The sequence below is a fragment of the Actinomadura macrotermitis genome (genome assembly GCF_009604375.1).
GTDB lineage: Bacteria > Actinomycetota > Actinomycetes > Streptosporangiales > Streptosporangiaceae > Spirillospora > Spirillospora macrotermitis.
Genome location: NZ_WEGH01000004.1, coordinates 56,122 through 112,344, shown reverse-complemented (window position 1 = coordinate 112,344; position 56,223 = coordinate 56,122). Strand labels below are relative to the sequence as shown.

The window sequence follows — 56,223 nt, the reverse complement described above, 5'->3', positions numbered from 1 at the left end:
CCCACCACGTCAAGGGCTGCTGGCTGATCGACCTGCACGACGGCGGGGTGGAGGCGCGGTTCGCCGAGGCGCCGGTGCCGCGCCGCATCGCCCGCATCAAGGGGCGGATCGAGGACCTGCTCGCCGATCCCCGCCACGACGCGGTGCGGGACCACTGGCTGCAGATCACCCTCACCGACGCGCGCCGCCCCGCCGACGCGATGGAGCGGCTGCGCCGCCGCTTCCCGCACGCCCTGGTCCTCGGGTTCGAGCCGGCCGGCGGCGAGGAGGACGCCGGGCGCAGCTGGTCCGAGCGCGTCCGGGGCCGCTCGGAGCTGGACGTGGCGGGCGACTTCGTCGCCGAGGTCACCGACGGCCCGGCGAGCGAGGCCGAACGCGCGCTGCTGCACGAGGCGTTCGAGGACTGCCGCCGCAAGGAGGCCCTTTCTTGAGTGAGCCGGAGGGGCGCGGCGCCGCCTGGACTGAGGAGCGACGGAGGAGCGACGAGGGAAGGCGGCGCCGAAAAGCGCCCCGCAGGCGAACGGGGGACACGTGAGACTGCACCGGCTGGAGATCACCGCGTTCGGGCCGTTCTCGGGCACCGAGGCCGTCGACTTCGACGCCCTGTCGGACGCGGGCCTGTTCCTCGTGCAGGGCCGCACCGGCGCGGGCAAGACCAGCATCCTGGACGCGGTGTGCTTCGCCCTCTACGGCCAGGTGCCCGGCGCCCGCAACGCCGTCAAGGGCCTGCGCAGCGACCACGCCGCCCCCGGCGCGGCGCCGCTGGTGGTGCTGGAGACCACGATCCGGGGCCGCCGGCTGCGGGTGTCGCGCTCACCGGCCTGGGAGCGGCCGAAGCTGCGCGGCTCGGGCACCACCGTGCAGCACGCCAAGGTCGTGCTGGAGGAGCACGAGCACGGGAGGTGGACGGGCCTGTCCACCCGGCTGGACGAGGCCGGCGACCTGATCTCCCGGCTGCTCGGCATGAGCGTCGACCAGTTCAAGCAGGTCGCGATGCTGCCGCAGGGCGAGTTCGCGGGGTTCCTGCGGGCCGGCGCCGACGAGCGCCGCAAGGTGCTGGAGCGGCTGTTCGCCGCCGAGGTCTTCACCGACGTGGAGAAGTGGCTGGCCGAGCGCCGCGTCACGACCGGCCGCGAGGTCGCCGCGCTGGCCGCCACCGCCGCCTCGATCGCCGACCGGATCGCCGAGACCACCGGCGCCCGGCCGGTGCCGCGCGCCGCCGACCCCGCCGTCGCCCCCGTCGGCGCGCTGCCCGCCGAGGCCGCCGAGCTGGCCGCTGGGCACGACGACGTCCGCGCCGTCACCGGGGAGCTGCTCGCCGAGGCCGCCGCGCGGCTCGCCGTCACCCGCGCCGCGCTGGAGGAGGGCCGCGACCTGGCCGCCCGGCAGGCCCGCTACGCCGAGGTCCGCGCCGACCAGGAGCTGCTGAACGCGCGCGCCGCCGAGGTCGGCGACCTGGCCGCGCGGCTGGAGGCCGCCGCCCGCGCCGAGCGGGTCGTCCCGCTGGTGCGGGCCGTGCAGCAGCGCGACCAGCGCGCCCGGCAGGCCCGCGCCTGGGCCGAGGAGACCCGGTCGCGGATCGGCGCGCTCGTCCCGCCCGGCGCGTCCGAGGACGTGCTCGCCAAGGCCGAGCGCACCCGCCGCGACGAGATCGCGACGCTGGAGGGCCACCGCGCCACCGCCGCCCGGCTGCGCGAGATCGACGCCGCCCGCGCCGCGCGGCGCGCCCGGATCGAGCGCCTGCTCCCCGAACGCGACCGGCTCGCCGCCGCGCTCGCCGAGCTGCCCGCGAGCATCGAGGCCCGCCGCGCCGAGCTGGAGCGCGCCCGCCTCGCCGCCGCCGGCCGCCCCGGCGCCGAGGCCGCCGTGCAGGACGCCCGCCGGCTGCTGGACGCCGCGCGCCGCCGCGACGCCCTCACCGCCCGCCTCGCCGAGGCCGAGGACGACCACCGCGCCGCGGTCGACGCCGCGCAGCAGGCCCGCGACCACGTCCAGGAACTGCGCCAGGCCCGGCTGGAGGGCATGGCCGCCGTCCTCGCCGAAGACCTCGCCCCCGGCGAGCCGTGCCGGGTCTGCGGCGCGACCGAGCACCCGGCGCCCGCGGCCACGCTCGGCCTGGTCCCCGGCGAGGAGGAGGAGGCCCGCGCCCAGCAGCTCTACGAGACCGCGCAGGCCGCCCGCGAGAAGGCGTCCGGGCAGGTGGAGTCGCTGCGCGCCGAACGCGACGGCCACCTGGAGACCGCCGGCGACAAGCCCGTGGAGACCCGCGCCGAGAACCTCGCGGACGCCGAGCGGGCCCTCGCCGGGCTGGACACCGCCGCCGCCGAGGCCGAACGGCACGCGAGCGCGCTGGAGCTCCTGGAGCGCGAGCAGCGCGAGCACCGCGCCGAGCACGAGAAGACCGCCGCCGCCCTCGCCGAGCACGAGGCCACCGACGCCGCCGAGGCCGCCGAGGCCGCGCGGCTGGACGCCGAGCTCGAGGCCGCCCGCGGCGACGACGCCTCGCTGGAGGCCCGCATCACCCGCCTCACCGGCGAGGCCGACGCGCTCACCGAGGCCCTGGACGCCGTCCGGGCCCTCACCGCCGCCGCCGACGAGCTGGCCGCCGCCCGCGCGCAGGCGGACGGCGCCGCCACCGAGCAGGCGTTCCGCAGCACCCAGGAGGCGCTGGAGGCCGCGCTCGACGACGAGGACCAGGCCCCGCTGCGCGACAAGATCCGCTGGTTCGACGACAAGAAGGCCGCCGTCACCGCTCAGCTCGCCGATCCCGCGCTGCTGGCCGCCGCCGCCGAGCCCGCCCCCGGCCTGGCCGCGCTGGAGGCGGACCTGCGCGCCGCCGAGGACGCGCACACCGCCGCCGCCAGCGCCGCCGACCGGGCCCGCGCCCGCTGCGCCCGCCTCGCCGAGCTGCGCGCCCGGCTGGACGCCGCCGTCCGCGAGTGGCGCCCGGCCGCCGAACGCCACGAGGTCGCCGCGCACCTGGCCGGCCTCGCCTCGGGCAACTCGCCCGCCAACCGGCACGCGATGTCGCTGTCGGCCTACGTGCTGGCCGCCCGCCTGGAGCAGGTCGTCGCCGCCGCCAACGAGCGGCTGGACCGCATGTCCGGGGGCCGCTACGCGCTGATCCACACCATCGACAAGGCCGCGCACGAGGGCCGCAGGAAGGGCGCGGGCGGCCTCGGCCTGCGCGTCGCCGACGCCTGGACCGGCCAGGACCGCGAGCCGGTCACCCTGTCGGGCGGCGAGTCGTTCATCACCTCGCTGTCGCTGGCGCTCGGCCTCGCCGACGTCGTCACCGCCGAGGCGGGCGGCACCGAGATCGGCACCCTGTTCGTCGACGAGGGCTTCGGCACCCTGGACGAGGAGACGCTGGACGAGGTGATGGACGTGCTGGACGGGCTGCGCGACGGCGGCCGCGCCGTCGGCATCGTCAGCCACGTCGCCGAGCTGCGCGCCCGCATCCCCGCCCAGCTGCGCGTCACCAAGGAACGCGCCGGCTCCACCGTCCGCGTCCACATCTGACCCCGCCCGGCTGCATGGTCGTGCTCGGCGCCGTCGCCGGGACCGTGAAGAACACCGGCGTCCAGGAGTTCCTCGCCGAGCGGCGCCAGGGCATGCAGGCCACGATCCTGGCCCGGCTGCGGCAGGGCGTCCACGACGGCGACCTGCCCCCGGAGGCCGACCTGCCCGCGCTCGCCGCCTTCTACATGACCGTTCTGCAGGGCATGTCCCTGCAGTCGCGCGACGGGGCGTCCCGCGACGTCCTCGAAACCGTCGTCACCTGCGCCATGGCGGCCTGGGACGCCCTCGCCGGCGCGCGCGCGGAACAGCCGGCCTGACTCGGCCGGCGGGCTCAGGTGGTGCGGAAGGTGGCGAAGAACGTCGCGTAGACGGTCCGGGACTGCTCCCAGTCGGCGGGCAGGCTCGACAGGTTCACGTTGTAGCCGCCGCCGGGCAGCGTGAACGTGCGGTCCAGGCCGTGGAAGGAGGCGTTGGAGACCTTGTCGAAGACGATGTACTCCAGTTCCGCCGCTGACGAGCCGTAGTCGATCCGCTCCAGCCGCAGCTGCTGGAAATTGCTCCAGGACTGCGTCCTGGTCTGGAAGGTGGTGACGAGCCCGTTGCAGGCGTCCAGCGGCTCCTTGGCGCTTTTGCTGACATAGATGGCGTGGCCGTGGGTGTCGCTCAGCTTGCGGGTCTGCGTTGAGGCGTTCCAGGTGTTGGTCCACGACTCCGGTATCGCCACCGAGTACCCGAGCGAGGAGTCGGCGTAGGTGCTGTACCCCGACGGCAGGTCCGGGGTCCCGGTCGGCGGGCCCGCCGGGCCGATGGGCGGGCTGACCGCCGCCGCAGACGGCGAACCGGCGGCGGACGGCGCCGGATCCGCCTTGGGATCGCCGGTGTCCACCACCGCGAACAGCGTCGCGACGCCGGCCACGCCCGCCAGGATGATGAGGGCCGCGACGGCGACCAGCCCCCAGCGCGGCCTGGCCGGGGCGGCGCCCCACTGCTGCGGGCCCGGGGGATAGGGGCCCGCCGGCACGGGCGACGGCGGCGGCAGGGTGCCGTGCCGGGCCATCGACGTCGTCGCCGCGTCGCCCCGGTAGCCCGGCGGCGGCTCGGCGCCCGGTGGCTCGGGGGCCTGCGCCGCGCGTTCCAGCATCCCGGCGACGTGCTCGGGCGCCGGCCGCTTGGCCGGGTCGCGCTGCAGCAGCGCGGCGAGCAGCGGCTGCAGCGCCCCGGCCCGCCGGGGCGGGTCGGGCGGCCGGGTCAGCAGCGCCGACAGGATCGCGACGAACTCGCCGCCCTGGTAGGGCGGGCGGCCCTCGACGGCGGTGTAGAGCGTCGCGCCGAGCCCCCACAGGTCGGTGGCCGGTCCGGTGCCCAGCCCTTCGGCCTGCTCGGGCGCCATGTAGGCGGGCGTGCCGAGCACCGAGCCGGACCGGGTGATGCGCACATCCCCGGCCAGGGTCGACAGCCCGAAGTCGGTGATGACGACCCGCCGCCCGGTGACCAGCACGTTGGCGGGCTTGAGGTCGCGGTGCACGATTCCGGCGGCGTGCGCCTCGCGCAGCGCCTCCAGCAGCGCCAGCCCGATCACCGCGGCCCGGCGCACCGGCAGCGGCCCCTGCTCGGCGACGATCTCGGCGAGCGAGCGGCCCCGGACCAGCTCCATCACGATGAGCGGCCGGTCGTCGTGCAGGGCGACGTCGTAGACGGTGACGATGCCGGGGTGGTTCAGCCGGGCGGCGGCCCGTGCCTCGCGCATCGCGCGGCCGGTCAGGCTGCGGCGGGTGGCGTCGTCCAGGTCCACCGCGGCCGCGATCTCCTTGACGGCCACGTCCCGGTCGAGCATCTCGTCGTGGGCCTGCCAGACCCGCCCCATGCCGCCCCGGCCGAGCTCGGCGGTCAGCCGGTAGCGGCCGTTGATCAGCTCCCCCGCGTGTCCCGCCACACTTGGCATCGTAAGGACGGAGTGCGGGCAAATGAAGGCGCTCGCCCGGTACGACCTGCTGGCCGGGAGCGGTCAAGATCACTGAAGCCGGGGCGGGACCGCCGCGCCCGGGGGATGATCCTGGGCGTGGTGACGATCGCCGTCGTCGATGACGACCCCCTGGTCCGGCGGACCGTCGCCGGGTACTTCGCCGGCCGGCCCGGCCTGGACCTGGTCGCCGAGGCCGCCGCGCCCGAGGCGCTGGACGCCGCGGGCCGCGCCGCCGACGTGATCCTGCTGGACCTGTACTACCGGCACCGGGCGCGGGTGGACGCCGTCGCCGGGCTGGCCGCGTCCGCGCAGGTGCTGGTGATGTCGGCGCACGCCGAGGACCGCGACGTGCTGGCCGCGCTGGACGCGGGCGCCATGGGCTACCTGCTGAAGGAGGCGCGGCCGGAGGTCTTCACCGACGCGGTCCGGCAGGTCGCGGCGGGGGAGCGGTACTTCTCCGCCGCCCTGTACGGGATCGTGCTGCGCGAGCAGCGCGTCCGCCCGGCGCCCGAGCCGCTGACCGTGCGCGAGTGGGAGCTGCTGCGGCACCGCGCGCAGGGCAAGACCGACCAGCAGGCCGCGCGGGCCATGGGCATCCAGCCCGGCACCGCGGGCACCATGCTGAAGCGCATCCGGCGCAAGGTCGGCCTCGCGACCAAGAGCGAACTGGTCAAGTGGACCCTGGAACGGGAGTAGGCACGACGGCCGAGCGGGCCGAGCGGAGCCTGCTGCTGGCGGCGGCGGCCTTCCGGGCCGGCGCGTTCATGGAGATGGCCGTCTGGTACCCGCAGAACCGCGCGTGGGCGACCGAGCAGTGGCCGCTGCACGCGGCGCGGGTCGTGGTGCTGGTCAGCAGCGTCGCGCTGTTCACCGTCTGGCGGCGCCGGGGACGCGCGCCGATCGGGCTGCTGTTCGCCGACATGTGCGCGACCGGCTGCGCGATCGTGGTCACCGGCGCGTTCACCTCCGACCCGATCCCGCACCAGTGGAACAACTGGCCGCTGCCCTACGGGCTGCTCGCGCTCGCCGCCGTCGGCATCGCCGCGCGCAGCCGATGGGAGGCGGTGTGGCTCGCCGCGCCGGTCGTGCTGAGCTACCAGTTCGTCATCAGCGTCCTCAACGAGGCGCCGCCGCCGAACGGCATCTTCGACGACGTCAGCTTCGCGGTGAACGTCGTCGTCGGCCTGGTGGCCGGCGGCGCGATCCGCCGGTGGGCGGCCGAGGTCGACCGGGCGCACGCGCAGGCGCTGCGCGCCGAACGCGAGCTCGCCCGCAACCAGGAGCAGCTCACCACCTCCCGCGAGCTGCACGACCGGGTGCTGCAGACGGTGGAGGCGCTGGACCACGGCGACTGGATCACCGACCCGGGCATGCGCGACCACATCGGCGGCGTCGCGGTCTGGCTCCGCGCGTTCGTGCAGGGCGCGCGGAGCGACCCGGACACCGGCCTCGCCGAGGCGCTCACCGAGGTCTGCGTGCAGGCCCGCGCGCGGGGCGTGACCACCGAGACGCACCTGGCCGGCCTGGCGGACGCCGCGGACGCCGTCCCGGCCGAGGTGGTGCGCGCGGTGGCGGGCGCGGTCCGCGAGGCGCTGAACAACGTCGCCAAGCACGCCGGGGTGCCGGGCGCGGTGCTGTACGCCGAGCTGGACGGCGGCGTGCTCACCGTCACCGTCGTGGACCAGGGCCGCGGCTTCGACCCGGACACCGCCGCCGAGGGCACCGGGCTGCGCCACTCGGTCCGGGACCGGATCGCCCGCGTCGGCGGCGAGGTGTCCGTGGTGGCGTTCCCGGACGAGGGCACACAGGTCGAGCTGCGCGTCCCGCTCGCGGCCGTCCCCGAAACAGGGGACAGACAGCCGGGCGCCGCGGCCGGATGATCGTGGTGCCGGCAAGCACCCCCGCGTCCCCCGCCGAATCGAGGTCCCCCATGCGCCGCCTGCGCGCCCACTCCGCGCTCGCCGCCTGCGCCATCCCGGGCGGTGGGGCATGACGGCCACCGCCGCGCCGCCGGGCCGGGTGCTGCGGCCCGTCGCCGGGCTCGGCTGGGCGGCCGCCGCACTCCTGGCGCTGACGGGCTGCTACGCCCTGTCCACCGTCCCCATGCGGTTCGACCTCGCCGAGCACCTGGCCGACACCCCCGTCGAGCTGATCGGCGCGCGCACGCACCGCGAGTTCGTCGCGACCCTGGTGTGGGGGCTGTTCGGGCTGGCCACCACCGGTGTGCTGATCGCCTGGACGCACGCGCTGCGGCAGAACGCCCGGGCGCTGACGGGGGTGCACCTGTCCTACGGCGACGCCTGGGCGGGGCTGTCGTGGGTGGTGCCGGTCGCCGGCCTGGTCGTGCCGAAGAAGGTCCTGGACGAGGTGTGGGCGCTCAGCCACCCGGCGGGCGGCCACCGTCCCGACGCCCTGTACCGGGTCCGCCGCTCCTGGCTGATCCGGGCATGGTGGGTCACCTGGGTGCTCGGCGAGCTGCTCCTGGCCGGCTACCGGTTCGCGGTCTTCCAGGGCGGGCAGGAGGCCCGGTCTATGGGCAGCGGGCCGATCCTGTTCGGCGGCGCCGGCGAGCACATGGCCGCGTCGCTGGACGCCTACGAGGCCGGTTACGCGATCAGCGGCGTGCTGGCGGTCGTGACGTTCGTGTCGGGCCTGCTCGGCGCGGCGGTGGCCGTCCGGCTCACCGCCTTCCAGAACGCCGCGATCGCCGCCGCGCCCCCGGCGCCTCCGCCCGCCTCAGCGCCGCCCCTGCCTCCGCCCGCCCCGGCGGCGGCGCCCCGGCCCGCGCCCGCCGCGCCGTTCCCCGCCGTCCGGGTGGTGTCCGCCGGCCGCCGGGTCCTGGTGGTCCTCGCGCTGGTGGTGCCCGCGCTGGCGCTCTTCGCGCTCTGCGCGGCCGCCTTCGGGGGCGCCGCCGCGCTCACGCCCGACCGCGCGAGCTGGGGGATCGCCGCCGGCAACCGGCAGACGCTGGTCTTCGTGGGCCTGGTCGCGCTCGTGCTGTTCCTCGCCGGGCACGTCGCGGCGGCGCTGCTGCTGCGCCGCGACGGGTTCGGCCGCGCCCTGCCCGGAGTGATCGCCTGGGGCGTGCTGGCCGCCGTCGCCGCGCTGTTCCTCCTTTACGCCGAGTTCCGGCTGACGGGCGTCCCGGCCATCACCGGCTTTGACCCGCAAAGCCCCGTCGTCGCCGGGTCCCCGCAGGTCATCGCGTACGCGCAGGCGTTCCGCACCGCCGGGAAGGCGGCGCTCACCGGCGAGGCGGCCCTGCTCTGCGGCATCGCGGTGACGCTGTTCCTGACGCGCCGCCACACCGCCTAGGGCTTGCGGCCGACGCCCGCCAGGAGCCAGCCGGTGGCGGGCTCGTAGGGGCGGTCCGGGCGCCAGTCGGGGGCCGGGACCAGTCCCGGCTCCAGCAGCTCCAGGCCGTCGAAGTACCCGGCCAGCCGCTCGCGGGAGCGGAACGCGACCGTGATGCCCGTCCGCGCCATGAGTTCGGCTCCGGCGGCCCGGTCGTGGTCGGTGCGGGCCTCGTCGGTGAAGTCGCACACCACCAGGTGGCCGCCGGGGGCGAGCACGGAGGTGAAGGCGCGCACCACGCCGCCGGGGTCGTCCTCGTCGGGAATCAGGCTCAGCAGCGAGACCATCAGCACCCCGACCGGCCGGTCGAAGTCGATCAGCGCGGTGAGCTCGGGGTGGCCGAGCACCGACGCCGGGTCGCGGGCGTCGGCCTGCACCGCCACCGCGTTCGGCTCGGCGTGCAGCAGCGCCCGGTAGTGCACGACCGCGACCGGGTCGTGGTCGACGTAGGCGACGGTGCCGGCCGGGTCCACGCCGTGCACGACCTGGTGCACGTTGCCCTTGCCGGGCAGCCCGCAGCCGACGTCGACGAACTGCCGCACGCCCGCGTCCAGCAGGCAGCGCACCGCGCGGCGCAGGAACTTGCGGTTCTCGCGCGGCAGGAGCCGGGCGGCCGGGTGCGCCATCAGCGCGCCGAGCGCGGCGTCCCGGTCGGCCGCGTAGTTGTCCTTGCCGCCGAGCGAGTAGTCGTAGATCCGCGCGCTGGCGGCGTCGGAGAGGCCGGGGGCCGGACGGTCGCGTTCGGTCATGGGAACCTCAGGAGACGGTGACGGACCGATCACACTAACGGATCCGCAGCGACGCCAGGCGCAGTTCCAGGCCGTCCAGCAGCGCGGTGAGGCCCGCCTCGAACGCCGACTCGTCGATCTCGCGCTGCCGCGCGGCGAGCAGGTGCGCCTCCCCGAGGTTGGGGTAGTCGCCCTGGTAGACGGCGGCGTCGTCGGGGAAGCCGCCGGCGAACGAGCCGAGCGAGGAGCCGGTGATGAAGTAGCGCATCAGGGCGCCGACGCGGGTCGCCTCGCGGCGCGGCCAGCCCGCGGCGACCAGGCCGCCGAAGACGGCGTCGGCGAGCCGCAGCGCGTTCGGGCGGCGGCCCATCCCCTGCGACAGCGCGGGCACCACCCGCGGGTGCGCGGCGAGCGCCGCCCGGTAGGAGCGGGCCCACGACTCCAGCGCCCCGCGCCAGTCGGGGCCGCCGGTGAACATCGACAGGTCCACCTCGCCGAGGACGGCGTCGACGACCGCGTCCAGCAGCTCGTCCTTGGTGGCGAGGTGGTTGTACAGCGACGGCCCGGCCACGCCGAGCTCGGCGGCCAGGCGCCGGGTGGACACCGCGTCCAGGCCCTCGGCGTCGACCAGCGCGAGCGCGGCGGCCACGATGCGCTCCCGGCTGAGCAGCGGACGGCTCGGCCGTGCCACGGCGACCTCCTGGGGGAGACGGAAAAACTTGCATCGCTAGTTTAATGCCGGTTAGCCTCGCCGGGACCGGAGGGAGAAAGCCATGGACCTGAAGCTCTCGGAGGAGCAGGACGCGGTGCGGCGGCTCGCCGCCGAGTTCGTCGACCGCGAGATCGTCCCGCACGCCGCCGCCTGGGACCGCGCCGAGTCGGTGGACCGGGGGATCATCAAGCGGCTCGGCGACCTGGGCTTCCTCGGCCTCACCCTGCCCGAGGAGCACGGCGGCTCGGGCGGCGACCACCTGGCGTACTGCCTGGTGCTGGAGGAGCTCGGCCGGGGCGACTCGGCGGTGCGCGGCATCGTGTCGGTCTCGCTCGGCCTGGTCGGCAAGTCGATCAACGGCTACGGCACCGAGGAGCAGAAGCGGCGGTGGCTGCCCCGGCTGACGTCCGGCGAGGCGCTCGGCTGCTTCGCGCTCACCGAGCCGGGCACCGGGTCCGACGCCGCCAACCTCACTACCCGCGCCGTCCGCGACGGCGACGACTGGGTGCTGACCGGCACCAAGACCTTCATCACCAACGGCACCTGGGCCGACGTCGCGCTGGTGTTCGCGCGCACCGGCGGCCCGGGGCACCGGGGCGTGTCGGCGTTCCTGGTGCCGTGCCCCTCGCCCGGCCTGACCGCCCGCGAGATCCACGGCAAGCTCGGGCTGCGCGGCCAGGCCACCGCCGAGCTGTCGCTGGACGGCGTCCGCGTCCCCGACTCGGCGCGCCTGCACGCCGAGGGCAAGGGCTTCACCGTGGCGATGGCCGCGCTCGCCAAGGGCCGCATGTCGGTCGCGGCCGGCTGCGTCGGCATCGCGCAGGGCTGCCTGGACGCGGCGGTCGGCTACGCCACCGAACGCGAGCAGTTCGGCAAGCCGATCGCCGCGCATCAGCTCGTCCAGGAGCTGCTCGCCGACATCGCCCTGGACGTGGACGCCGCCCGGCTGCTGGTCTGGCGGGTCGCCGACCTCATCGAGCGGGGCGAGGAGTTCGCCACCGCGTCCTCCAAGGCCAAGCTGTTCGCCAGCGAGGCCGCCGTCCGCGCCGCCAACAACGCGCTGCAGGTGTTCGGCGGGTACGGCTACATCGACGAGTACCCGGTCGGCAAGTACCTGCGCGACGCCCGGGTGATGACCCTGTATGAGGGCACCAGCCAGATCCACAAGCTGCTCATCGGGCGCGCGCTGACCGGGGTCAACGCGTTCTGAGCCGGTCGCGGCCTTGGCCGGGCGCCTCGGCGAGGCGGACGGCCAGCAGGACCGCGCCGAAGCCGAGCAGCCCGATGGCCAGGGGGCGGAACGGGCCGGTCTGCATGACGACGGACCCGTTGATGAGCATCTCGGCCTCCGTGGCGAGCAGCGGGGCGAGCGGGATGGCCAGCAGGGCGCAGGCGCGGCGGCCGTGCCGGGTGTGCGCCAGGGAGGCGGCGATGAGGACGGCGGCCGTGAGCAGGGCGGTCCCGCGCGACACCGACCAGCGCCACAGCGTCTCGTCGAGGTTGTCGATGGACCCGGGGGTCGGGTCCGGGGTGATCAGGGCGACCAGCGGGTGGCTGGTGAGCGCGACGAGGAGGACGGCGAGCGCCGCCGCGACCGCGATCCGGCGGCGTCCCAGCAGCCGTGCGCCGTGGCCGGGGCCCGGGGACGCCACCAGGGACGCGGTGGCCAGCAGCGCCAGCGGCAGCGGGAAGCCCGCCAGCGACAGCATCAGCAACCCTCCCGGCAGGCCAGGGGCGAACGGCGCGCAACAGGCGGCGGCCACCTGGACCCCGGTGACCGCGCAGGTGGCGATCGCGGCCGGCCGGCGGGCGCCGCGCCAGACCAGGACGGCGATGACCGCCCAGGCGAGCCAGTACGGAGCGGTGCCGAAATAGAGGACCAGCAACTGCCGCAGGGGCTCGCCGAGCTCCGCCCGCCGCTCCGACATCAGGGACGCGGTGGAGGGGACGTTGAGGGCGAACCGCAGCCCGTCCGCCAGCAGCAACAGCGTCGCCAGCAGGCCGGTCACCGAGAGCGCGGCGGGCCAGCCCGGGGCCCCGGTCCCGGCGGTGGCCTGCCGGAGCCGGATCCGGGCCGCGCCGAGGAGCAGGTCGGCGGTGTCGGCGAGGGAGGGCCGGGTCTGGCCGGGGCCCGCCCCGGCCAGCAGCACGTCCAGCATCTCCTGCCCGTGCTCGGCGCGGTGGGCGGCCGGGTAGCAGGCCAGCAGGCGGCGGTAGCGGTCTTCGAGCGTGCTCAACGGAGTCCTCTCGGGGGGTGGGCCGCGAAGGCGGGGGTGGCGCCGCCGAGGCGGAAGGAGGCGAGGCGGCGTTCGGCGGCCTCGGTGCGGCGGCGGAGCGCGGCGGCCTCGGCGGCGAGCGCGGCCGCGCCGTCGTCGGTCAGCCGGTAGTAGCGCCGCAGCCGGCCGTCCACGACCTCCTCGCGGTCGGGCGCGATCAGCCCGTCGGCCTGCAGCCGGTCCAGCGCGGCGTACAGGGTGCCCGCGCGCAGGCGGGTGCGGCCGGCGGAGATCTGCTCGACGTCGGCGATGATCCCGTACCCGTGCTGCGGCCCGTCGGCCAGCGCGGTCAGGATCAGGAACGTCGGTTCCTGCATCGTCCTGCTCATGCCGTCTATATATACCGATGATCTATCTATTTGGAAAGGGCGGTGAGCACGAGCGCCGCCTGGTCGTCGTCGACGGCGGCCGGGCCGGTGAAGGCGCGGACGGCGGCGGTGAGGGTGTCCAGTACCGCGGCGGCGTCGGCGTTCGGGGGGACGGCCGCCAGCGCGCCGTCCAGCCCCTCGTCGTTGAACATCGCCCCGGCGGCCGAGCGGGCCTCGGTGATGCCGTCGGTGACCAGGACCAGGCTCTGCCCGGGCCTCAGCTCCAGCCGGCACGGCTCCACGCCGGGATCGTCCATCAGGCCGAGCAGCGCGCCCTCGGCGTCGATCTGGGTGACGGCCCCGCCGGGGCCCAGCAGGCGCGGCAGGACGTGCCCGGCCCGCACCAGCTCGACCGTCAGCCGGTCGTCCTCGCGGGCCAGGTGGCCGTAGACCAGGGTGACGAAGCCGCCGCCGAGGTTGCCGGGGCGCTCCAGCAGTGCGGTGTTGACGGCCTGCACCACCTCGGCCGGGCCGGGCAGCAGCCGGGCGACGGCGCGGGCGGTGTGCCGGACCAGGGCGGTGGTCGTCGCCGCGACGGCGCCGCGCCCGCACACGTCCCCGATCATGAAGGCCCAGCAGGTGCGGCCCGCCAGCGGGAACACGTCGTAGAAGTCGCCGCCGATCTCCAGCCCCTCGCCGGCCGGGTGGTAGTGGGTGGCGAGCCCGGCGCCGGGCAGCGCGGGCAGGTCGGGCAGCAGCAGCCCGGCCTGCAGGTCGTGCGCCAGCTGGGCGCGCTGGGCGTACTGGCGGGCGTTGCGGGCGGCCATCGCGGCGCGGCGGGCCAGCTCCTCGGCCAGCGACACCACCCGGTCCTCCAGCGGCCGGCCGCCGCCGGTCAGCAGGGTGAGGGCGCCGAAGGCCGCGCCGCGGTCGGTCAGCGGCACGCACAGCCGGTCGGTGATGCCGAGGCCGCCCCACAGGTCGGCCGGGGCGTGCCGGGCGACCTCGGTGCCGCCGCCCGCCAGTACCCGGCCGACCATGGCGCCGGTGTCGGGCGGGTGCGCGGCCAGCAGCCGCTGCTCGCGCACGGTGGCGGCGGCGATGGCGACCCGGCAGACCTGCCCGTCCTCGACGACGTCGACCGTGCAGAGCGGGGCGAGCGCCGGCACGCACAGGTCCGCCAGCCGCTGCAGCGTCTCGGTGTGGTCCAGGTTCTGCGCGAGGACGCTGCCGGCCCCCAGCAGGAACGCCAGGTCGGCGCGGGCGGCCTTCTCCTTGGCCACCGCGGCGGTCCGGGCCTGCTCGCCGAGGTGGCGCTCGATGGCGAGCGCGGCGATGCCGGCGAACAGGTCGCAGAGCCCGAAATCGGAGACCTGCGGCGTGCGCGCGACGCGGTGGTAGATCGCGAAGGTGCCGAGCAGCCGCCCGTCGCCGCCGAGGATCGGGGTGGACCAGCACGACGCCAGCCCGGCGCGGGCGGCCAGCTCGTGGTAGCCGTCCCAGAACGGGTCGGCGGCGATGTCGGCGGCGACGACCGTGCGGCGGCGGTGCGCGGCGGTGCCGCACGCCCCGGCGGCCTCGCCGGTGGCGATGCCGTCGATCGCGTCGGTGTAGAAGCGCGGCAGGCTGGGCGCGGCGCCGTGCCGCAGGTGCCGGCCGTCGGCGTCGGCCAGCAGCACCGAGGCGAGCGCGCCGGGCGACAGCTTCTCGATCACCCGGGCCATGCCGTCCAGGGTCTGCTCCAGCGGCGCCTGGCGGGCGATCTGCTCCAGCAGCGCGTGCTGCTCGGCCGCCAGCAGCTGGGCGTGCCGGATGCCGGTGGTCTCCACGCCGAACACCGCGACGCCGACGACGCCGCCCGCGGCGTCCAGGCGCGGTTCGTAGGTCAGGTCGAAGAACGCCTCGCGGGCCCGGCGGCCGCGGCCGAGCAGCACCCGCGAGTCGCGGGAGGTGCGGGGCCGGCCGGTGCGGTAGACCTCGTCCAGCACCGCGACGAAGCCCTGCTCGGCCAGCTCGGGCAGCACCTGCGCGAGGGGCAGGCCCGAGCGGACGCGGTCGGCGGCGCCGACCGTCTCGAAAAAGGCCGGATTGGCCGTCTCCAGCCGGTGCTCGGGACCGCTCAGCAGCGCGAACACCGCCGTGGAGCGGCCGGGCGAGGAGCCGAACCCCTCGTCGGCCCGCGTCGCGGGCGGCCACGCCCCGACGCTCATCGCGCCGCCCCGTTCCGCCCTGCCCCGTTCTGTCCTGCCCTGGTCCCTGTCTTCGTCGTGCGCATCCGCTGTCGCCCCCACGATCAGCACTGCCCGAACACCCCATTCTAGGCATCGAGCCCATCCCACCTGGGATCTTGCCCGTTTGGGGCGGTGCCGACCCGTGTATGACCGGGCGGTCAGTCGCGCTTGAGGCGGTGCGCCCACAGCGCGGCGTAGAGCGTCGCGATGTCGGCCGGGCGGCTCAGCGAGCGGCCGGTGAGCCGCTCGACGCGGTCCAGCCGGTTGCGGACGGTGTTGCGGTGGCAGAACAGCCGGGCCGCGACCTCGGCGGTCGAGCCCCCGGTCTCCAGCCACACCTCCAGCGCCTCCAGCAGCGCCTCGTGGTCGGGATGGTCCAGGACGGGCCGCAGCACCGCGGTGATCAGCCGGCCGGCCAGGTCGGGGCTGGCCGCGACCAGCGCGGCGACCGGGCGCTCGTCCAGGGTGGCGGCGCCGCGGGAGCCGGCCGGCAGCGCCGCCCGGGCCAGCAGCGCCAGCCGCAGCCCGTCGGCGGTATCGCGCAGCCCGGAATAGGGCGGGCTGACGCCGGCGCGGCCGGAGACCAGCCCGTCCAGGGTCGTCAGCGCGAGCGCGGCGTCGGCCGGCTGCGGGACCGCGACGATGCCGGCCAGCTCGTCGGCCCGGGGCTGCCAGGCCGAGCGGAGCCCCTGCCGGAGCAACCCCCGCTCCAGGGCGGCGACGTCGTCGTGGTGGGACGCCGCCACGCCGAGGTAGGGCCCGCGTTCGGGCAGCCCGAGCGCCCGGCCGGTGCCGCCGAGCATGACCCAGTCGGCGACGCGCCCCTCGAACAGGGCGGACAGCAGCACCAGCCGCTGGCGCTCGTCGTCGCGCGCCAGGCCCACCATGGTGTCGCGGTAGACCTCGTTGACCGCCTGGCTGGTGGTGTCGGCCATCGTCCACATGGCCGTCGAGGCCTGCGCCATCTCCTCCAGCGTGATGTCCGGCAGCTTCTCGGCCTCGACGGTGAACTCCTCCCACAGCACCCGGATGCCGATCCGGTAGGCCTGCAGCAGCGCGTCGACCGGCACCCCCTGCAGCGCCCGGCGGCGGGCGTTGCGGCGGGCCGGCGCGTTGGTCGCCGGCCGTCCGGCGGCGGTGCGGGTGAGCATCTCGGTGACGGTGCGCTCGTTGACCGCGCGCATGTCGGCGAGCAGCTCGGCGTCCATGCCGGCGTAGAACTCCACCTCGGTGATGATCGCCCGGTAGATCGTGTCACCGAGCCGGTCCATGCGCGCCAGCAGCGCGGGCGCGCAGCGCGTCAGCAGGGGGGATGTCACCGGTTTCGCCATCACGCGCCAGTGTGCAGTGCGTTGTGCTGCTGCACAAGGGACCCGCGTTTATTCAGGTCGGGTGCCTATCGCCTCCACCGCGGTGTGACGTACATCATCGCAGCACCGCCTGTGAGGAGAACCATGCTCAACCTTTCGGCCGTGCTGAAGCACGGTGCCCGCGCACGCCCCGCCCATGGGGCATTCGCACAGGACGCCGCCGGCGCGATCGCCGGGCGCGCGCTGCGGGAGGCCGGGTGACGACGCTCGCCGTCCGCGACCTCACCGTCGCCTACGGCCGGTCCGTCCGCGCGCTGCGCCGCGTGTCGCTGGAGGTGCCGGCCGGGGAGATCGTGGCCGTCCTCGGCTCCAACGGCGCGGGCAAGACCACGATCATGCGGGCCATCTCGGGCACGCTGCGCTTCCACCGCGCCGCGATCGAGTCCGGCGAGATCAGCTACGGGGAGCGCCGGCTGACCGGCGCGCCGGCGCACCGCGCCGTCGCCGCCGGGGTCGTGCAGGCCCCCGAGGGCCGCCGGGTCTTCGCCCGGCTGACCGTGGAGGAGAACCTGCGCGCCGGGGCGCTCGGCGCCGCTCGCGGCGCCGCGGGCCGCCGCGACCGGGTCTTCGAGCTGTTCCCGGTGCTGGCCGAGCGCCGGGGCCAGCGCGCGGCGCTGCTGTCGGGCGGCGAGCAGCAGATGCTCGCCATGGGCCGCGCCCTCATGGCCGCCCCGAAGGTGCTGCTCCTGGACGAGCCCACCCTCGGCCTGGCCCCGCTGATGGCCGAGCGCATCGCCGAGACGATCCGGGAGATCAACCGGCAGGGCACCTCCGTGCTGCTGGTCGAGCAGAACGCCGCGCTGGCGCTCCGCCTGGCCGGGACCGCCTACGTCCTGGACGTCGGCGAGGTCGCCCTGCACGGCCCGGCGGCCGAGCTGGCCGCCAGCGACGAGGTGCGCCGCCGCTACCTGGGGGTCACCGAAGAAGCCGGCCCGCTCGACGCGGCGCCGCGCCGCACCCTGGCGAGGTGGTCGGCATGAGCGAGACGCCGAAAAGCGAGACACCGGAACTGGTCGTCGAGGACGTGACCGTGCGGTTCGCCGGCCTCGTCGCGCTGGACGCGGTCGGCTTCACGGTGCGGCCCGGGACCGTCCACGCGGTGATCGGGCCCAACGGCGCCGGCAAGTCGACCTGCTTCAACGTGCTGTCGGGCGTCTACCGCGCCACCTCGGGCAGCGTGCGGTTCGGCGGCCGGGAGCTGACCGGCCTGCCCCCGCACCGCATCAGCGAGCTCGGCATCGCCCGCACCTTCCAGAACCTGGCGCTGTCGGCGGCGCTCAGCGTCGAGGACAACCTCATGCTCGGCCGCTACCGGCTCACCCGCGCCGGGATCGTGGCGTCGGGGCTGCGGCTGCCGCGGGCCCGCCGCGAGGAGGCCCGGCACCTGGCCCGGGTGCGCGAGATCGCGGACTTCGCCGGGATCGCGCACCGCCTGAAGGAACCGGCCGGCGGGCTGCCCTACGGCGACCAGAAACGCGTCGAGCTGGCCCGCGCGCTGTGCGCCGAGCCCCGGCTGCTGATGCTCGACGAGCCCGTCGCCGGGATGAACGCGACCGAGCGGCTGGAGATGGCCGAGCTGATCGTCGCGGTCCGCGCCGGGCTCGGCATCTCGATCGTCCTGGTCGAGCACGACATGGGCATGGTCATGCGGCTCGCCGACCGCGTCACCGTCCTGGACTTCGGCAAGCGCATCGCCGACGGCACCCCCGGCGAGGTGCAGGAAGACCCGGCCGTGCTGCGCGCCTACCTCGGAGAGGAGGTCTCATGACGAGGCTGCTGGAACTGCTCATCAACGGCGTCAGCCTCGGCGCGGTCTACGCACTGATCGCCCTCGGGTTCGTCGTCATCTTCCGCGCGACCGAAGTGGTCAACTTCGCCCACGCGTCGCTGCTGCTGCTCGGCGGCTACGTGACCGCCGTGCTCCACGACGACCTGGGCTTCCTCGGCGCGCTCGCCGTCGGCGTCGCCGCCGCCGCGCTGTGCGGCGCGTTCCTGGAGTTCGTGCTGCTGCGGCGGGCCAAGGCGCGCCGCGACGTCGTCGCCATCGCGACCGTCGGCATCGACATCGTGCTGACGGCCGAGCTGACCCGCCGCATCGGCACCGGCGTGCTGTCCCTGGGCGACCCCTGGCACAACAGCGTCGTGCACATCGGCGGCGTCACCATCGCCCAGACCCGCATCGCGGCGCTGCTGACGGCGGCCGTCCTGATCGGGGCGTTCCTGGCGGCGTTCAAGTACACCTCCTGGGGGGTGTCCATGCGCGCGGTCGCCGAGGACTCCGAGACCGCGGCGCTCATGGGCATCCGGCTCGGCCGCGTCTCGATGTCGGCCTGGTGCGTGGCCGGGGCGCTGGCCGCGGTCGCGGCGGTGTTCATCACCGCGTTCCCGACGCCCGGCCTGGACCGCACCACCTCGGTCGCCGCGCTCAAGGCGTTCCCGGCGGCGATCCTCGGCGGCCTGGACTCCACGACCGGCGCCCTGGTCGGCGGCCTGCTGATCGGGCTGACCGAGTCGCTGGTCGGCGGCTACCAGGACGACCTGTCCTTCCTCGGCCGCGGGCTCGGCGACGTCGCGCCCTACGCCGTCATGGTCGCGGTCCTGCTGCTGCGCCCGGCCGGGCTGTTCGGCACCCGGGAGGTGTCGCGTGTCTAGGCCGCCGCTGACGGCGCTCCTCTGGCTGCCGCTGCTGATCCTGCCCTTCTACGTCGACATGTTCTGGCTGCAGGCCGGGCTGTTCGTGATGGCCGCCGCGATCGGCGCGATCGGGCTGAACCTGCTGACCGGCTCGACCGGGCAGCTGTCGATGGGCCACGCGTTCTTCCTGGCCGTCGGCGCCTACGGCTACGTCTACTTCGCCGGGGAGACGTCCGGGCACGTGACGGGCCTCGGCCTGCCCGCGCCGGTCGCCGCCGTCCTCGCCGTCGCCCTGTCCGGGCTGGCGGGCTGGGCGTTCAGCCCCATCGCCGGCCGGGTGTCGGGCGTCTACCTGGCCATCGCCTCCCTGGCGCTGATCTTCCTCGGCCAGCACGTGCTGTTCAACCTCGAGAGCGTCACCGGCGGCTACAACGGCCGGGCCGTCCCGCCGATGAAGCTGTTCGGCTTCGCCTTCGACGACTCCTCCGAGCTGATCGTCGCCGGGGTGCCGTTCGGCGGCCTGGAACGGCTCTGGTACCTCGGCATCGCCCTGCTGCTCGCCGCGATGCTCTTCGCCCGCGGCGTGCTGGGGGCGCGGCCCGGCCGGGCCATGAACCTGGTCCGCGACCAGCGGATCGCGGCGGCGGCGCTCGGCGTCCCGGTCGGCAAGGTCCGCGCGAAGGCGTTCACGCTCTCGTCGATGTACGCCGGGCTGGCCGGCGTGCTGCTGGCGCTGACGTTCCAGCGGGCCGTCCCGGACTACTTCGGGATGCTGCTCGCCCTGGACTACCTGGCGATGATCGTCATCGGCGGGCTGGGGTCGGTCGGCGGCGCGGTCGCCGGCGCGGCCTTCGTCACCCTGCTGCCGCAGCTGCTCGCCCGCTACAGCGGCGACCTGCCGCTGGTCGCCGCCCCCGGCGCCGACGGGATCTCGCCCGCCGTCGCCGCCCGCTACCTGTACGGCGCCGCCGTCGTGGCCGTCGTTCTCTTCCTCCCCACCGGGCTGTCCGGGCTGCTGTCCGGCCGCCTGCCCGGTCTCCGGCGCTCCGCCACCCCCATGAAAGAGGAGTCACCCCAGTGAAGGTCCGTACCACTTTCGCCATCGGCCTGGCCGCGCTCGCGCTGACGTCGTGCAGCAGCAAGGCGGTCTCGTCGCAGGACGGCACCGGCGCCGACGGGGTCAAGACCGGGAAGGGCGTCACCAAGGACAAGATCACCCTGGGCGCGCTGACCGACCTGACCGGCGTGTACGCCACCCTCGGCAAGAGCATCACCCAGGCGCAGCAGCTCTACTTCGAGCAGCTGAACGCCGCGGGCGGCGTCTGCGGCCGCAAGGTCGACCTGCTCGTCCGCGACCACGGCTACGACGTGCAGAAGGGCGTCTCGGCCTACAGCGAGGTGCAGCCGAAGGTCGCCGGGATCACCCAGCTGATCGGCTCGCCGGTGCTCGGCGCCGTGCTGCCGAACCTCGAGCGCGACAAGCTGCTCGTCATCCCCGCGGCGTGGCCGTCGTCGGTGCTGAAGGAGAAGTACGTCCAGGTCGTCGGCTCCACCTACGAGATCGAGGTCATCAACGGCATCGACTTCCTGGTCCGCAAGAAGGGCCTGGCCAAGGGCGCCAAGGTCGGCCACGTCTACTTCGAGGGCGAGTACGGCGAGAGCGCGCTGAAGGGCGCCAAGCACGCCGCCGCCGCGGCCGGGCTCACCATCGTCGAGCAGCGCATCAAGCCGACCGACACCGACATGACCTCGCAGGTCAGCGCGCTGAAGGCGGCCGGGGTCAAGGCGATCGTGCTGAGCGCCGGGCCCAAGCAGGCGGCCTCGCTCGCGGGCGTCGCGGCGGCGTCGGGCCTGGACGTGCCGATCGTGTCGAACAACCCCGGCTTCGCCCCGCAGCTGCTCGGCACGGCCGCCGGGCCGGCGCTGCAGAAGAACTTCTACCTCGTCAACGGCCTGCAGGCGTCCAGCTCCAACGTGCCCGGCATCAAGGCGCTCGTCGCCGCGTACGGCAAGAAGTACCCCGGGCAGACGATCGACAACGGCGTGAGCTTCGGCTACGTCTCCGCGAAGGTGTTCGGGGAGGCGCTCAAGGACGCCTGCAAGGCCAAGGACCTCACCCGCGAGGGCATCCTGGCCGCGCACCGCACCCACGCCGCGTTCGACAGCGACGGGATCGCGCCCAAGCTCGACTTCTCCCAGGTGGGCAAGATCGGGACGCTGGAGTCCTTCGTGCAGAAGCCCGACGCCAAGGCGGCGGGCGGCCTGACCACCGTGGAGGGCCCCTTCACGGCCGAGGCGGCCAAGACCTTCACGGTCGGCTGACGCCGGGCAGCTCCTGGTAGGCACCGAGAACGGCGAGGTCGGCCTCGATGGCGGCCGCGGCCTCCCGCAGGGCGGGCAGCAAGCGCTCGCACGTCCGCCCTGCGGGCTCGGTCCCGGCGTGGCCCGCCGCGTTCAGGGCGGCCACGACGCGCCCCGCCCGGTCGCGCACCGGGACGGCCAGCGAGCGCAACCCCTCCTCCAGCTCCTGGTCGACCAGCGCGAACCCGTCCCGGCGCGCGTCCGCGACCAGGCCGGCCAGCTCGGCGGGGTCGGTGCGGGTGCGGGCGGTCAGCGGGCGGCGGTCGCTCCGCGCGATCAGCCCGGCGGCCCGGTCCTCGGGAAGCCCGGCGAGCAGGACGCGGCCCATCGAGGTCGCGTAGGCGGGGAACCGGGTGCCGACGTGGATCGCGACCCGCATGATCCGCGAGGTGGCGACGCGGGCGACGTAGCGGATGTCGGTGCCGTCCAGGACCGCCAGCGACGCCGAGTCGTGCACCCGTTCCACCAGGTCGCGCAGGTGCGGGCGGGCGACGTCCTCGAAGGACAGGCCGCCGAGGGCGGCGTAGCCGAGGTCCAGCACGCGCGGCAGCGGCACGAACCGGCGGCCCGCCGCGGCCGCGTGGCCGAGCTCGCACAGCGTCAGCAGCGACCGGCGGGCGGTGGCGCGCGGCTGGCCGGTCGCGGCGGCGACCTCGGAGATCGTCATCCCGCCGGGCCGCCCGCCGAGCGCGGCGAGGACCGCCAGGCCCCGGTCCAGCGACTGCAGGAAGCCGGGGCCGAGCTCGCGCTTGAGGTCCCGGCTGCGGTCCAGGCCCGGCGCGGGCTCCGGCGCCGCCGGGGGAGCGGCGAGGGCCTCCTGCATGCGGGCCACGCACTCGGCCAGGGCGGGGCCGGCGTGCTCGCGCAGCGACGCGGCGCTGTGCCTGCTGGTGTGGCTGACCACGCTCAGCGCGCAGGCGACCGCGCCGGCGGCGTCGCGGACGGGGACGGCGACGGCGACCAGGCCCGGCTCGACGAGCTGGTCGTCCACCGACCGGCCCGTCTCCTCGAACGCCCGCACCCGCTCGCGGAAGCGCCCGAGGACGCCCGGGTCCTGGGAGGGCGGGACGGAGAAGACGCGGTCGGTGCCTCCGGTGACGCGCCGCTCCCAGCGCTCCCACCGCGCGGCGTCCCACCCGGCGGCGAAGATCGCACCCGGGGCGCTGCGCTCGGCGGGCAGCAGGTCGCCGATCCGGAACGCCACCGACATCGTCCGGCGCCGCGGCGACTGGCCGACGAAGCGGACCCCGTCGCCGTCGGGCACCGCCAGCGAGACCGACTCCTCCAGCGCGTCGGCGAGCCGGGCGGCGAGCGGCGCCAGCGGCCCGGCGACGCCGCCGCCGGCCAGGTAGGCGTTGCCGAGCTCCATCAGCCGCGGCGTCGCGGCCACCTCACGGCCCTGCCAGCGCAGGTAGCCGATCCGCACCAGCGTGGCGACGATCCGGTCGACGGTCGAGCGCACCAGCCCGGTCGTCTTCACCAGATCGGCGGGGCGCAGCCCGGCCGGGGCCCGGCCGAGCGCCTCCAGGACCTCCAGCCCGCGCTCCAGCGGGCCGGAGTCCGCCGTGACCTGTCCCATCGGAACCTCCTGCGGGCTGTTGGCATGCGGGCTGCCGACATGCGGGCCATCGACATACGGGCCATTGACATGCGCCGGTCGGTCAGCGCACACTGACCGCGCCATTATGAACTTAAGTTCACTAGACGAACAAGTCGGGGTCGGTGGATGGACAAGGTTGCAGGGAGCGCGGCGGCGGCCGTGGCCGATATCGGGCACGGCGCGTCCCTCGCCGTGGGCGGTTTCGGGCTGAGCGGCGTGCCGAACGTGCTGATCGGGGCGCTGCACGAGGCGGGACCCGGCGGGCTGAGCGTGGTGTCCAACAACTGCGGGGTGGACGGCGGCGGCCTCGGCGTCCTGCTGGAGGCCGGCCGGATCGCCCGCGTCACCGGCTCCTACATCGGGGAGAACAAGGCGTTCGCCCGCAAGTACCTCGCCGGTGAGGTCGAGGTCGAGCTGACCCCGCAGGGCACGCTCGCCGAGCGGCTGCGCGCCGGCGGCTGCGGCGTCCCGGCGTTCTACACCCCCGCCGGCGTCGGCACCGCGGTCGCCGAGGGCGGGCTGCCCTGGCGGTACGCGGCCGACGGCAGCGTCGCCGTCGCCTCGCCGCCGAAGGAGACCCGCGAGTTCGACGGGGTCCCGCACGTGCTGGAGCACGCCATCCGCACCGACTTCGCGCTGGTGCGGGCGGCGCGCGGCGACCGGCACGGCAACCTGGTGTTCGCCGGGTCCTCGCGCAACTTCAACCCGCTGGCGGCGATGGCCGGGCGGATCACCATCGCCGAGGTGGAGGAACTGGTGGAGCCCGGCGAGATCGCGCCGGGCGAGGTGCACCTGCCGGGCGTGTTCGTCCAGCGGGTCGTGGCGCTGACCGCCGACCAGGCCGCCGCCAAGGGGATCGAGAAGAGGACGGTGCGGGGCTGATGGCCTGGACCAGGGACGAGATGGCCGCGCGCGCGGCCGCCGAGCTCACCGACGGCGGCTATGTCAACCTCGGCATCGGGCTGCCCACGCTGGTGCCCGGGCACGTGCCGCCCGGTGTGCAGGTGGTGCTGCACTCGGAGAACGGCGTCCTCGGCGTCGGCCCCTACCCGGCCGAGGACGAGGTGGACCCCGACCTGATCAACGCGGGCAAGGAGACCGTCACCACGCTGCCGGGCGCGAGCTTCTTCGACTCCGCCCTGTCCTTCGGGATGATCCGCGGCGGCCACATCGACGTGGCGATCCTCGGCGCCATGCAGGTCTCGGCGGGCGGCGACCTGGCCAACTGGACCGTTCCCGGCTCGCTGGTCAAGGGCATGGGCGGGGCGATGGACCTGGTGCACGGCGCGCGCCGGGTCATCGTGCTCACCACCCACAACGCCAAGGACGGCAGCCCGAAGATCGTCGCGGAGTGCACGCTGCCGCTGACCGGCCGGGCCTGCGTGCAGCGGATCATCACCGACCTCGCCGTGCTGGACGTCACCGGCGGCGGGCTCGTCCTCGCCGAGACCGCCCCCGGCGTCACGGCCGGGGAGGTCCTCGCCCGCACCGGCGCGCCGGTGCGCGTCCCGGCGGTCCTGGAAGGAGACCCCGCATGACCGTGCCATCCCCCCGGCCCCCCACCCAGGCCGAGATCGACAAGGAGATCGCGGAGCTGGACGGCTCCCGCCCCGGCCTCGCCCACCCGCCGCGCGGCTACCCGCCCTACCGCAGCAGCATCCTGCGCCACCCCGAGCAGGCACTGGTCGTCGTGCAGGACCCCGAGGCCGTCGAGCTGACCGGGCCCGTCTTCGGCGTCACCGACGTCAGCGAGCTCGACAACGACCTGACCCGCCGGCACCACGGCGAGCCGCTCGGCGAGCGCATCACCGTCACCGGCCGCGTCCTGGACCGCGCCGGGCGGCCCGTGCGCGGCCAGCTGGTGGAGATCTGGCAGGCCAACGCCTCGGGCCGGTACGCGCACGCCCGCGACGCCCACCCCGCGCCGCTCGACCCCAACTTCACCGGCGCGGGCCGCTGCCTGACCGACGGCGAGGGCCGCTACTCCTTCACCACGATCAAGCCGGGCCCCTACCCGTGGCGCAACCACGTCAACGCGTGGCGGCCCGCACACATCCACTTCTCGCTTTTCGGGCATGCCTTCACCCAGCGGCTGGTCACCCAGATGTACTTCCCGGGCGACCCGCTGTTCGACCGCGACCCGATCCTGCAGTCGGTCACCGACCAGGCCGCCCGGGACCGGCTCGTCGCCGCCTACGACCACGACCTGTCGGTCCCCGAATGGTCGCTCGGCTACCGGTGGGACATCGTCCTGGACGGGCCCGCCGCCACCTGGATCGAGGAGGGACGCTGATGGAACCGACGCGGCTGCAGCCGACACCGTCGCAGACGGTCGGCCCGTTCTACGGCTACGCGCTGCCGTTCCGCGGCGGCGGCGACCTGGCCGCCGCCGGCGACCCGGACGCGATCATCGTCCGCGGGACCGTGTACGACGGCGCGGGCGCCCCCGTCCCCGACGCGCTCGTGGAGGTCTGGCAGGCCGCCCCGGACGGCTCGCTGCGCGGCGCCCCCGGCTCGATGCGCCGCGACCCGGTGGCCGGCGAGGCCATCGGCCGCACCGGCATCGACTTCACCGGCTTCGCGCGGGCCGCCACCGACGCCGACGGGCACTGGCACGTCCGCACCCTGCCGCCCGCCCCGCACCGCCCCGGCGCCCTGCCGCACCTGGCGGTGTGCGTGTTCGCGCGCGGCCTGCTGCACCACCTGTACACCCGGATCCACCTGCCCGAGCACGCCGCGGCGCTGGACGCCGCGCCGCAGTTCGCGGCCCTGCCGCCCGAACGCCGCGCCACCCTGCTGGCGGCGGCCGAGCGGCCCGGGGTGTACCGGTTCGACATCCGCCTGCAGGGCGGGGCGGGGGAGGAGACGGTGTTCCTTGACTTCGCCTGACGGTACCGACTTCGGGCTGCTGTCGCCCGGCTCGGCCTGGTCGGCGGCCGAGGCGACGACCGGCGACCGGGCCGTCCTGCAGGCCATGCTCGACGCCGAGACCGCGCTCGTCCGCGCCCAGGCCTCCCTCGGCCTGGCGCCCGCCTGGGCCGCCGACGCGATCGGCGCGATCGGCGCCGACGCCTTCGACCCGCCGGACCTGGCCCGGCGCGCCCGCGCCGGCGGCAACCCGGTGATCCCGCTGGTCAAGGACCTGACCGCGCTCGCCGGGCCGGCCGGGGAGCACGTGCACCGGGGCGCCACCAGCCAGGACGTCCTGGACACCGCGCTGATGCTGGTCGCCCGCCGCACGCTCGCCCCGCTGCTGGCCGACCTGGACCGCACCGCCGAGGTGCTGGCCGGCCTGGCCGCCGGGCACCGCGCCACCCCGATGCCCGGCCGCACCCTCACCCAGCACGCCGTGCCCACCACCTTCGGCCTGAAGGCCGCGGGCTGGCGGCACCTGGTGCTGGACGCCCGCGACCGGCTCGCCGCGGTGGACCGGACGCTGCCGGTCCAGCTCGGCGGCGCCGCCGGGACCCTGGCCGCCCTCGGCGCCGACCCGCGGCTGATCGCCGCCTACGCCGAGCAGGCCGGCCTCGCCGCGCCGCTGCTGCCCTGGCACGCCCTGCGCACCCCGGTCGCCGACCTCGGCGCCGCGCTGGCGTTCACCGCCGGCGCCCTCGGCAAGATCGCCGCCGACGTGCTGGTGCTGGCCCGCACCGAGATCGGCGAGGTCGCCGAGGGGGTGCCCGGCGGATCGTCGGCGATGCCGCACAAGAGCAACCCGGTGCGCGCCACGCTGATCGCGGCGACGGCCCGGCGGGTGCCGGCGCTCGCCGCGGTGCTGCTCGGCTCGCTCGCCGCCGAGGACGAGCGCCCGGCCGGCGCCTGGCACGCCGAGTGGCAGCCGCTGCGCGAGGCGCTCCGCCTGACCGGGGGAGCGGCCCGCGACGCCGCCCAATTGGCCGCCGGCCTGGTCGTCCACCCCGACCGGATGCGCGCCAACCTCGGCCTCACCCACGGCCTGATCGTCTCCGAGCGGGCCGCGGCCGAACTCGCCGCCGAACTCGGCCGCGACGAGGCCCGCGCGCTGCTGGACGAGGCGGCGCGCCGCGCCGCCGCCGAGGGCGTCCCGCTCGCCGAGACGCTCGCCGGCCACCCCTTCGACCCCGACCCGGCCACCTACCTGGGCGCCGCGCCCGCCCTGGTCGACGCCGCCCTGACCCGCGAGGCCGCCCGATGATGCCCCTCCACTACGAACTGGACGGCCCCGCCGCCGGCGTCCCGCTGATCCTCGGCCCGTCCCTCGGCACCTCGCTGCACCTGTGGGACGGCGTGCTGGACCGGCTCGCCGCCACCCGCCGGGTGCTCCGCTTCGACCTGCCGGGCCACGGCCGCTCGCCCGCCGGGCCCGGCGCGGCGAACACCGTGGCACTCGCCGGGCTCGTCCTGGAACTGGCCGACCGGGAGGGCTTCGACCGGTTCCACTACGCGGGCGTCTCGCTCGGCGGCGCGATCGGCGCGCGGCTCGCGCTGGACCACCCCGGGCGCGTCGCGTCGCTGGCGATGATCTGCTCGGCGGCCCGGTTCGGCGAGCCCGCCGGATGGAAGGAGCGCGCCGCGCTCGTCCGCGAGCAGGGCACCGGCCCGCTGCTCGTGCCGGCGGCGGGCCGCTGGTTCGCCGGCGAGCCCCGCACCCGCCTGCTGGACGACCTCGCCGCCGCCGACGCCGAGTCCTACGCGGCCTGCTGCGACGCCCTCGCCGAGTACGACGTCCGCGACCGCCTCGGGGACATCGCCGCCCCGGCGCTGATCGTCGCCGGGCGCGCCGACCCGGCCACCCCGCCCGCCTACGCCCGCGAGCTGGCCGACGGCATCCCCGGCGCGACGCTCGTGGAGATCCCGCACGCCGCGCACCTGGCCCCGGCCGACCGGCCCGACGCCGTCGCCGCCGCGCTCCTGGCCCACCTCGGCGAGCCCGACCGGCGCACCGCCGGCACGGCCGTCCGCCGCGCCGTGCTCGGCGACGCCCACGTCGACCGCGCCGTCGCCCGCACCACCGCGTTCACCGCCGACTTCCAGGACTTCATCACCCGCTACGCCTGGGGCGAGATCTGGACCCGCCCCGGCCTGGACCGCCGCACCCGCAGCTGCGTCACCCTCACCGCGCTGACCGCGCTCGGCCACCACGACGAGCTGGCCCTGCACGTCCGCGCCGCCCTCACCAACGGTCTCGGCACCGACGAGATCAAGGAGGTGCTGCTCCAGGCCGCCGTCTACTGCGGCGTCCCCGCCGCCAACTCCGCCTTCGCCGTCGCCCAGCGCGTGCTGGACGAGATCTCCCGAGGAAACCCATGACCTCCCCCCACCGCACCCGCGTCGCCGTCATCGGCGCGGGCCCCGCCGGCCTGCTGCTCGGCCACCTGCTGCACCGCCAGGGCATCGACACCGTCGTGCTGGAGAGCCGCGACCGCGGCTACGTCGAGCGGCGCCAGCGCGCCGGCATCCTGGAACAGGGCACCGCCGACGTCCTGCGCGCGAGCGGCGCGGGCGAGCGCATGGACCAGGCCGGCCTCCGCCACGACGGCATCGAACTGCGCTTCGACGGCGGGTCGCACCGCGTCGACTTCCCGACACTGACCGGCGGCCGGTCCGTCATGGTCTACGCCCAGACCGAGGTCGTGAAGGACCTGATCGCCCTCCGCCTGGAGACCGGCGCGCCCCTGCTGTTCGAGGCCGAGGTCCTCGCCGTCGACGGGATCGAAGGCGACGCCCCGACGCTGCGCTACCGCCACGAGGGCGCCGAACACACCCTGACCTGCGACATCATCGTCGCCTGCGACGGCTTCCACGGCATCGGCCGCCGCTCGGTCCCCACCTCGGCGCTGCGCACCTTCGAACGCGTCTACCCCTACTCCTGGCTCGGCATCCTCGCCGACGTCCCGCCGTCCTGCGATGAGCTCATCTACGCGCACCACCCCCGCGGCTTCGCCCTGCACAGCATGCGCACCCCGCAGATCAGCCGCCTCTACCTTCAGGTCCCGCCTGACGAGGACCTGGCGGCCTGGCCCGACTCGCGCGTCTGGGACGAACTGTCCACCCGCATGGCCGTCCCCGGCTGGACCCTCGCCACCGGCCCCGTCACCGAGAAGAGCATCACCCCGATGCGCAGCTTCGTCGCCGAGCCCATGCGCCACGGCCGCCTCTTCCTCGCCGGGGACGCCGCCCACATCGTCCCGCCGACCGGCGCCAAGGGCCTCAACCTCGCCGCCGCCGACGTCACCCTGCTGGCCGCCGCGCTCACCCGCTGGCACCGCGCCGGCGACACCACCCTGCTGGACGCCTACTCGGCGACCGCCCTGCAACGCGTCTGGCGAGCCGAGCAGTTCTCCTACTCCATGACCACGATGCTGCACACCCCGCCAGACCAGGACCCCTTCGACCACCGCCTGCAGTTCGCCCAGCTGAGCTACACGGCCAGTTCTAGGGCAGCATCAACATCCCTGGCGGAAAACTACGTAGGGCTGCCTCTCCCTGGTCTGGAAGAACTCGCCTGAAACAACGCCCCAGAAGCTGAGCTCCGCTGCGAGTTCATCGCCGGGCGGGCTAGCTGATCGAGGCGGATAAGCCACGTCTAAGTCCCGTCCGCGATGCGCGCGGTGCTCAGTTTCGCGTGCTGAATCCGCAAAGACGCGTCGCTTTCTTTCGATGGAAAAGCGGCGTCGAGGAGGCGCGGTGGTAGGGGGCTGCGGTGGGCGCTGGTGTTGGCGGGCGTTCCGCTTACTGCTTTGAGGGACGTTGTTCGGTTTCTGTCTGGTGGCTGGGCTGCGGGGTGTGTGCGGGTGCCGCGATGTGGATTGGTGGAAAAGGCTAGCCGGGCGGTGATGCGGTGGTGTGCCGGGTTGCCGGGCTGTCGGGGTGCAGGTGGATGGTCGGTGGCGGTGAATGTGTCCGGCTGGCTGGGGTCGGTGGGGGTGTTTCGCTTTCTGCCGGTGGAAAAGCGGCGCCGAGGGGATGCGGTGGTAGGGGGCTGCGGTGGACGCTGGTGTTGATGGTCGTTCGGGTTAGTGCTTTCTGGGGTTGTTGTTCGGTTTCTGGCTGGCGGCCGGGCTGCAGGATGTGCGCGACATCGCGATGCGAATTTGATGGAAGAGCCAGCCGGGTGACGATGCGGTGGTATGGCGGGTTGCCGGGGTGCGGGCCGATGCTCGGTGGAGGCGGACGGTCGGCTGAGGCCAGTGGGGGCGTGGCGCATTCCGCCAACGGGGAAAGCCTCGGCGAGGACGAGTGCGGGGCCGGGGCCGGGGCAGATGAGCGATATACCGCTGGCGGCGCGGCGGAGCGGAGTGGAAGTGCTCAACTGCCGCCTGCCGCCTACCGGTGCAGTTGGGGCGTTCCGCCTCCGGGCCAGTGGTGGCGGCAACGCCTTCTTTGTCGGTTGCAATCACTGGATGGCTGAGCCCCCAGGGCGCCGCCTTGCAGGAAACAAGAGTTTCTCCGGCAGAGGTCCTGCAAGGTCTTCGACCACGTTGCAATCAACGCGAAATAGAATCAGGCATTGACTGGCAAGTGGTCGGATTAATCCGACATCCCCTTCTTTTCAAGGGCGGGATGTCTGCCACCTTGGCGGGCGCCACAGAAAGAAGGTAAAGAAATGCGGTGAGCAGCGCCACAATCACTCTGCGTTCGATATTATTTATATATGCGTTCGGTGTTGGATCCGGCAGAGGCGGCCAAGACCCCCAGCGGGGATCTGATGGCCACTCTCGCTGTGGTGACCGCCGAACTGGCCCGCCGTGAATCCCCCGAGTCGGGTGCGGTGTGCAAAGAGCTCGCCGAGACGCTGGGAAAGGTGCAGGACCAGGCCGAATATGTGATGGCCGGTCTGGTAGGGCGGGTGGACGCCACCGGTGAACAGGCCCGATGGGGGTTCGCCTCGATCAAGGCGTGGTTGTGCGGTGAGCTGGGAATGCAGCCCGCCCGCGCCGCCGAGCGTCTGTCGCTGGCCCGCCAGCGCCGTCGGCTGCCGGAGACGACCCAGCGGTGGGCCGATGGAACGCTGCCGTTGGGGCAGGTCGCCACGATCACCCGCGCCGTGGCCAAGCTCAACGACGAGGACGTGGCCAAGGCCGAGGAAGCGCTGTTGGAGTATGTCGATCAGGGTTGGTCGGCGCGGCTGGTGGGCCGGTTGGGGCAGCGGATCCGTGAGGTGATCGCCGACCGCGACGACACCGGCGAACCCAAAGAAGCCGCCCGCGGCTATGACAAGTCGTGGATCGCGGTGTCCCCGTCGCTGGACGGCGGCCGCTACCTCAAAGGCTGGCTCAACCCCGAAGACGCCGCCGTCTGGGACGGCACCCTCGCCCCGCTGGCCAAGCCTGCCGGGCCTGAGGACACCCGCGACGTCACCGAACGCACCGCTGCCGCCTTGTCCACCATGCTGGCAGGCGGCCACCGCGCCACCAAGGTGACGGTCATCTGCGACCTGGACACCCTCACCGGCGGCCAAGCCCCCGCCCGCCTCGCCGACGGCACCCCGATCCCCGCTGAGCACGCCCGTCGCATCGCCCTGTCGGCGGGGGTGTCACCGCTGCTGCTGGGCCGCGGCCACACCCCCCTCTACCTGGGCCGCACCGCCCGCTTCGCCACCACCGCACAACGCCAGGTTCTGGAGACCCTCTACGACACCTGCGCCGTCCACGGCTGCGAGATCCCCGGCGCGCTGTGCGAGGTCGACCACATCACCGGCTGGGCCCTCGGCAACGCCCCCACCGACATCGACCGGCTCGCCCTGTGCTGCGGCTGGCACAACCGCTTCAAGCACACCCACCCCGACCAAATCCACATCACCCGAGACAACACCGGGCGGTACGTGTACCGGCTGCTGCCGCCACCCGGCCACCGCCCGCGCACCGCGCCCACACACGAGGCCACCGAGCGGGACACCAGCAATCACAACCCCTGGCTCGGCTCCGCACCCCCCGTGCCGACACTCACCCGCACCCGCCACACCCGGCAGGCCCGGCAGCAGCGGACCGGGCCACACCGCCGGACCCCACCCCCGCCGCCTCCGGCCACCAACCACCCCCGCCGGACATAAACCCCCGGCCCCAGCAGGCAGCACCGCGCCACCGCGCAGGCCCACCCGTGCCCAGCCCGCCACCGTCGCCAGCGGCACAACGCCTGGCTCGACCACGCCCAGTAAACCCCGGCCAACCACCCCGGGACACGCGGGTAAGCCGAGCCACTGCCAGAGCGGACGCCGGCAGACCACCCACGCCACGTAGCCAGCAGCGGAGCACTTCCACCCGGGCCTGCCCGCCACCAGGGCTCGCCCCACCAAGCAGCACCCGGCGGACCCGCCCCGGCACCCACCACCCCTCGCTGCGCGGTTGAAGTCTCAGCCGTCGAAGAAGCGACACCTGACATCTCGCCGCCGGCTACGCGCAGACGACCCGCCACCACCAGAGCGAACGTCCGCCAGCGGAGCAGCCACACCACGCAGGCGGCAGCTGAGCTTTTCCCAGGCCCCGCCCCCATCAAGCGACGCTCGGCGCTCTGCCCCGCCTCCACCACTTCCTCGCTGCGCGTCTGAAGCCCCGCTGTCAACGAAGCGGAACCCGAACACCTCGCTCCCACCAGGCAGACGACGGGAAACCCCAGCTTTCGCCGAAGCGGACGCCGACGGCCCACCCGCAGTGGGCAGGCGGCAGCTGAGCTTTTCCAGCCCACTCTGCCCCCGCCAAGCGGCACGCAACGGACCCGCCCCGGCCCGTCGCTTAATCGGCTTGTCAGGCTGGATCGGTGGCCGCCTGACGGTGAGCGGCCGCCTGGAGATCATGATGAGGGCGCAGAGTCAGGTCTCGGGCTCGACGGCCAGATGGGCCTTGAACCCGTCCTGGTGGTGGGCGCGGGTCTTGTGCACGTGCCTGGCTTCGGGGTCGACGGTCGAGATCACCCGGTCGGGGGCGGTGCCGTCGGTGATGCGCCAGCGTCCGTCGCGTCCGTTGGAACCGTCGGCCGGTTCGACGTCCTGCCCCGGCGCTGCCGGCCCTTGAGCACCCCGGTCGCCCGCACCACCTCCCGCACCGCCTCGAAGATCCGGTTCGGCCGGGCCGAGCGCGCGAGCCGCCGCCGGAAGCAGGCCAGCAGCGACGCATCGAACGCGGTGTCGTGCAATCCCAGCCCGCAGGCGGCCTTCCACCGCAGGTCACACCGCAGCTCCTGCACCGTGTCAAAGTCCGACAGCCCGTGCAGGGCCTGCAGCACGATCGCGCGGCCAGGATCTGCGGCGGCATCGACGGCCGCCCGTTGGCCGAGAGATGCATATCGGCGAACATCCCCGCCGGGAACAACGCGCCCCGCTGCTCGGCAAGCAACGCGAACATGCTCCCGGCCGGGACCAGCTCCCGGCACGTCTCCCCCACATCCGAACCGACCGTCTCCCCCGCCCACTCACCCGTCACCACACTGACCCCGCCACAACCACGGCCGGGCCAGAACACCAAGATCTTCAGCAGTCCCCTAGGACCTGCTCCAAAGTTGATCAGAGCCATTCGACGCCGCGGTGCGGGCAGCCGACCGCTCCGGCGTCCACGAACGGCAGCTCATGGTGTGTCATTCTCAGGCCCGAAGGAGGGCTTCAGCGCGGCCCAGAAGCCGCCTGGCCCTGGCCGCCCCGGGGAGCCTGCCAGAGCCAGGCGGCGATCGCTGCGATCACCGAGGCGGTCAGGCCGATGCCGGCAGTGGATCCAGGATGAGCCGGACCGGTGTGCTCGGTCCGAGCGTCAGGCCAAGTCGCGGCTTGGACGAGACGGGTTCGGCCAGACGAGGCCGGAACCTGCTGACCAGGGCCGCGATGATCGCCACGGCCTCCAGCAGGAAGAACTGGCGGCCCACGCAGGCGTGCGGTCCCGCACCGAACGACAGGTAGGCGTAGCGGTGGCGTTCCCTGACCACGGTCGAGCCGGGGGTGTGCCGGTCGGGGTCGAACCGGTGCGGGTCAGGCCACACGTCGGCCAGCCGGTGGGTGAGGTAGGGGCTGAGCACGATCAGGCCGCCGGCCTTGACCGGCACGCCGCCGATCACGTCGTCCTGTTTGATCATGCGCGGCAGCATCCAGCCGGGCGGGTAGATCCGGAGCATCTCCAGCGCGACCTGGCGGGTGTAGACCAGCTCGGGCAGGTGCGCGCCGGTGACCGGACCGGCACCCACGACCCGGCCGACCTCGTCGTACACCCTGGCGGCGACATCGGGGTTGTTCTCCAGGACCGCCCACACCATGGCCATGGCCACGCCGGTGGTCTCGGTACCGGCGGTGAACAGCCCGACCATGCCGTCGCGCAGGTCGGTGCGGGTGAACCTCTGCCCGTCGTCGGTCCGGGCGCGCAGCAGGCGCGACACGATGTCGGTCCCCTCGGGGGAGCCGTCCTTGTCGGCGTCGGCCTGGGCCTGTTCCACGATGGGGTAGGCGATGCCGTTGACCGTGGCCAGGGCGCGGGTGAACTCGCGGTCCTTCGGCCAGGGCATCCGGGCAGGCACGAACGGCGCCAGCAGCCGCGGCTGCATGGCTCGCGACGCCACGCGCAACGCGTCGCCGAGCCGGTCGGCGTGAGGGATGCTGATCCGGCTGCCCAGCAGGACCTTGGTGATGGCCCGGTACACGATGCGGGGCATCTCCTCGCTCGCGTTGATCGGCGCGCCCCCGCGAGCCCGGTCGGTCAGCTCGTCCACGGCCCCGACCACGGTGGCGGCCAGGTCATCGGCGAACCCCCGCAGGGCCGGGCCGTTCACCAGCTGCTGGTAGACCTCGCGTTTCTTCCACCACAGCCCGTCGCTGCCGGATGTGTCTCCCACCAAGCGGCTGAGCGGCTCCCACAACCAGCCCTCCCGTACGTAGTTGCCGGGGTTGGCGGCCATGACGTGCTCGATGTGCTCGGGCCGCGACAGCACGTAGGGCCGGAGCGGCCCCAGGCCGAGGCGGACGATGTCACCGCCGGCCGACGCACTTTCGACCAGCTCGATCCCGTTCAAGGGGTCGCGGGCAAAGCGGGGAGCAAAGCGCCGGAAGGGAACGGTGACCAGACGATCGAAGGGCACGGGCATGGAACCTCACCTGATCTGATCGGCAGCGGTACCCCAGTGTTGAGCTTCCCCGCTCCCTGCTCCCTTCACAAGATCGAAAACTCTGGACCGGCCGCCGCCGCTGCAGGGCCGCGCTAGGCCGAGGCGGTCGGCGGCGGCTCGGCGGCGCCCCGTCCCCGGCCCGCCGATTGAAGGATCAACTGTTGATCAACTTTGGAGCAGGTCCTAGGGGACTGCTGAAGAGCTTGGTGTTCTGGCCCGGCCGTGGTTGTGGCGGGGTCAGTGTGGTGACGGGTGAGTGGGCGGGGGAGACGGTCGGTTCGGATGTGGGGGAGACGTGCCGGGAGCTGGTCCCGGCCGGGAGTATGTTCGCGTTGCTTGCCGAGCAGCGGGGCGCGTTGTTCCCGGCGGGGATGTTCGCCGATATGCATCTCTCGGCCAACGGGCGGCCGTCGATGCCGCCGCAGATCCTGGCCGCGCGATCGTGCTGCAGGCCCTGCACGGGCTGTCGGACTTTGACACGGTGCAGGAGCTGCGGTGTGACCTGCGGTGGAAGGCCGCCTGCGGGCTGGGATTGCACGACACCGCGTTCGATGCGTCGCTGCTGGCCTGCTTCCGGCGGCGGCTCGCGCGCTCGGCCCGGCCGAACCGGATCTTCGAGGCGGTGCGGGAGGTGGTGCGGGCGACCGGGGTGCTCAAGGGCCGGCAGCGCCGGGGCAGGACGTCGAACCGGCCGACGGTTCCAACGGACGCGACGGACGCTGGCGCATCACCGACGGCACCGCCCCCGACCGGGTGATCTCGACCGTCGACCCCGAAGCCAGGCACATGCACAAGACCCGCGCCCACCACCAGGACGGGTTCAAGGCCCATCTGGCCGTCGAACCCGAGACCTGACTCTGCGCCCTCATCATGATCTCCAGGCGGCCGCTCACCGTCAGGCGGCCACCGATCCAGCCTGACAAGCCGATTACCGGCGCTGGCGACCACCGGTCGAACGGCGCCGTTACCTGGCTCGTCCACCGCGGCAACCGCCGCCTGCGCCACCGCGGCACCATCGCAGGCGACGCCTGGCTGCACACCCGAGCCGCCGCCCTCGACCTCCGCCGACTGATCAACCTCGGACTCACCCGAAGCAACGACATCTGGCATCTGTCCATGGCCGAAGCATGACCACACAGGGCTGTCCGGCCCACGGCCGGACAGCCTCTCCACAAAATCTTCAGCAGTCTCCTAGGGCGTGTTTGAGAACGCTGTCGCGTTGATCGTGCCGCGCTGGGATGATCCTGGTGTGGCGCGTGAGGATCTCACCGATGAGCAGTGGGCTGTGTTGAACTTCTGCTACTGGGATCGACGGCGGGGCGGCCGGCAGCCTCACGACGGCGCTGGACTTTCCCGTAGGGCTGTCACAGCGCGGACCTATGCTCGTCGCCATGTCGATATCCGCCACCCCCGAATCCCTGTCCTATGCCGACGCCGACGCCCGTCTGAGCGGCGCGTTGTCCGCCGCGTTCGAGAGTGAAGGAGAGTCGTCCGACTATGGCAGCGTGCTGTTCTTCGACGGCGATCTCGCGGTCGACGGGGACTTCCTGGACGCCGTCAATGCCCTGCGAAGCGGGGGCGGCGAGGACGACGTCGAGCTGATCGTGATCACCGGCGATCTGACGGTCGACGGCCCGATCGCGCTCTATGAGGACCGGCCCGGACTCTACGTCGGCGGTCGCACCGAGGCCGAGACCCTGGAGGCCGGCGACTGCGAGATCCACCTCCACGACGGCGCCTTCACGCACCTCGTCTACGGCTGTTACAACCACGGCCGGCTGCGGACCGGGACCGTCGAGACCCCTTGGGTGATCGACTTCGACCACGCCATGGACGTGCACGCCGTCGGCGGGCGCTGGGTGGACAACGTCGGCGCCGCCAAGAACGCCGACTACGTCAGGCCGGGCATCGTCGAGGCGTTCGTGCCCGAGGTCGTCGACGCGGAGGACCGCCGTCTGGACGTCGAGGCGTTCCTGGACCGGCTGCGGGCCGGGCTGCCGGTCCTGCGGCCCGGAGCCCGGACGGCGGCCGAGTCGGCCGAAGCCGACGTGTCCCGGTCCCGGGCCGACCGGGTGGAGCACCTCGACCTGACCGGTCGCAACCTCAAGGAGTTTCCCGCCGAGGTGCTCCAGATGCCGTGGCTTCGCACCCTGATCCTGGACGGCAACCCGATCGGCGAGCTGCCCGAGGCGCTCGGGACGCTCACCCGGCTGGAGCACCTGTCGGTGCGCAACTGCGGGCTGACCGCCCTGCCGGAATCGATCGGCGACCTGGTCGCGCTCCGGGTGCTGTGCGTCGCCGGCAACCGAGACACGGACCTGGACACGGTCGAGTTCACCCTGCCGGCCGCCATCGGCCGGCTCACCGCCCTGGAGGAGCTCGACATCTCCTACCTGTCGGTCTCCGTCGACACGGAGCCGGGGTCGGAGTGGGACCTGCCGGAGGTGTCGCGGTTCGTCCTGCCGGACGCCTTCGGCGATCTGGCCACGCTGCGCAAGCTGGTCGCCGACGGCACCGACGTCGTGTTCCCCGGCTCCGCGCACGGGCTGGCCGCCGTCGAGGAGGTGTCCATGTCCGGCGGGAGCCACTATTTCCTGCGGACCTTCCCCGAGGCCGTCACCACCTTCCCGAACCTGCGCCGGCTCGACCTGAGCGGCAACTACTTCGACACCGTCCCCGACAGCCTGCTGCGATCGACCCGCCTCGAAGAGCTCGACCTCGGCGACAGCCTCGGCCTGCTGCGCGACCCGCTGCCCGACCTCGGCCGCCTGCCCGCGCTGCGGGTCCTCGGCTTCGGCGGAAACAGCCGCCGCGCTAGCACGCCCCTGCCGTCGCACGATTTCCTGCGGGAGCTGTTCGCCATGGAGCTGCCCGGACTGGAGGAGCTCCGGATCGGCCAGTGGCAGCGGAACACCAAGCGCCGCAAGCTCAAGCCTGAGCACTTCGCCGGGATCGGGACGTTTCGTCGGCTGCGGATCGTCGACCTGAGGTTCAACCAGCTCAACGACCTGCCGGCGGATTTCGACACGCTCCCCGATCTGGCGGTGGCCAACCTGTACGGCAACCTGTTCCCAAGGGCGGTCCGCGACCGGATCACCGCCGCACACCCGACCGCCCAGATCGACTTCGAGTAGGCGTTCGAGGCCGGCGTGGCGGCGGAGCCGTTCGCCGGGATCACAGCCACTCACCGATCGCCGCGATCTGCACGGTGGCCAAGTAGCGGGCGGCGAGCTTGATGCCCCTATGGATGTCAAGCAGAGCAGGGTGTTGTGATCATCTTGTAGATTTCGCGGGCGATGTAGCGCTTGAGACAGCAGATGGCTTCGCGGCGGGTCTTGCCCTGGGCTTGGCGCCGGTCGATGTAGTCGCGGGTGGCGGTGTTCCAGCGCAGGTGGGCGATGACGATGGTGTAGAGAGCGGAGTTGGCTTGGCGGTCCCCGCCGCGGTTGAGACGGTGGCGTTGGGTTTTCCCCGAGCATGCTTCGATAGGGCTGACGCCGCAGAGCGCGGCGAAGGGTGCTTCGCTATGGAGTCGTTCGGGATTGTCGCCTGCGGCGATGAGCAAGGCGGCGGTGGTGTCGGGGCCGACTCCATAGCAGTTGGGCAGTTGCGGCCGGTGGCTGTTGATCGCTGTGGTGATCTCGTCGGTGAGATAGGCGATTCGCTGGGCGAGCGACCGGAGGGTGTGGGCTGCAGCGGCTGCGGCCGTGGCGACCGTTGCGGTGGCAAGGGCGGCGCAGGCCCGGATGAGCTTGGGGTTGCTGAGGCCGGTCAGCTGCTCACGCAGGGCTGGGTCGGCGCGGATCAAGACGGCCTTGAGCTGGTTGATGGCCTGTGCTCGGGACTTGATCGCTGATTGCTTGGCCGTTTTGAACAGCCGGATCATCTCCACTGGCCCGTCGCCGGTCTTGGCGATCGCGGTGGCCCTGCCGGAAAGCACCGCCCGTGCTGCCGCCTCGGCGTCGATCGCGTCGGTCTTGCCGCGGCGTCGGCGTTCGGCCTTGTCGGGCTGGTTGACCTCCAGGACCCCGATGCCGGCGGTGCGCAGGTACCGGGTGAGAGCGGTGCCATAAGAGCTGGTGCCCTCCACTCCGGCCCGTCGCAGGACACCGAACCCCTCGGCCCAGTCCAGCAGGTCGCGGTATCCGGCCGAGGTGGAGCGATCAGGACTGTGATGGCGCTCTTGTTCGCAGCAAGGCCCCTATCGGGACACGCCCGCCCGGCCCGGTGACAGCAAGCACCGCCCCGAACAGTGGCCGACAGATCAAACTCAAGGCACCCTGGCCAGTCGTAACGCGGGTCAGACCACCGCCCGAGGCGGCACCCTCACATCCTCACAGTCGTATCGGGTGGCCACGGCCCGGTGCCGCTTGAGCCGGTTGATTCCGCACTCCACGGCGTGCCGCAGCTTGTAGTCCTCCCGGTCGAATACCGGCGGTCGACCGTCGGCGCTGCCGCGATGTTTCCGCCCGACAATCTGGTCGTGGCACTCCGGGATCGTGGCCCGGATGCCCCGACGTCGCAGGTAGACGCGGTTGGCCTTGAGTAGTACGCCTTGTCGGCCTGCTCCCGATCCGGGCAGCAGCAAGGACGGCCAGCACCCGGGCGGGGCACCCGAATCGCCTCCAACACGGGCACGAGCTGTGGACTGTCGTCGCGCCGCGGCTGAGGGCGTGGCGAGGCGGGGTGGGCCCGTGCTCGATGCGGGCTTTGAGGGACACGCCGTCCCACAACGCGGCGCCAGCCGTCATGACATGAACTTATGCCCAATGTGGCGCGAAGCGCCGGTCAATCGGTGGCCGGGGGCGGAACGTGGAACGTCCCGCGGCCCTGTGTGGTGGATGACGAGACCCCGCTGCGAAAGCTCGCGTGCGCGTCACCAACGGTGATGTGACTGACGTCGTATTGGTCCGCCAGCGTGCGGACGCTGGGCAGCCGGCGCGCCCACCGTCAGGGGTGGGCGCCGGCGGCGCGGAGGCGGGTGGCGATCTCGGCCGCGCCGCGGTCGAGGGCGTGGCGGAGCGGGGTGACGCCGTCGCCGTCGGCCAGGTTCACGTCCGCGCCCGCGTCGATCAGCAGTCCGACGATCTCCTGGTAGGGGTGGGAGCCGTCGCCGAGGATGACCGCCTCCAGCAGGCCCGTCCAGCCGAGCCGGTTGACGTGGTCGACGTCGATCCCGGTCTTCAGCACCTCGCGGACATAGTCGACATGGCCGCGTTCGCAGGCCGGGATCAGCGCGACGCCCCCGTACCGGTTGGTCAGCTTCAGGTCGGGCCCGGCGGGCAGCAGCGTCCGCAGCATCGCCACGCTCCCGGTCACCCCGGTGACGAGGAAGGCGCTGTCGCGCCGGTCGTCCTGCAGGTTCGGGTCGGCGCCGGCCTCCACCAGGACGCGGGCCGCCTCGACATGATCGCCCTCGGCGGCGAGCTGGAGCGGGGTCCGCCCGTGCTCGTCGCGGGCCTTGAGGGACGCGCCGCCCCGCAAGGCGGCGCCGACCCCGGCCGCGTCGCCTTCACGCGCGCTCCGCAGCAGTTCCTGGTCGCTCATCCTCGTCTCCTTCGCTTCGCTCGCGGTTCGCGCCGGCAAGGACGCCTCTCCGGCGACCGACAGGCCGGCGGCGATGGCGAGCCCGGCGGCGGCGAGGGCTCCGGCCCTCTTCGTCCTTCGCAACATGATCCTTCCCGAAGTCTCCTCAGGGCCCGTCGAGGCCGATCCTCAGGCGGAGGCCGAGGGCATGTGCGACGCGCTCCAGCGCGGGAAGCGGTGGAAGGCGGGTGCCGTCCTCCAGCCGGGAGACCGCTGATTGCGTCAGGCCCGCCCGTTCGCCCAGTCCGGCCTGCGTGAGGCCGAGAGCGCGGCGCCGGAGGCGGACCGCTGCGCCGATCGACTCGTTCAAGGGTTCCTCCTCGTGCTCGGTTCCGGCCCTGTGGAATCCACCGTCGCCGCCGGACGGCCCGTCTCCATCGGATGGAGGGCGGACAGGCGCGGGCCGATAGGACGATGCCCCGTATCAACCGATCGGTTGATGCTTTCGCCGGCCGTGCATGGGAAGGAGTGGCCCGCAATGGCGCAGGAGCCGAGGAAAGGGGTGATGGAGCTGCCTTCTCACGCATAATTTATTTACCGTCAAGGTTTGGTGGCGATCCCTTTTCTTGCTTAATCTCCGCTGCACCGGCCGAAGTCCGGCCGGACGCCGAATCTCCTGCGGGAGAGCCGGGGACCCAGGTTCCTCCGGGGTGAATCCGCTGCTCGTCAGCGGTAGGGCCATCTCCTGGCCCGAACCCGTCAGCTAACCCGGTAGGCGGAAAAGGAGAGGTGGACAGCCCTTTGCAGCCGGGCATCCAAGAAATGATCAAGGCGCTCGAGTCGCAGCTCGGGTACACGGAGAAGGGAAGCGGCTACACCAAGTTCGGCGACTGGTACTCCGCGAACGTCGACGATTCCCACGACTTCTCGAATGCCGCCTGGTGCGACATGTTCCTCAGCTGGGGAGCCGCGCAGGCCGGCGTCACCGCGCAGGCCGGGCAGTTCGCCTACACCCCCTCCCGCGCGGCGTGGTTCAAGAAGAACAAGGCGTGGGACACCATGCCCACGCCGGGCGCGCTCGTCCTCACGGCGCTGGTGCTGGCGGCCTTCCTCAAGCACCGCCTCACCCGCAAGGAGACCCGATGAAGTCCCTCACGAGCCTGCTGGCGGCGGCGGCGATCGGGGGCGGGGCCCTGCTCAACCTGGCCGCCCACTCCGAGGCCGCCGGGACGCCCCCCGCCCGCTCCGAGGTCGCCGAGGCCGCCGAGACCGTCAAGGCGCCCCTCGCTCACGGCGTGGACGTGTCCACCTACGACCGCGGCTTCGACTGGGGCCAGAAGGGCCTGGCGTTCGGCATCGCCAAGGCGACCGAGGGGACCGCGCGCGACGACGCGACCTTCGCCGGCAACTGGGCGAAGATCCGCCAGAACGGCCTGGTCCGCGGCGCCTACCACTACGGGCACCCGAAGAACGACCCGGTGCGGGAGGCCGACCACTTCCTGTCGGTGGTGGCGGCGGCCGGCCTGCAGCCCGGCGACCTGCTCATGCTCGACCTGGAGACCACCGACGGCCGGTCGGACCGCCAGGTCAACGACTGGGCGAGGCGCTGGCTGGAACACGTCAAGGAGAAGACCGGCGTGAAGGCGTTCTTCTACAGCTCGTGGTCCTTCGCGCAGCAGCGCGGCGCCGGCCTCGGCGACTATCCGCTGTGGGTCGCGCACTACGGGAAGGCGCCGGGACGCGTCACGCCGCCGTCCCCGTGGAAGCAGTGGGCCATCCACCAATACGAGTCCACCGACCACGATCACAACGTCTCCCGGCTCACCCCCGATCAGCTCCGTCAGCTGGGCTACCGGCCGCCCCGGGCCTGAGGCGGCGGCCCGGTGTGGGCGCGCCCACGCGGACGGGCGTGCATTACCGGCGGTTCGCCGGGTAGGGGGGCGGCAGACAGCGAGAACACGACGAAGGGAGACGCCATGAGCGCCGAGGACAAGGCCGCCAACACCGGTGACAAGATCAAGGGCAAGGCCAAGGAGGTCGCCGGGAAGGTCACCGGCAACGAGCGCCTGGAGGCCGAGGGCAAGGCCGAGCAGGTCAAGGGCGACGCCAAGCAGGCCGGCGAGAAGGTCAAGGACACCTTCAAGCACTGATCGCCGGCCGGCACCCGAACCGCCCCGGGCCGGGGCACCCCACGTGGGGTGCCCCGGCCCGGGGCGGTTCTCGTGTCCGGCGGTGTGGCCGGTTGTCGCCGGCGCGGTCCTTGCGGGCCTGCGGCGGGTCACGGTTCTCGCGCGCCGCGTGATCACGCGACCGCCCTCTCCGGGCCCGGCCCCGCCTCCTCCTGACTTTCGGTCAATGCCGTGACCAGCGGGATTTCCCCAGGTGCGGCGGTACGAGCGCGTACGGACGACACGATGCGACGCACCCGCCCGGCGGACCGGCCGCGGTGCCTGCCGATTCCATGACTTCACGTCAGTACGTACATATGTAAGAACAAAGTATTGACGGGTCCGCCCGGTAGGGCTAGAAATGTGCCCCAGGCCACATAGGTGACGAGCAGGTGAACAGAGGGTGTCCAGTTTCTGAACAGCCCTGTTGTCCCGCCCTCTCGTCGACGGACCACTGGAGGCACACCATGCGGGTCGGACTGTTGGGCGCGGGGCGGATCGGGGCCTGGCACGCCCGGTTCCTGAGCGGCCACCCCCTCGTGGACGAGCTGGTGATCGGCGACGCCGACACGCGCCGGGCCGAGGCCCTGGCCGGCCCGCTCGGCACCCGCGCCGCCGCCCCGGACGAGGTCTTCCAGGCCGGTCTGGACGCGGTCGTCATCGCGACCCCCACCGCCACCCACGCCGAACTGCTGATCCGGGCCTGCGAGGCCGGCATCCCCGCCTTCTGCGAGAAGCCCGTCGCGCCCGACCTGAAGACGACCCTGGAGGTGCGCGCCTGCGCCGCCCGGACGGGCGTGCCGGTGCACATCGGCTTCCAGCGCCGGTTCGACGCCGGCTACGCGGCCGCCCGCCAGGCCGTGCTGGGCGGCCGGCTCGGCGACCTGCACCGGGTGCACCTGGTCACCGCCGACCCGGCGCCGCCGCCCGCCGAGTACGTCCTGTCGTCCGGCGGCATCTTCCGCGACTGCCACATCCACGACTTCGACATCCTGCGCTGGGTCACCGGCCGCGAGGTCGAGTCGGTCACCGCGGTCGGCGCCAACCGGGGCGACGGCTACTTCGCGGCCGCGCGGGACGTGGACACCAGCGCCGCCGTCATGGTCATGGACGACGGCACCGTCGCCACCATGCAGGGGTCGCGCTACAACGGCGCGGGCTACGACGTCCGGATGGAGCTGTCGGGCACCGCCGGGACCTGGGTGGTCGGCCTGGACGAGCGGGCGGCGCTGCGGTCGGCCGAGCCGGGCGTCGACTGGCCCTCCGGCGACGCGTGGGCCAACTTCTGGGAGCGCTTCGAGCCCGCTTACGCGAGCGAGATTGGAACGTTCCTAGATGTGGCCAGAGGCCACGCCGAGAGCCCGTGCACGGTGGACGAGGCCCTGGAGGCCCTGCTGATCGCCGAGGCGGCCACGCTCTCGCTGCACGAGGATCGCCGGGTCCGCCTGGCGGAGCTGCGATGATCTGGGCCGTGGCCTTCGGGGCCGTCGCGCTGGCCTTCGTGTGGGTCACCGGCGTCAACGACGGCGGCGCGCTGCTCGGGCTGAGCGGCCGCTTCCCCCGGTCGCCGGGCCTGCTGCTGACGCTGCCGGCGCTGGTGCCGATCGTGCTGGTGCCGCAGCTGGTCGGGACGCAGGTCGCGCGGACCTTCACCGAGCGGCTGGCCGACCTCGGCGACCGCCGGGGCGCGCTGGCCTTCCTGACCGGGGTGACCGTGGCGCTCGCCGTGGTCGTCCTGCTGTCCCGCAAGGGGCTGCCGACGAGCCTGACGCTGGCGGTCCTCGGCGGCATCGGCGGGGCCTGCTTCGGCCTCGGCCTGCGGGTGTCGTGGGGCGCGCTGGCCGGCGTCCTGGCCTTCGGGGCGGTGGCGCCGCTGATCGGCATGACCGTCGGCTACGGGCTGGGGCTGGCCTCGCGGCGCGTCCCCTCGTTCGCCGGCATGGCCGGCGCGGTGCGGACCGCCCACGTGCTCGCCTACGGCGCCCAGTGCGCCGCCTACGCCGCCAACGACGGCCAGAAGATGCTCGCCGTCGTCGGGGTGGCCCGCCAGGTGGTGTCGACGCGGCGGCTCGGCGCGGTCGGCCCGATCCAGCCCGCCCCGCTCATGATGCTGCTGATCGCGGTGGTGTTCTGCGCCGGCGCGCTGAGCGCGGTGCACCGGACGGGGGAGCGGCTCGGCCGCGGGCTGGTGCTCGCCCGGCCGCTGCACGTGGTGTCGACCGAGGCGGCGGCCGCGGCGTCGGTGACGGCGAGCTCGCTCGCCGGGGCCCCGGTGAGCATGACGCAGTCGGTGACCGCCGGCGTGGTCGGCGTGGCCGCCAGCGAGGGCACGTCCCGGGTGCGCTGGCAGAACGTGATCGGGATCGGCGCGGCGTGGGTGTTCACCCTGCCGCTGGCGTTCGCGGCCGGCTCGCTCGGCGGCGTGGCGATGAGGGCCCTGTGAGCGCCGCGACGCGCCCGGCGCGGCGCCTGCGGCTGGTCTGGGACGACCTGCGCGGCCGCTCCGGGGACCGGGTGATGGAGCAGGTCTCGCGGCAGATCCGCGCGGTCCGCGCCGGCGCGGAACTGGCCCGCGAGATGGCCGCGGGGGAGCGGACGCCCGCCTCGGCCCGGAGCCGGATGGCCGAGCTGGAGCACGTGGGCGACGCCGAGCGCGCCGCCCTGGCCGAGATGCTCGGCGACGTCCTGGCCACCCCCATCGACCGGGAGGACCTCTACCGGCTCTCCCGCTCCGTCGACGACGTCCTGGACAACCTGCGCGACTTCGTCCGGGAGGCCGACCTGTTCGGCCCGCCGGACCTCGGTTTCACCGTTCCGCTGCTGGACGCGGTGCTCGACGGGCTGAACGCCCTCGACGCCGCCGTCCGGAAGGTCCTCGCCGAGCCGGCCGCGGTCACCATCGCGTCGCTGGCCGCACGCAAGGCCCGCAACCGGGTCCGCGAGACCAGGCAGGCCGCGCTGGCCCGCCTGTTCGCCGGGCCGCTGGACATCGACGTCCTGCGCGCACGCGAGCTGCTGGGCCGGCTCGACGCGGTCGGGCGGCGCATCGGCGAGTCGGCCGACGCCCTGTCGGACGCGATGCTCAAACGCAGTCACTGACCCACCCCCCTCCCGGGCGGGAGCCGCAGGTTCCGGGGGCCCGCGGGCACCACGATGACAAGGAGACGACCCACCATGATCCGCACGAGACTCGTCAGCCCCCGCGCGCGGGCCGGCGCGGCGGCCGCCGTCGCCGTGGCCACCGCGCTCCTCGGCGCCTGCGCGCCCTCCAGCGGCGGCCAGGTCCGCGAGGAGGCGCAGCCCCAGCCGTCGGTGACGGTGGAGGACGCCGCGACCTTCGACCTGAACGCGCTCATCGCCGCCGCGAAGAAGGAGGGCGGCGTCCTCGCCTACGACGGCAGCGGCGACGTCAAGGACCTCGCGGAGGCGTTCGGCAAGAAGTACGGCATCAAGGCCGAGGGCGTGAAGTCCAAGGCCGCCGGCACCGCCGAGAAGATGACCCGCGAGGCGCAGGCCAAGAACGTCACGATCGACGTGAGCCTGTTCGAGGACGGCCCGATGCTCGTCGGCCAGCTCCTTCCGCAGAACATCGTGAAGACCTGGATCCCGCCGGACCTGGCCAAGGACATCGACCAGGCCGACCGCAGCCCGCTGATGATGATCCAGAAGGCCTACGTCTTCGTCTACAACCCCAGGCTCAACCCGCAGGGGTGCCCGGTGAAGAACCTGTGGGAGCTCACCGACCCCGGCTGGAAGGGCAAGGTGATGATGCAGGACCCGCTGGGCAAGGAGGTCTTCACCCAGTGGTTCACGCAGATGGCCGAGCAGGGCGGCGACAAGCTCACCGCCGCCTATGACCGGCTCGGCCGCGGCAAGCTCAAGCTGAGCGCCGGGGACCCCGCGCACGAGTGGGTGAAGCGGCTGGCCGAGAACGCCCCGGTGCTGACCACCGAGGACGAGGACGTCGTCGCCGGCGTCGCGGCGTCCAACCAGACCGAGAACAGGATCGGCCTCATGTCGATCGCCAAGTTCCGGGACGTCGAGGAGAAGAAGTACGACATGAAGGTCTGCGCGGGCCTGACCCCGTGGACCGGCTTCGCCTACCCCAAGTACGCCACGATCGCGACCGGGTCCAAGCACCCGAACGCCGCGAAGCTGTTCGTGCACTTCGCGATGGAGAAGGAAGGGTTCGACCTCGAGTCCGGCAGCGGCGGGGTCTCGGGCAACAAGGCGGTCGGCAAGAGCCCGCACAACCCGCCCGGCCTGACCGACTGGAACGGCCAGCTCTTCCTCTTCTCCTCCGACAAGCTGATCGCCGACTTCCGCGCCCGGCAGGACATCAAGGACTTCTGGCGCGTCAACCACCGCTGATCCCGCCCCGGCGGGTCGTGGTCACGACCCGCCGGGCCCCTCACCCCTGGAGGAAGTGCCCATGGCGGTCGCCGCCCCCGCACGGCCGGCGTCACGCGGCCGGCGCGTGCTGTACCGGGCCCGCGTGCTCCTGCGCGATCCCACCGTGATGCTCGGCGTGGTCATGTGCCTCGCCCTGCTCTACCTCGTCATCGCCCCCCTGGTCTCGGTGGTCTCGGACGCGGGCCGCGTCCAGTACGGGGACGAGGCGCGCTCGGGGCAACGGAGCGGCTCGTGGACCGGCTACTACCTGTGGCGGGTGTTCCGCTCGCCCGTCAGCCGGCTGCTGTTCTGGGAGCCGCTGTGGCACACCGCCGTGGTCGCGCTCGGCGTCATCGCGTTCGCCCTCGTGGTCGGCGGCTCCATGGCGTGGCTGGTGACGCGCACCAACGTCCCGGGCCGCACGTTCCTGGCGGCGGCCCTGGTGGTGCCCTACATGCTGCCGTCCTGGACGTTCGCCCTGGCCTGGCTCGCCCTGTTCAAGAACCAGCGCTCCGGCGGGCAGGTCGGATACCTGCAGGGCGCCGGGATCCACACCCCCGACTGGCTCGCCTACGGGCCGCTGCCGATCATCGTCACGCTCGGGCTGCACTACTACCCGTTCGTGCTGCTGCTGTTCGGCAACGCGCTGCGCCGCATCGACTCGCAGCTGGAGGACTCGGCCCGCATCCTCGGCGCCGGCGGGCGCACGGTGCTGCGCCGCGTCACCCTGCCGCTGATGATGCCCGCGCTGTCGTCGGCGGTGCTGCTGGTCCTCGGCCGGGTGCTCGGCACCTTCGGCACGCCCTACATCCTCGGCCTGCCGAGCGACTACCACGTGCTGTCCACCAGCCTCTACCACGCCATCCGGGACCGCAGCACCGGCGTCGCCTCGACGCTCGCCGGCGTCATCGTGCTGGTCGGCGTGCTGGTGGTGCTGGTCGACACCCGGCTGGTCCGCGAGCAGCGCCGGTTCGTCACCGTCGGCGGCAAGGGCGCGATGGACCGCCGCGCCGACCTGCGCCGCTGGCGCTGGCCGGCCTGCGCGGCGGCGCTGGCGGTGTTCGCCGCCGGCGTCGTCGTGCCGGTGCTGACGCTGCTGCTGTCGACGATCACCAAGACGCCCGGCGTGTTCAGCGCCGGCAACTTCACGCTCAAGTACTGGATCGGCACCGACATCCCCGGCGCCGTCGGCTTCCCGCACGGGGTGCTGCGCGGCGGCGAGCTGTGGGAGGCGGCCTGGAACAGCATCCGGATCGTCGGCTCGGCGTCGCTGGTCTGCGGCCTGCTCGGCCTGCTGATCGGATACGTGGTGGTGCGCGGCGACGGGAGCCGGGTCTCGGCCTTCCTGCGCCAGGTGTCGTTCCTGCCCTACCTGGTCCCCGGCATCGCGTTCGCGGCGGCCTGCCTGTCGCTGTTCGCGGTGCGGCGCGGGCCGGTCCCGGCCCTCTACGGGACGATCACGCTGCTGGTCCTGGTGCTCGTGATCACCCATCTGCCGTACTCGTCCCGGTCGGGCATCTCGGCCATGATGCAGCTCGGCCGCGAACCCGAGGAGGCCGCGCAGATCAGCGGCGCCCGGTGGCCGACCCGGATGGTGCGGATCATCATCCCGATCCAGCGCGGCCCGCTGGTCACCGGCGTGGTGCTGCCGTTCATCTCGGGACTGAAGGAGCTCAGCATCGTGATCATGCTGACCACCTCGGGCACCCAGCTGCTGACCACGCTGTCCATCGGGCTCGTCGACTACGGCTACACCCAGCTGGCCAACGGCGTCGTGCTGGTCATCGCACTGCTGTCGTTCACCATGACCTACCTGGCCCAGCGGCTCACCAAGAGCAGCCTGGCCTCGGGCATCGGAGGTTGATCAATGCCGACCATCACCCTCAGCGGAGTGGTCAAGAACTACGCCGGCGGGCACGCGGCGGTGAAGGACCTCGACCTCACCGTCCCCGACGGCTCGTTCACCTGCCTGCTCGGCCCGTCCGGGTGCGGGAAGACGACCACCCTGCGGATGATCGCGGGCCTGGAGCAGCCCACCCTCGGTGAGATCACCGTGGGGGACCGGGTGCTCGACTCGGTGGAGCGGGGCGTCTACGTGCCGCCCGAGAAGCGCGACATGGGGCTGGTGTTCCAGAACTACGCGCTCTGGCCGCACCTCACCGTCCGCGGGAACACCGAGTTCGGGCTGCGGATGCGCAAGGTGCCGGCCGCCAGGCGGGTGGCCCGCGCCAAGGAGGCGCTGGAGAAGGTCCGGGTGGCCGACTGCATGGACCGCTACCCGTCCCAGCTGTCGGGCGGCCAGCAGCAGCGCGTGGCGCTCGCCCGCATGCTGGCCGTCGACCCCGGCGTCCTGCTGCTGGACGAGCCGCTGTCGAACCTGGACGCCCGGCTGCGGCTGGAGATGCGCACCGAGCTGAAGCGCATCCACGACGAGACGGGCGCGACGATCGTGTTCGTCACCCACGACCAGATGGAGGCCATGACGATGGCCACCCACATCGCCGTCATGTGCGACGGCGAGCTGCAGCAGGTCGCGCCGCCCATGGAGATGTACCGGCGGCCGGCCAACCGGTTCGTGGCCGAGTTCGTCGGCAGCCCGCCGATGAACATCGTGCCGGCGGGCGAGCCGGCGATGAGCGACCTCGGCGGGGCGCTGCTGCGCTACGCCGGCAAGCGCGGCGAGCTGGGCGAGCCCGGCTGCGTCGGCATCCGCCCCGAGGCGCTCCGGCTGGCCGGGGCGGGCGAGGCGGCGCCGGACCCGGCCTGGTCGGAGGAGGCCGTGGTGGAGACCGTGCTGCCGACGGGGGCGAGCTGGACCGTCCAGCTGCGCGTCCTGGACACCCGGATGTTCGCGATCACGCACGAGGACCCCGGGGCCGGGCCCGGCGACGCCCTGCGCTGCTGGGCGCCCGCGCAGTGCCTGCACCTGTTCGGCGCCGACGGCACCCGGATCGGCGCCTGGGACGAGGCGTCCGCGCCGGTGGGCGGGGTGGCCTCGTGAGCGCCGCCGGGCCCCGGCTGTCGGGGCGGGCGCTGCGCCTGCCGCGGGCGCTGCTGCTCGACTTCGGCGGCGTGCTGGTGGAGACCGGCATGCGGCCGGGCTGGTGCGCCGAGCTGGCCAAGGAGGTGCACGCGCTGCTCACCCGCGCCGGCTGCCGTGAGCTGGACGCCGCCGCGGTCGAGATCGACATCAGGGCGGGCGCCGCGGCGGACAAGTGCTGGAAGGACGCGATGTCGCGTCCGTACGCGCCGCCGGAGATGACCCACACCGGGTTCTGGGGCGACTACGTCGCCGCCGACTGGCCCGCGTCCGCCCGCCAGCTCGTCATCGCGCACGCCACCCCGCTGTGCAAGCGGATGGGGGAGCTGCGGCAGGATCGCCGCACCCGCCCCGGCATCCCCGAGCTGCTGGACGGCGCCGCCGCCCTCGGCATCCCCTGCGGGGTGGTCAGCAACGCCCTGTCCGGCGCCGTGCACCGCGACTACACCGCGGCGACCGGCCTGGCGGGCAGGCTGGCGCTGGAGGTGTACAGCGACGAGGCCGGGGTGCGCAAACCCAACCCCGAGATGATCCGGATCGCCACCCGGGCGCTCGGCGTCCGGCCCGGGGACGTCTGGTACGTCGGCGACAACTTCGACCGGGACGTGCTGTGCGGGCACCGCGCCGGTGTCGGCGGCAACGTGCTGATGGTCGCCGAGGACACCTACGACATCCCCTACGAGACCCGCTGCCTGCCGGACGCCGTCGTCGACGACGGCCACGGCCTGCTGGCCCTGCTGAACGACGCAGCCGAAGGAGAACGATGAACACCGAGGCCATCGACGTCCCGGAGTCCCGGGAGCTGGCCCGGATCGCCGAGGCCGCCGCCCGCGCGACCGGCGACCGGCTGCGCGGGGCGTTCCGGTCCCGCCCCCCGGTCGACCTCAAGCGCGACTTCCACGACCCGGTCACCGAGCACGACCGCGCCGCCGAGGAGACCATCCGGGAGGTGCTCGCCGAGCACAGCCCGGGCAGCGTCGTCGTCGGCGAGGAGGGCGGCTCCCGCGGCGGGGAGGGCGGGGACGCGGCCGTCCGCTGGTACGTCGACCCCATCGACGGGACCGCCAACTTCGCGGCCGGCCTGCCGTTCTTCTGCACCTCGATCGCCGCCGTGGCGGGCGGCCGGGTGGTGGCCGGGGCGGTGTACGACCCGGTCCGCGACGACATGTTCGCCGCCGACCTGGCCGGCGCCTCCTGCAACGGCGAGCCGCTCCGCAGCACCGGCGCGGCGCGGGACCGCACCGGCGTGATCGTCACCGGTTACCCCAACGCGCGCGAGCTGCGCCGCAACGGCGACGCGGCGCTGCGGCGCTACGCGACGCTGGTCGACGCCTTCGCCACGCTGCGCCGTCCCGGCAGCGCCGCGCTGTCCCTCGCGCACGTCGCGGCGGGCTGGGCGGACGCGGCCTACGGCAACTCCGTCAACGCCTGGGACGTCGCGGCGGCGCTGCTGATCGTCCGCCAGGCGGGCGGGACCTACCTGCCGCTCGGCGGTGCGCCCGGCGGGGACGAGTGGGACGCGCCCGGCTACGTGGCGTGCGTCGGCGGGTTCGACCTGGCCGGCTCGGTGCTGGCGGAGATCGCCGGCCTGGAGGCGGCGGGGGGCCCGCGATGAGCGCCACCGGCGTGCGGACGGTGGAGTGGATCGTCACCGACCTGGACGGCACCCTCGTCGGCCGGGACCTGCGGATCGTGGAGCCGAACCTGGCCGCGCTGCGCCGCTTCACCGACGCCGGCGGCAGCGTGGTGGTCGCCACCGGGCGCGGCGAGGAGTCCGCGCTCCCGTACTACCGGGAGCTCGGCCTCGCCACCCCGGCGATCCTCTACAACGGTGCCCGCGTGGTCGACCTCGCAAGCGGGGCGGTCCTGTACCGGCGTTGCCTCAGCGTGGCGGCCTGGGCGCGGCTGACGCTGCTGTTCGACGAGCTGCCCGCAGGGGTGTGGCCGGTGGTGTTCAGCGACGGCCGCGCCCACGTGCTGGCCGACTCGGCGGCGCTGCGCGAGTACGCGCGCCGGGACCGCATCGGCCTGGTCCGGATCGGCTCCTGGGGCGAGCTGCCCCTCGACGAGATCATCAAGGTGATGCTGATCTGCGAGCGGCCCGCGCAGGTCGGCGCGGCCGAGGCCGTCCTCGCCGGGTTCGCCGGCGTGCTGGGCTCGGGCGTCACGCTGGTGCGCTCGGAGAGCACCTACCTGGAGGTCCTGCCCGCGGGCGCGACCAAGGGCACGGCGCTGCGCGAGCTGGCGGCCGCCCAGGGGGTGCCGATGGAGCGGGTCGCGGCCATCGGCGACAACCCCAACGACCTGGACATGATCCAGGCCGCCGGGCTCGGCGCGGCCGTCGGCGACGGGGACGAGGGGGTCCGCGCGGCCGCCGACATCGTGGTCGCCGACTGCGCCCTGGGCGCCGTCGCCGACCTGGTCGACCGCGTCATGCCGCGGCCCTGATCCGCCCGGGGCGGGCCGGCGCGCCCGGCCCGCCCCGGGCCGGCGCGCGTCACCCTCGCGTGCCGCGGGGCGGGGCCGTCGTGGCGCGCTCCGTCACGACCGGGGGGACGGTGATCCGCCGTCCCCCCGCCGTCGTGCCGGCGTCGATCCGGTCGAGCAGCGCCCCCATCGCCAGCCCGCCGAGCTCGCGCGGGGGCGGCGCGGCCGTGGTCACGCCGGCGGCGGCCGCGCCCGGCGGGTCGCCGTGCACGATCAGCGACACGTCGCCGGGGACGCTCAGCCCGGCGCGGTACAGCGCGGCCAGCGCCGCCGTTCCCGTGGAGTCGCCGAGGGCGAGCACGGCGGTCGGCGCCCCGGGCCCGTGCCAGGGGCCGGCCGGTTCGCCGGGCGGACGGACGGCCGGGGCGAGGCCGGCGGCCTCCATCGCGGCCCGGTAGGCGCGCTCCAGCGCGTCGCGCGCCGGGCGGCCGGAGCCGGGACCGGCGTCCAGGCAGGCGACGCGCCGGTGGCCGAGCGCCACCAGGCGGGCCACGGCCCGCTCCACCGCCGCCGCGTCGTCACCGGTCACCTGGTCGACGCGGTCCGAGCGCAGGGAGCGGCCCACCACGGCCACCGGGCAGCCGGCGGCGGCGCGCTCGATCTCGGCCGCGGCGATCCGCGGCCCGGCCAGCACCATCCCGTCCGGCCGCAGGTCGAGCAGCTGCTCCACCGCGGCCCGCTCCCGGGCCGGCCGCCCGCCCCCGGTGGTCAGCAGCACCCGGACGGAGCGCCGGGCGGCCGCCGCGGCCAGCCCGTCGTGGATCGCGGCGTACACCGGCTCGTGCAGGTCGCCGAGCAGCACCCCGACGATGCCGGTGCGGCCCGCGGCCAGGCCGCGGGCCATGACGTTGGGCCGGTACCCCAGCTCGCGGGCCGCCTTCAGCACCGCCTCGCGGCGCTCCTTGCCGACTTTGGGGGAGCCGCGCATCACCAGGGACACCAGGGCGCGGGAGACCCCGGCGCGGGCGGCGACGTCTTCCAGGGTCGGATGGGACATGGGAGGTTCTCCAGACGCTGACGTGCGGCGGGCCGCCATCTATATCAGCAGCCCGCCGCACGCCGTCGAGGGGGAAAGGGTCAGTCGTCGCGCGGGTCCCAGCCGCCCGGCGTCACGTCGAGGTCGAGGGGCTCGGCGACGAGCTTCCAGTCGACGAACTTGAAGTTGGTGTTGGTGCGCACCTCACCGTTCTCGTCGACCGAGTCGGGCGCGTTGTAGCCGTCCTGGACGACCAGCAGGCCGTCGCGGAAGTCGCCGACGCGGGCGCTGGTCACCATGGCGCCGTCGCACTCCTCCGAGCCGTCGACGGTGCCGCCGGGGGCGACCCGGAAGCGGCCGAGGTAGTCGTTGGAGTCCTCGCGGTCGTAGGCCACGAAGGTGTTGTCGCCCTGGCTGGAGGCCAGCAGGTACCCCTCGCCGTCGTCCTTGTGGTAGATCGTGAGGCCCTCGGCGTCGGCCGTCAGGTGCCTGCCGCCGTAGCCCGGGTCCGGGCCGGTGACCTCGCACCGGTCGGTCTCGGGGTTGTAGGCGGCCGGGACGCCGTAGTCCTTGACCCGGTCGACGAGCCTGGGCGCGCCGCCCTTCAGCGGGATCCTCCAGATGCCGACGTCCTCCTGCGCGGCGTACAGCACGCCGTGCTCCTGGTCGGCCACCATGCCCTCGACCTGCGGGCCGCGGCCCGGGTCCTCGCACGGCGACCAGGTCTTCCCGCCCGGCAGCGGGAACGAGGCGGGCAGGTCGACGTCGCGGACCCGCCGGTAGGTGATCTTGCCGGCGGTGGTGGCCTCCAGGCGGACGACGCCGACCCGCGTGGTGTGCCGCCGGCTCACCGCGGCGTAGGCGGCGCCGTCCTCGCCGGTCCACGAGGCCAGCCCGTAGGAGGTCTTCTGGTCGTTGACCTCGTCGGGCGACGCGGCGAAGACCGTCGGGGCGGCGGCGTCGGTGACGTCGGTCAGCGGTGCCTGGTGCCGCAGCGCGCCGCCGGGGTCGATCGCGTAGGTGCGGACGATGTCGCGGCCCCGGTCGGAGACCACGGCGAGGTCGACCTTCCTGCCGCCCAGCCGGAAGCCGTAGACCAGGTCGACGTTGTTGAAGCGGCCCGGCTCGTCACCGGGGCGCGGCGGGGCGGGGGCGGCCAGGTGCTGGATCTCGTGGCCGGCGGCGTCGTACACCGCCAGGCCGCCCTGCTTCAGGGTGCCGACGACCAGGTCGCCGCGGTGGTCGGAGGGGTGGTTCCAGATGGCGGGGTCGTCGGCGTTGGCCTTGCCGCCGGCCTTGTCGTCGAAGTACGCGGGGGTCTCCAGGCGGGCGTGCAGCTGGGCGAGGTCGTCGTCGTCCGCCGCCGCGGGGACGGCGGGCAGCACGGCGGTGGCGAGCACCACGGTCACCGCCGCGGCGGTGAGGCGCGATCTGCCGGCCGGGACCGGGCGGGTGGGGGCGAAGGACATCAGGGTGCCTCCTGTGTTCGGGGGGATGCCCTGCACCGTAAGCGTTAGAGCGCTCTAATTCAATAGAGCGCTCTAATCGATCATGGCGGCCGGCGCCGCCCCCGGCCGGCCGGCGGTCAGCGTTCGACGAGCGTGAGGGCGTAGGAGTAGCGGCTGGCCCGGTAGACGTGGGAGCCGTACTCGACCGCGCCGCCCTTGTCGTCGTAGGCGGTCCGGGTCATGGTGAGCACCGGGTCCCCGCGCCGCTCGTCCAGCAGCCTGGCCTCGGCCGCCGTGGCGCGGCGCGCGCCGATGGACTGGTTGGCGATGCGCAGGTTGACGCCGTTCGCGCGCAGCAGCTCGTACAGGCCGTGCGCGGCGAGGTCGGCCGCGCTGACGGTGATCAGGCCGGCCGGCAGGTAGTTGGTCAGCAGGGCCAGCGGCTCACCGCCGGTGTAGCGCGTCCGCCGCATCCGGACCACCGTGGTGCCCGGCGGGACGCCCAGCTCCTTGGCGACCTTATCGTCGGCGTCCACCGGGCCGAGCTCCAGCACCTCGGTGTGCGGGTCCTGTCCCGCCGCCGCCAGGTCGTCGTGCAGGCTGGTGAGCTCGACCGGGCGCCGGATCTCCGACAGCACGACCTGGGTGCCGACGCCGCGCTTGCGGACCAGCAGGCCCCGGTCGACCAGGTGCTGGATGGCCTGGCGCACCGTGGGGCGCGACAGCCCGCACCGCTCGGCGATCTCCAGCTCGTTCTCCAGGCGGGTGCCGGGGGAGAGCTCGCCGGACTGGATCGCCGCCTCCAGCTGCTTGGCCAGCTGGTAGTACAGCGGGACGGGGCTGCTGCGGTCCACCATCACACGAGGTCGGTACATCCATCGTCTCCTTGTCGGGCCCTGCGCACGATGGTACCCCGCGTTTGATCACACGTTCTTACCTCAGTATGTCCTAACAAAGTATTGACATGGCCGCGCGGCCTTCAGCAGACTCGGCGGGGCCGGCCGGCGCCGGCGTCGCCTTTCAGCGGGATGGAGTGCCGATGATCGAAGACCGCGTCGCGGGAGCCCCGA

At 73.9% G+C, this 56,223-nt stretch carries 49 protein-coding genes, 4 pseudogenes and 1 riboswitch (2 of these 54 cut by a window edge); of the genes and pseudogenes, 36 read left to right on the top strand and 17 right to left on the bottom strand.

Features of this window, described 5'->3' with window-relative positions; genetic code table 11:
- The 3 genes from ACRB68_RS29085 to ACRB68_RS29075 form a co-directional block, all read left to right on the top strand.
- A protein-coding gene (locus ACRB68_RS29085) for an exonuclease SbcCD subunit D (RefSeq protein WP_153538171.1) crosses the window boundary here: on the top strand, positions 1-431 show its 3' end. The gene continues 700 nt to the left of window position 1, outside the view; the window shows 431 of its 1,131 coding nt (coding positions 701-1,131); the start codon falls outside the window, past its left edge; the stop codon is at positions 429-431.
- A gap of 100 nt (positions 432-531) precedes the next feature.
- Positions 532-3,522, top strand: coding sequence for an SMC family ATPase (locus ACRB68_RS29080; protein ID WP_328594924.1), 2,991 nt, complete (start codon positions 532-534; stop codon positions 3,520-3,522).
- A gap of 14 nt (positions 3,523-3,536) precedes the next feature.
- Positions 3,537-3,839 carry a hypothetical protein gene (locus tag ACRB68_RS29075; protein ID WP_153538169.1) on the top strand — a complete coding sequence of 101 codons (303 nt, stop codon included), beginning with the start codon at positions 3,537-3,539 and terminating at the stop codon, positions 3,837-3,839.
- 14 nt (positions 3,840-3,853) lie between these two features.
- Here ACRB68_RS29075 and ACRB68_RS29070 read toward each other — a convergent pair whose 3' ends face one another.
- Positions 3,854-5,455, bottom strand: coding sequence for a serine/threonine-protein kinase (locus ACRB68_RS29070; protein WP_194293503.1), 1,602 nt, complete (start codon positions 5,453-5,455; stop codon positions 3,854-3,856).
- Positions 5,456-5,581: 126 nt separating this feature from the next.
- On the opposite strand from ACRB68_RS29070, the gene ACRB68_RS29065 reads away from it, so the two are divergent.
- From ACRB68_RS29065 to ACRB68_RS29055, 3 genes are all read left to right on the top strand, one after another.
- The gene (locus tag ACRB68_RS29065) at positions 5,582-6,181 is read left to right on the top strand and encodes a response regulator (protein WP_194293502.1); all 600 of its coding nucleotides are present in this window, start codon (positions 5,582-5,584) and stop codon (positions 6,179-6,181) included.
- Positions 6,160-7,365: a sensor histidine kinase gene (locus tag ACRB68_RS42620; protein WP_153538163.1), complete on the top strand. Its 1,206-nt coding sequence runs from the start codon at positions 6,160-6,162 to the stop codon at positions 7,363-7,365. Before ACRB68_RS29065 ends, ACRB68_RS42620 begins: the two co-directional genes overlap by 22 nt.
- 109 nt (positions 7,366-7,474) lie before the next feature.
- A complete protein-coding gene (locus ACRB68_RS29055; RefSeq protein WP_153538161.1) occupies positions 7,475-8,800 on the top strand; it encodes a DUF4328 domain-containing protein in 1,326 nt (441 codons plus the stop codon).
- Here ACRB68_RS29055 and ACRB68_RS29050 read toward each other — a convergent pair.
- Positions 8,797-9,588 carry an SAM-dependent methyltransferase gene (locus tag ACRB68_RS29050; RefSeq protein WP_153538159.1) on the bottom strand — a complete coding sequence of 264 codons (792 nt, stop codon included), beginning with the start codon at positions 9,586-9,588 and terminating at the stop codon, positions 8,797-8,799. The two genes, ACRB68_RS29055 and ACRB68_RS29050, sit on opposite strands and share 4 nt — an antisense overlap.
- A gap of 34 nt (positions 9,589-9,622) precedes the next feature.
- Positions 9,623-10,258, bottom strand: coding sequence for a TetR/AcrR family transcriptional regulator (locus ACRB68_RS29045; protein WP_328594923.1), 636 nt, complete (start codon positions 10,256-10,258; stop codon positions 9,623-9,625).
- 82 nt (positions 10,259-10,340) lie between these two features.
- On the opposite strand from ACRB68_RS29045, the gene ACRB68_RS29040 reads away from it, so the two are divergent.
- Positions 10,341-11,489: an acyl-CoA dehydrogenase family protein gene (locus ACRB68_RS29040; protein ID WP_153538157.1), complete on the top strand. Its 1,149-nt coding sequence runs from the start codon at positions 10,341-10,343 to the stop codon at positions 11,487-11,489.
- Here the strand turns inward: ACRB68_RS29040 and ACRB68_RS29035 are convergent.
- The 4 genes from ACRB68_RS29035 to ACRB68_RS29020 form a co-directional block, all read right to left on the bottom strand.
- Complete coding sequence (locus ACRB68_RS29035) at positions 11,476-12,516, bottom strand: hypothetical protein (RefSeq protein ID WP_153538155.1); 1,041 nt, start codon at positions 12,514-12,516, stop codon at positions 11,476-11,478. The two genes, ACRB68_RS29040 and ACRB68_RS29035, sit on opposite strands and share 14 nt — an antisense overlap.
- The gene (locus tag ACRB68_RS29030; RefSeq protein ID WP_235960392.1) at positions 12,513-12,884 is read right to left on the bottom strand and encodes a PadR family transcriptional regulator; all 372 of its coding nucleotides are present in this window, start codon (positions 12,882-12,884) and stop codon (positions 12,513-12,515) included. The genes ACRB68_RS29035 and ACRB68_RS29030 overlap by 4 nt, the downstream gene beginning before the upstream one ends.
- 26 nt (positions 12,885-12,910) lie before the next feature.
- Entirely contained in the window at positions 12,911-15,073 is a 2,163-nt protein-coding gene (locus tag ACRB68_RS29025; RefSeq protein WP_153538153.1) for a SpoIIE family protein phosphatase, read from the bottom strand.
- A 179-nt stretch (positions 15,074-15,252) separates the two neighbouring features.
- Positions 15,253-16,425, bottom strand: coding sequence for a PucR family transcriptional regulator (locus tag ACRB68_RS29020; protein ID WP_235960390.1), 1,173 nt, complete (start codon positions 16,423-16,425; stop codon positions 15,253-15,255).
- Positions 16,426-16,661: 236 nt separating this feature from the next.
- On the opposite strand from ACRB68_RS29020, the gene ACRB68_RS29015 reads away from it, so the two are divergent.
- The 5 genes from ACRB68_RS29015 to ACRB68_RS28995 are packed head-to-tail and all read left to right on the top strand — an operon-like array spanning position 16,662 to position 21,420.
- The gene (locus ACRB68_RS29015) at positions 16,662-17,444 is read left to right on the top strand and encodes an ABC transporter ATP-binding protein (protein WP_328594922.1); all 783 of its coding nucleotides are present in this window, start codon (positions 16,662-16,664) and stop codon (positions 17,442-17,444) included.
- Entirely contained in the window at positions 17,441-18,232 is a 792-nt protein-coding gene (locus ACRB68_RS29010; RefSeq protein ID WP_153538147.1) for an ABC transporter ATP-binding protein, read from the top strand. The genes ACRB68_RS29015 and ACRB68_RS29010 overlap by 4 nt, the downstream gene beginning before the upstream one ends.
- Positions 18,229-19,116: a branched-chain amino acid ABC transporter permease gene (locus tag ACRB68_RS29005; protein WP_153538145.1), complete on the top strand. Its 888-nt coding sequence runs from the start codon at positions 18,229-18,231 to the stop codon at positions 19,114-19,116. The genes ACRB68_RS29010 and ACRB68_RS29005 overlap by 4 nt, the downstream gene beginning before the upstream one ends.
- Positions 19,109-20,179 carry a branched-chain amino acid ABC transporter permease gene (locus ACRB68_RS29000; protein ID WP_328594921.1) on the top strand — a complete coding sequence of 357 codons (1,071 nt, stop codon included), beginning with the start codon at positions 19,109-19,111 and terminating at the stop codon, positions 20,177-20,179. Before ACRB68_RS29005 ends, ACRB68_RS29000 begins: the two co-directional genes overlap by 8 nt.
- Entirely contained in the window at positions 20,176-21,420 is a 1,245-nt protein-coding gene (locus tag ACRB68_RS28995) for an ABC transporter substrate-binding protein (protein ID WP_328594920.1), read from the top strand. Before ACRB68_RS29000 ends, ACRB68_RS28995 begins: the two co-directional genes overlap by 4 nt.
- Here the strand turns inward: ACRB68_RS28995 and ACRB68_RS42615 are convergent.
- Complete coding sequence (locus ACRB68_RS42615) at positions 21,407-23,038, bottom strand: IclR family transcriptional regulator domain-containing protein (RefSeq protein ID WP_153538143.1); 1,632 nt, start codon at positions 23,036-23,038, stop codon at positions 21,407-21,409. The two genes, ACRB68_RS28995 and ACRB68_RS42615, sit on opposite strands and share 14 nt — an antisense overlap.
- Positions 23,039-23,185: 147 nt before the next feature.
- Between ACRB68_RS42615 and ACRB68_RS28985 the strand changes: the two genes are divergently transcribed.
- The 8 genes from ACRB68_RS28985 (at position 23,186) to ACRB68_RS28950 (ending at position 32,090) form a co-directional block, all read left to right on the top strand.
- Positions 23,186-23,941 carry a CoA transferase subunit A gene (locus tag ACRB68_RS28985; protein ID WP_153538141.1) on the top strand — a complete coding sequence of 252 codons (756 nt, stop codon included), beginning with the start codon at positions 23,186-23,188 and terminating at the stop codon, positions 23,939-23,941.
- Positions 23,941-24,597, top strand: coding sequence for a CoA transferase subunit B (locus tag ACRB68_RS28980; protein ID WP_153538139.1), 657 nt, complete (start codon positions 23,941-23,943; stop codon positions 24,595-24,597). Before ACRB68_RS28985 ends, ACRB68_RS28980 begins: the two co-directional genes overlap by 1 nt.
- On the top strand, positions 24,594-25,352 hold the full coding sequence (gene pcaH, locus ACRB68_RS28975; protein WP_153538137.1) for a protocatechuate 3,4-dioxygenase subunit beta: 759 nt from the start codon (positions 24,594-24,596) through the stop codon (positions 25,350-25,352). Before ACRB68_RS28980 ends, pcaH begins: the two co-directional genes overlap by 4 nt.
- On the top strand, positions 25,352-25,948 hold the full coding sequence (gene pcaG, locus ACRB68_RS28970; protein WP_153538136.1) for a protocatechuate 3,4-dioxygenase subunit alpha: 597 nt from the start codon (positions 25,352-25,354) through the stop codon (positions 25,946-25,948). Before pcaH ends, pcaG begins: the two co-directional genes overlap by 1 nt.
- A complete protein-coding gene (pcaB, locus tag ACRB68_RS28965; protein WP_153538135.1) occupies positions 25,935-27,233 on the top strand; it encodes a 3-carboxy-cis,cis-muconate cycloisomerase in 1,299 nt (432 codons plus the stop codon). Before pcaG ends, pcaB begins: the two co-directional genes overlap by 14 nt.
- Positions 27,230-28,348: a bifunctional 3-oxoadipate enol-lactonase/4-carboxymuconolactone decarboxylase PcaDC gene (gene pcaDC, locus ACRB68_RS28960; protein WP_153538133.1), complete on the top strand. Its 1,119-nt coding sequence runs from the start codon at positions 27,230-27,232 to the stop codon at positions 28,346-28,348. Before pcaB ends, pcaDC begins: the two co-directional genes overlap by 4 nt.
- Positions 28,345-29,547, top strand: coding sequence for a 4-hydroxybenzoate 3-monooxygenase (locus tag ACRB68_RS28955; protein WP_153538131.1), 1,203 nt, complete (start codon positions 28,345-28,347; stop codon positions 29,545-29,547). Before pcaDC ends, ACRB68_RS28955 begins: the two co-directional genes overlap by 4 nt.
- Before the next feature lie 1,199 nt (positions 29,548-30,746).
- Entirely contained in the window at positions 30,747-32,090 is a 1,344-nt protein-coding gene (locus tag ACRB68_RS28950) for an HNH endonuclease signature motif containing protein (RefSeq protein WP_194293501.1), read from the top strand.
- Positions 32,091-32,849: 759 nt separating this feature from the next.
- On the opposite strand, the pseudogene ACRB68_RS41610 reads toward ACRB68_RS28950, so the two are convergent.
- Positions 32,850-33,456: pseudogene (locus tag ACRB68_RS41610) on the bottom strand (transposase); the annotation flags it as partial.
- Between the two features lie 262 nt (positions 33,457-33,718).
- Positions 33,719-35,089 carry a cytochrome P450 gene (locus tag ACRB68_RS28940; RefSeq protein ID WP_194293500.1) on the bottom strand — a complete coding sequence of 457 codons (1,371 nt, stop codon included), beginning with the start codon at positions 35,087-35,089 and terminating at the stop codon, positions 33,719-33,721.
- Between the two features lie 332 nt (positions 35,090-35,421).
- Between ACRB68_RS28940 and ACRB68_RS28935 the strand changes: the two are divergent.
- From ACRB68_RS28935 to ACRB68_RS28930, 3 genes and pseudogenes are all read left to right on the top strand, one after another.
- A pseudogene (locus tag ACRB68_RS28935) lies at positions 35,422-35,968 on the top strand (transposase); the annotation flags it as partial.
- 18 nt (positions 35,969-35,986) lie between these two features.
- Positions 35,987-36,247 carry a hypothetical protein gene (locus ACRB68_RS42885; RefSeq protein ID WP_407924314.1) on the top strand — a complete coding sequence of 87 codons (261 nt, stop codon included), beginning with the start codon at positions 35,987-35,989 and terminating at the stop codon, positions 36,245-36,247.
- A gap of 260 nt (positions 36,248-36,507) precedes the next feature.
- Positions 36,508-38,250, top strand: coding sequence for a leucine-rich repeat domain-containing protein (locus ACRB68_RS28930; protein WP_153538125.1), 1,743 nt, complete (start codon positions 36,508-36,510; stop codon positions 38,248-38,250).
- 116 nt (positions 38,251-38,366) lie between these two features.
- Here ACRB68_RS28930 and ACRB68_RS28925 read toward each other — a convergent pair.
- The 4 genes and pseudogenes from ACRB68_RS28925 to ACRB68_RS28905 all read right to left on the bottom strand — a co-directional run.
- Positions 38,367-39,269 (bottom strand): annotated as a pseudogene (locus tag ACRB68_RS28925) (IS110 family RNA-guided transposase); the annotation flags it as partial.
- Between the two features lie 186 nt (positions 39,270-39,455).
- A pseudogene (locus tag ACRB68_RS28920) lies at positions 39,456-39,769 on the bottom strand (IS5/IS1182 family transposase); the annotation flags it as partial.
- Between the two features lie 297 nt (positions 39,770-40,066).
- A complete protein-coding gene (locus tag ACRB68_RS28910; RefSeq protein ID WP_235960388.1) occupies positions 40,067-40,663 on the bottom strand; it encodes an ankyrin repeat domain-containing protein in 597 nt (198 codons plus the stop codon).
- A 145-nt stretch (positions 40,664-40,808) separates the two neighbouring features.
- Entirely contained in the window at positions 40,809-41,012 is a 204-nt protein-coding gene (locus tag ACRB68_RS28905) for a helix-turn-helix domain-containing protein (protein ID WP_153538119.1), read from the bottom strand.
- Between the two features lie 285 nt (positions 41,013-41,297).
- Positions 41,298-41,436: riboswitch (cyclic di-AMP (ydaO/yuaA leader) on the top strand.
- Between ACRB68_RS28905 and ACRB68_RS28900 the strand changes: the two genes are divergently transcribed.
- The 12 genes from ACRB68_RS28900 (at position 41,432) to ACRB68_RS28845 (ending at position 52,690) form a co-directional block, all read left to right on the top strand.
- Positions 41,432-41,788 (top strand): hypothetical protein, encoded by a 357-nt coding sequence (locus tag ACRB68_RS28900; RefSeq protein WP_153538117.1) that lies wholly within the window; start codon positions 41,432-41,434, stop codon positions 41,786-41,788. It overlaps the preceding riboswitch by 5 nt.
- Positions 41,785-42,513 carry a glycoside hydrolase family 25 protein gene (locus ACRB68_RS28895; RefSeq protein ID WP_153538115.1) on the top strand — a complete coding sequence of 243 codons (729 nt, stop codon included), beginning with the start codon at positions 41,785-41,787 and terminating at the stop codon, positions 42,511-42,513. The genes ACRB68_RS28900 and ACRB68_RS28895 overlap by 4 nt, the downstream gene beginning before the upstream one ends.
- A 105-nt stretch (positions 42,514-42,618) precedes the next feature.
- Positions 42,619-42,792: a CsbD family protein gene (locus tag ACRB68_RS28890; RefSeq protein WP_153538113.1), complete on the top strand. Its 174-nt coding sequence runs from the start codon at positions 42,619-42,621 to the stop codon at positions 42,790-42,792.
- Between the two features lie 485 nt (positions 42,793-43,277).
- Complete coding sequence (locus ACRB68_RS28885; RefSeq protein ID WP_153538112.1) at positions 43,278-44,273, top strand: Gfo/Idh/MocA family protein; 996 nt, start codon at positions 43,278-43,280, stop codon at positions 44,271-44,273.
- Positions 44,270-45,253: an inorganic phosphate transporter gene (locus ACRB68_RS28880; RefSeq protein ID WP_153538110.1), complete on the top strand. Its 984-nt coding sequence runs from the start codon at positions 44,270-44,272 to the stop codon at positions 45,251-45,253. The genes ACRB68_RS28885 and ACRB68_RS28880 overlap by 4 nt, the downstream gene beginning before the upstream one ends.
- On the top strand, positions 45,250-45,909 hold the full coding sequence (locus ACRB68_RS28875) for a DUF47 domain-containing protein (RefSeq protein ID WP_207709852.1): 660 nt from the start codon (positions 45,250-45,252) through the stop codon (positions 45,907-45,909). Before ACRB68_RS28880 ends, ACRB68_RS28875 begins: the two co-directional genes overlap by 4 nt.
- A 75-nt stretch (positions 45,910-45,984) precedes the next feature.
- Entirely contained in the window at positions 45,985-47,181 is a 1,197-nt protein-coding gene (locus ACRB68_RS28870) for an ABC transporter substrate-binding protein (RefSeq protein ID WP_153538108.1), read from the top strand.
- 61 nt (positions 47,182-47,242) lie between these two features.
- Positions 47,243-49,066 carry an ABC transporter permease gene (locus ACRB68_RS28865; protein WP_153538106.1) on the top strand — a complete coding sequence of 608 codons (1,824 nt, stop codon included), beginning with the start codon at positions 47,243-47,245 and terminating at the stop codon, positions 49,064-49,066.
- A gap of 3 nt (positions 49,067-49,069) precedes the next feature.
- The gene (locus ACRB68_RS28860) at positions 49,070-50,203 is read left to right on the top strand and encodes an ABC transporter ATP-binding protein (RefSeq protein WP_153538104.1); all 1,134 of its coding nucleotides are present in this window, start codon (positions 49,070-49,072) and stop codon (positions 50,201-50,203) included.
- Complete coding sequence (locus tag ACRB68_RS28855) at positions 50,200-51,009, top strand: HAD family hydrolase (protein ID WP_328594919.1); 810 nt, start codon at positions 50,200-50,202, stop codon at positions 51,007-51,009. The genes ACRB68_RS28860 and ACRB68_RS28855 overlap by 4 nt, the downstream gene beginning before the upstream one ends.
- On the top strand, positions 51,006-51,857 hold the full coding sequence (locus tag ACRB68_RS28850) for an inositol monophosphatase family protein (RefSeq protein WP_153538102.1): 852 nt from the start codon (positions 51,006-51,008) through the stop codon (positions 51,855-51,857). Before ACRB68_RS28855 ends, ACRB68_RS28850 begins: the two co-directional genes overlap by 4 nt.
- Entirely contained in the window at positions 51,854-52,690 is an 837-nt protein-coding gene (locus tag ACRB68_RS28845) for a Cof-type HAD-IIB family hydrolase (RefSeq protein ID WP_153538100.1), read from the top strand. The genes ACRB68_RS28850 and ACRB68_RS28845 overlap by 4 nt, the downstream gene beginning before the upstream one ends.
- Before the next feature lie 49 nt (positions 52,691-52,739).
- Here ACRB68_RS28845 and ACRB68_RS28840 read toward each other — a convergent pair whose 3' ends face one another.
- The 3 genes from ACRB68_RS28840 to ACRB68_RS28830 all read right to left on the bottom strand — a co-directional run bounded on the left by ACRB68_RS28840 (position 52,740) and on the right by ACRB68_RS28830 (position 56,028).
- Entirely contained in the window at positions 52,740-53,726 is a 987-nt protein-coding gene (locus ACRB68_RS28840) for a LacI family DNA-binding transcriptional regulator (protein ID WP_207709851.1), read from the bottom strand.
- Positions 53,727-53,806: 80 nt separating this feature from the next.
- Complete coding sequence (locus ACRB68_RS28835; RefSeq protein WP_153538098.1) at positions 53,807-55,174, bottom strand: phytase; 1,368 nt, start codon at positions 55,172-55,174, stop codon at positions 53,807-53,809.
- A gap of 116 nt (positions 55,175-55,290) precedes the next feature.
- A complete protein-coding gene (locus ACRB68_RS28830) occupies positions 55,291-56,028 on the bottom strand; it encodes a GntR family transcriptional regulator (RefSeq protein ID WP_153538096.1) in 738 nt (245 codons plus the stop codon).
- Between the two features lie 164 nt (positions 56,029-56,192).
- On the opposite strand from ACRB68_RS28830, the gene ACRB68_RS28825 reads away from it, so the two are divergent.
- On the top strand, positions 56,193-56,223 hold the start of the coding sequence (locus tag ACRB68_RS28825; RefSeq protein ID WP_153538094.1) for a TIM barrel protein. 854 nt of this gene lie beyond the right edge of the window; 31 of the gene's 885 nt are visible here — the first part of the coding sequence; it begins with the start codon at positions 56,193-56,195; the stop codon falls past the right edge of the window.

Bases quoted from the DNA above. Each gene is read 5' to 3' on its own strand.
- ACRB68_RS29075 (WP_153538169.1), top strand. From the start codon at position 3,537: ATGGTCGTGCTCGGCGCCGTCGCCGGGACCGTGAAGAACACCGGCGTC.
- ACRB68_RS29055 (WP_153538161.1), top strand. From the start codon at position 7,475: ATGACGGCCACCGCCGCGCCGCCGGGCCGGGTGCTGCGGCCCGTCGCC.
- ACRB68_RS29050 (WP_153538159.1), bottom strand. From the start codon at position 9,588: ATGACCGAACGCGACCGTCCGGCCCCCGGCCTCTCCGACGCCGCCAGC.
- ACRB68_RS29040 (WP_153538157.1), top strand. From the start codon at position 10,341: ATGGACCTGAAGCTCTCGGAGGAGCAGGACGCGGTGCGGCGGCTCGCC.
- ACRB68_RS29030 (WP_235960392.1), bottom strand. From the start codon at position 12,884: ATGAGCAGGACGATGCAGGAACCGACGTTCCTGATCCTGACCGCGCTG.
- ACRB68_RS29025 (WP_153538153.1), bottom strand. From the start codon at position 15,073: ATGAGCGTCGGGGCGTGGCCGCCCGCGACGCGGGCCGACGAGGGGTTC.
- ACRB68_RS29020 (WP_235960390.1), bottom strand. From the start codon at position 16,425: ATGGCGAAACCGGTGACATCCCCCCTGCTGACGCGCTGCGCGCCCGCG.
- ACRB68_RS29010 (WP_153538147.1), top strand. From the start codon at position 17,441: ATGAGCGAGACGCCGAAAAGCGAGACACCGGAACTGGTCGTCGAGGAC.
- ACRB68_RS29005 (WP_153538145.1), top strand. From the start codon at position 18,229: ATGACGAGGCTGCTGGAACTGCTCATCAACGGCGTCAGCCTCGGCGCG.
- ACRB68_RS42615 (WP_153538143.1), bottom strand. From the start codon at position 23,038: ATGGGACAGGTCACGGCGGACTCCGGCCCGCTGGAGCGCGGGCTGGAG.
- ACRB68_RS28985 (WP_153538141.1), top strand. From the start codon at position 23,186: ATGGACAAGGTTGCAGGGAGCGCGGCGGCGGCCGTGGCCGATATCGGG.
- ACRB68_RS28980 (WP_153538139.1), top strand. From the start codon at position 23,941: ATGGCCTGGACCAGGGACGAGATGGCCGCGCGCGCGGCCGCCGAGCTC.
- pcaH (WP_153538137.1), top strand. From the start codon at position 24,594: ATGACCGTGCCATCCCCCCGGCCCCCCACCCAGGCCGAGATCGACAAG.
- pcaG (WP_153538136.1), top strand. From the start codon at position 25,352: ATGGAACCGACGCGGCTGCAGCCGACACCGTCGCAGACGGTCGGCCCG.
- pcaDC (WP_153538133.1), top strand. From the start codon at position 27,230: ATGATGCCCCTCCACTACGAACTGGACGGCCCCGCCGCCGGCGTCCCG.
- ACRB68_RS28955 (WP_153538131.1), top strand. From the start codon at position 28,345: ATGACCTCCCCCCACCGCACCCGCGTCGCCGTCATCGGCGCGGGCCCC.
- ACRB68_RS28950 (WP_194293501.1), top strand. From the start codon at position 30,747: ATGGCCACTCTCGCTGTGGTGACCGCCGAACTGGCCCGCCGTGAATCC.
- ACRB68_RS42885 (WP_407924314.1), top strand. From the start codon at position 35,987: ATGATCTCCAGGCGGCCGCTCACCGTCAGGCGGCCACCGATCCAGCCT.
- ACRB68_RS28930 (WP_153538125.1), top strand. From the start codon at position 36,508: ATGTCGATATCCGCCACCCCCGAATCCCTGTCCTATGCCGACGCCGAC.
- ACRB68_RS28910 (WP_235960388.1), bottom strand. From the start codon at position 40,663: ATGAGCGACCAGGAACTGCTGCGGAGCGCGCGTGAAGGCGACGCGGCC.
- ACRB68_RS28895 (WP_153538115.1), top strand. From the start codon at position 41,785: ATGAAGTCCCTCACGAGCCTGCTGGCGGCGGCGGCGATCGGGGGCGGG.
- ACRB68_RS28890 (WP_153538113.1), top strand. From the start codon at position 42,619: ATGAGCGCCGAGGACAAGGCCGCCAACACCGGTGACAAGATCAAGGGC.
- ACRB68_RS28885 (WP_153538112.1), top strand. From the start codon at position 43,278: ATGCGGGTCGGACTGTTGGGCGCGGGGCGGATCGGGGCCTGGCACGCC.
- ACRB68_RS28880 (WP_153538110.1), top strand. From the start codon at position 44,270: ATGATCTGGGCCGTGGCCTTCGGGGCCGTCGCGCTGGCCTTCGTGTGG.
- ACRB68_RS28870 (WP_153538108.1), top strand. From the start codon at position 45,985: ATGATCCGCACGAGACTCGTCAGCCCCCGCGCGCGGGCCGGCGCGGCG.
- ACRB68_RS28865 (WP_153538106.1), top strand. From the start codon at position 47,243: ATGGCGGTCGCCGCCCCCGCACGGCCGGCGTCACGCGGCCGGCGCGTG.
- ACRB68_RS28860 (WP_153538104.1), top strand. From the start codon at position 49,070: ATGCCGACCATCACCCTCAGCGGAGTGGTCAAGAACTACGCCGGCGGG.
- ACRB68_RS28850 (WP_153538102.1), top strand. From the start codon at position 51,006: ATGAACACCGAGGCCATCGACGTCCCGGAGTCCCGGGAGCTGGCCCGG.
- ACRB68_RS28845 (WP_153538100.1), top strand. From the start codon at position 51,854: ATGAGCGCCACCGGCGTGCGGACGGTGGAGTGGATCGTCACCGACCTG.
- ACRB68_RS28840 (WP_207709851.1), bottom strand. From the start codon at position 53,726: ATGTCCCATCCGACCCTGGAAGACGTCGCCGCCCGCGCCGGGGTCTCC.
- ACRB68_RS28835 (WP_153538098.1), bottom strand. From the start codon at position 55,174: ATGTCCTTCGCCCCCACCCGCCCGGTCCCGGCCGGCAGATCGCGCCTC.
- ACRB68_RS28830 (WP_153538096.1), bottom strand. From the start codon at position 56,028: ATGTACCGACCTCGTGTGATGGTGGACCGCAGCAGCCCCGTCCCGCTG.